The 57,671-nt window shown below is 48.7% G+C and carries 56 protein-coding genes and 4 pseudogenes (1 of these 60 running past the window's edge); 28 read left to right on the top strand and 32 right to left on the bottom strand.

The genetic code is table 11. The features are described 5' to 3' along the window. The 4 genes from OH663_RS22550 to pspE all read right to left on the bottom strand — a co-directional run. Positions 1-381, bottom strand: a 381-nt coding sequence (locus OH663_RS22550; protein ID WP_476579521.1) for a PAS domain-containing protein, incomplete at its 3' end; no start/stop codon positions are given. A gap of 146 nt (positions 382-527) precedes the next feature. Then, a complete protein-coding gene (locus OH663_RS22555) occupies positions 528-1,589 on the bottom strand; it encodes a YcjF family protein (protein ID WP_045442491.1) in 1,062 nt (353 codons plus the stop codon). Beyond that, positions 1,586-2,983, bottom strand: coding sequence for a YcjX family GTP-binding protein (locus OH663_RS22560; protein ID WP_200013047.1), 1,398 nt, complete (start codon positions 2,981-2,983; stop codon positions 1,586-1,588). Before OH663_RS22560 ends, OH663_RS22555 begins: the two co-directional genes overlap by 4 nt. 146 nt (positions 2,984-3,129) lie before the next feature. Continuing rightward, the gene (gene pspE / locus OH663_RS22565; protein ID WP_200013049.1) at positions 3,130-3,447 is read right to left on the bottom strand and encodes a thiosulfate sulfurtransferase PspE; all 318 of its coding nucleotides are present in this window, start codon (positions 3,445-3,447) and stop codon (positions 3,130-3,132) included. Positions 3,448-3,796: 349 nt separating this feature from the next. On the opposite strand from pspE, the gene uspE reads away from it, so the two are divergent. Beyond that, entirely contained in the window at positions 3,797-4,747 is a 951-nt protein-coding gene (uspE, locus tag OH663_RS22570) for a universal stress protein UspE (protein WP_005126626.1), read from the top strand. Positions 4,748-4,795: 48 nt separating this feature from the next. On the opposite strand, the gene OH663_RS22575 is transcribed toward uspE, so the two are convergent. Next, positions 4,796-5,056 carry a DUF2534 family protein gene (locus OH663_RS22575; RefSeq protein WP_045442483.1) on the bottom strand — a complete coding sequence of 87 codons (261 nt, stop codon included), beginning with the start codon at positions 5,054-5,056 and terminating at the stop codon, positions 4,796-4,798. Positions 5,057-5,305: 249 nt separating this feature from the next. Between OH663_RS22575 and OH663_RS22580 the strand changes: the two genes are divergently transcribed. Further along, a complete protein-coding gene (locus OH663_RS22580) occupies positions 5,306-6,337 on the top strand; it encodes a mechanosensitive ion channel family protein (RefSeq protein ID WP_200013051.1) in 1,032 nt (343 codons plus the stop codon). A 160-nt stretch (positions 6,338-6,497) separates the two neighbouring features. Here OH663_RS22580 and OH663_RS22585 read toward each other — a convergent pair whose 3' ends face one another. Beyond that, positions 6,498-6,881: a VOC family protein gene (locus OH663_RS22585; protein ID WP_200013053.1), complete on the bottom strand. Its 384-nt coding sequence runs from the start codon at positions 6,879-6,881 to the stop codon at positions 6,498-6,500. A gap of 122 nt (positions 6,882-7,003) precedes the next feature. On the opposite strand from OH663_RS22585, the gene OH663_RS22590 reads away from it, so the two are divergent. After that, on the top strand, positions 7,004-7,774 hold the full coding sequence (locus tag OH663_RS22590) for a DeoR/GlpR family DNA-binding transcription regulator (RefSeq protein WP_045442476.1): 771 nt from the start codon (positions 7,004-7,006) through the stop codon (positions 7,772-7,774). A gap of 121 nt (positions 7,775-7,895) precedes the next feature. Here the strand turns inward: OH663_RS22590 and OH663_RS22595 are convergent, their stop codons facing one another. Continuing rightward, the gene (locus OH663_RS22595) at positions 7,896-8,126 is read right to left on the bottom strand and encodes a glutaredoxin family protein (protein ID WP_200013055.1); all 231 of its coding nucleotides are present in this window, start codon (positions 8,124-8,126) and stop codon (positions 7,896-7,898) included. 116 nt (positions 8,127-8,242) lie between these two features. Between OH663_RS22595 and OH663_RS22600 the strand changes: the two genes are divergently transcribed. After that, entirely contained in the window at positions 8,243-8,806 is a 564-nt protein-coding gene (locus tag OH663_RS22600; protein ID WP_200013057.1) for a MarR family winged helix-turn-helix transcriptional regulator, read from the top strand. A gap of 45 nt (positions 8,807-8,851) precedes the next feature. Here OH663_RS22600 and OH663_RS22605 read toward each other — a convergent pair. From OH663_RS22605 to OH663_RS22625, 6 genes and pseudogenes are all read right to left on the bottom strand, one after another. Further along, positions 8,852-9,135 (bottom strand): annotated as a pseudogene (locus OH663_RS22605) (terminase small subunit); the annotation flags it as partial. A 75-nt stretch (positions 9,136-9,210) separates the two neighbouring features. Then, positions 9,211-9,459: an HP1 family phage holin gene (locus OH663_RS26140; protein ID WP_200013059.1), complete on the bottom strand. Its 249-nt coding sequence runs from the start codon at positions 9,457-9,459 to the stop codon at positions 9,211-9,213. Between the two features lie 676 nt (positions 9,460-10,135). Continuing rightward, a complete protein-coding gene (locus tag OH663_RS22615) occupies positions 10,136-10,669 on the bottom strand; it encodes a hypothetical protein (protein ID WP_200013061.1) in 534 nt (177 codons plus the stop codon). Positions 10,670-10,928: 259 nt separating this feature from the next. Continuing rightward, positions 10,929-11,164 (bottom strand): annotated as a pseudogene (locus OH663_RS22620) (bacteriophage antitermination protein Q); the annotation flags it as partial. Positions 11,165-11,166: 2 nt separating this feature from the next. Then, a pseudogene (locus OH663_RS26145) lies at positions 11,167-11,265 on the bottom strand (bacteriophage antitermination protein Q); the annotation flags it as partial. Positions 11,266-11,541: 276 nt separating this feature from the next. Then, positions 11,542-14,697, bottom strand: coding sequence for an autotransporter outer membrane beta-barrel domain-containing protein (locus OH663_RS22625; RefSeq protein WP_263525874.1), 3,156 nt, complete (start codon positions 14,695-14,697; stop codon positions 11,542-11,544). Between the two features lie 1,132 nt (positions 14,698-15,829). On the opposite strand from OH663_RS22625, the gene OH663_RS22630 reads away from it, so the two are divergent. Next, positions 15,830-16,363 (top strand): response regulator transcription factor, encoded by a 534-nt coding sequence (locus OH663_RS22630; RefSeq protein WP_045442694.1) that lies wholly within the window; start codon positions 15,830-15,832, stop codon positions 16,361-16,363. A 285-nt stretch (positions 16,364-16,648) separates the two neighbouring features. On the opposite strand, the gene dcp is transcribed toward OH663_RS22630, so the two are convergent. Beyond that, positions 16,649-18,691: a peptidyl-dipeptidase Dcp gene (gene dcp / locus OH663_RS22635; RefSeq protein WP_200013063.1), complete on the bottom strand. Its 2,043-nt coding sequence runs from the start codon at positions 18,689-18,691 to the stop codon at positions 16,649-16,651. 140 nt (positions 18,692-18,831) lie between these two features. On the opposite strand from dcp, the gene ydfG reads away from it, so the two are divergent. The 3 genes from ydfG to ydfZ all read left to right on the top strand — a co-directional run bounded on the left by ydfG (position 18,832) and on the right by ydfZ (position 20,745). Beyond that, positions 18,832-19,578 (top strand): bifunctional NADP-dependent 3-hydroxy acid dehydrogenase/3-hydroxypropionate dehydrogenase YdfG, encoded by a 747-nt coding sequence (gene ydfG / locus OH663_RS22640; RefSeq protein WP_200012997.1) that lies wholly within the window; start codon positions 18,832-18,834, stop codon positions 19,576-19,578. Between the two features lie 86 nt (positions 19,579-19,664). After that, the gene (gene rspR, locus OH663_RS22645) at positions 19,665-20,351 is read left to right on the top strand and encodes a DNA-binding transcriptional regulator rspR (protein ID WP_045442691.1); all 687 of its coding nucleotides are present in this window, start codon (positions 19,665-19,667) and stop codon (positions 20,349-20,351) included. A gap of 190 nt (positions 20,352-20,541) precedes the next feature. Continuing rightward, positions 20,542-20,745: a putative selenium delivery protein YdfZ gene (ydfZ, locus tag OH663_RS22650; protein ID WP_045442690.1), complete on the top strand. Its 204-nt coding sequence runs from the start codon at positions 20,542-20,544 to the stop codon at positions 20,743-20,745. 76 nt (positions 20,746-20,821) lie between these two features. Here ydfZ and OH663_RS22655 read toward each other — a convergent pair whose 3' ends face one another. From OH663_RS22655 to OH663_RS22675, 5 genes are all read right to left on the bottom strand, one after another. Beyond that, on the bottom strand, positions 20,822-22,288 hold the full coding sequence (locus tag OH663_RS22655) for a mannitol dehydrogenase family protein (RefSeq protein WP_200012999.1): 1,467 nt from the start codon (positions 22,286-22,288) through the stop codon (positions 20,822-20,824). A 102-nt stretch (positions 22,289-22,390) separates the two neighbouring features. Next, positions 22,391-23,758 carry an MHS family MFS transporter gene (locus OH663_RS22660; protein ID WP_071828925.1) on the bottom strand — a complete coding sequence of 456 codons (1,368 nt, stop codon included), beginning with the start codon at positions 23,756-23,758 and terminating at the stop codon, positions 22,391-22,393. A 57-nt stretch (positions 23,759-23,815) separates the two neighbouring features. Then, positions 23,816-24,835 carry a Zn-dependent oxidoreductase gene (locus tag OH663_RS22665; RefSeq protein ID WP_045442687.1) on the bottom strand — a complete coding sequence of 340 codons (1,020 nt, stop codon included), beginning with the start codon at positions 24,833-24,835 and terminating at the stop codon, positions 23,816-23,818. A gap of 14 nt (positions 24,836-24,849) precedes the next feature. Beyond that, positions 24,850-26,064, bottom strand: a complete 1,215-nt coding sequence (rspA, locus tag OH663_RS22670) for a starvation-sensing protein RspA (RefSeq protein WP_048221489.1) — start codon at positions 26,062-26,064, stop codon at positions 24,850-24,852. A gap of 107 nt (positions 26,065-26,171) precedes the next feature. Next, entirely contained in the window at positions 26,172-26,498 is a 327-nt protein-coding gene (locus tag OH663_RS22675) for a YnfA family protein (protein ID WP_200013001.1), read from the bottom strand. 141 nt (positions 26,499-26,639) lie between these two features. On the opposite strand from OH663_RS22675, the gene OH663_RS22680 reads away from it, so the two are divergent. After that, a complete protein-coding gene (locus OH663_RS22680) occupies positions 26,640-26,981 on the top strand; it encodes a DUF1283 family protein (RefSeq protein ID WP_045442681.1) in 342 nt (113 codons plus the stop codon). 36 nt (positions 26,982-27,017) lie between these two features. Then, positions 27,018-27,578, top strand: a complete 561-nt coding sequence (speG, locus tag OH663_RS22685) for a spermidine N1-acetyltransferase (protein ID WP_045442679.1) — start codon at positions 27,018-27,020, stop codon at positions 27,576-27,578. 6 nt (positions 27,579-27,584) lie between these two features. On the opposite strand, the gene OH663_RS22690 is transcribed toward speG, so the two are convergent. Further along, positions 27,585-28,295, bottom strand: coding sequence for a YnfC family lipoprotein (locus tag OH663_RS22690; RefSeq protein ID WP_263525876.1), 711 nt, complete (start codon positions 28,293-28,295; stop codon positions 27,585-27,587). A gap of 106 nt (positions 28,296-28,401) precedes the next feature. Between OH663_RS22690 and OH663_RS22695 the strand changes: the two genes are divergently transcribed. From OH663_RS22695 to clcB, 6 genes and pseudogenes are all read left to right on the top strand, one after another. Further along, the gene (locus OH663_RS22695; protein ID WP_045442674.1) at positions 28,402-28,707 is read left to right on the top strand and encodes a DUF1161 domain-containing protein; all 306 of its coding nucleotides are present in this window, start codon (positions 28,402-28,404) and stop codon (positions 28,705-28,707) included. Between the two features lie 149 nt (positions 28,708-28,856). After that, positions 28,857-31,281 (top strand): annotated as a pseudogene (ynfE, locus tag OH663_RS22700) (selenate/tellurate reductase subunit YnfE). A 10-nt stretch (positions 31,282-31,291) separates the two neighbouring features. Further along, positions 31,292-31,909 (top strand): DMSO/selenate family reductase complex B subunit, encoded by a 618-nt coding sequence (locus OH663_RS22705; protein WP_045442670.1) that lies wholly within the window; start codon positions 31,292-31,294, stop codon positions 31,907-31,909. A 1-nt stretch (position 31,910) separates the two neighbouring features. Continuing rightward, positions 31,911-32,765: a dimethyl sulfoxide reductase anchor subunit family protein gene (locus tag OH663_RS22710; RefSeq protein ID WP_200013005.1), complete on the top strand. Its 855-nt coding sequence runs from the start codon at positions 31,911-31,913 to the stop codon at positions 32,763-32,765. A gap of 42 nt (positions 32,766-32,807) precedes the next feature. Continuing rightward, entirely contained in the window at positions 32,808-33,422 is a 615-nt protein-coding gene (dmsD, locus tag OH663_RS22715; protein ID WP_200013006.1) for a Tat proofreading chaperone DmsD, read from the top strand. Between the two features lie 119 nt (positions 33,423-33,541). After that, positions 33,542-34,831, top strand: coding sequence for a voltage-gated ClC-type chloride channel ClcB (clcB, locus tag OH663_RS22720; protein ID WP_200013008.1), 1,290 nt, complete (start codon positions 33,542-33,544; stop codon positions 34,829-34,831). On the opposite strand, the gene bioD is transcribed toward clcB, so the two are convergent. From bioD to OH663_RS22735, 3 genes are all read right to left on the bottom strand, one after another. Continuing rightward, the gene (gene bioD, locus OH663_RS22725) at positions 34,787-35,482 is read right to left on the bottom strand and encodes a dethiobiotin synthase (protein WP_045442660.1); all 696 of its coding nucleotides are present in this window, start codon (positions 35,480-35,482) and stop codon (positions 34,787-34,789) included. The two genes, clcB and bioD, sit on opposite strands and share 45 nt — an antisense overlap. A 124-nt stretch (positions 35,483-35,606) precedes the next feature. Continuing rightward, on the bottom strand, positions 35,607-36,827 hold the full coding sequence (gene mlc / locus OH663_RS22730; protein ID WP_045442657.1) for a sugar metabolism global transcriptional regulator Mlc: 1,221 nt from the start codon (positions 36,825-36,827) through the stop codon (positions 35,607-35,609). Between the two features lie 128 nt (positions 36,828-36,955). Then, positions 36,956-37,855 (bottom strand): LysR family transcriptional regulator, encoded by a 900-nt coding sequence (locus OH663_RS22735; RefSeq protein WP_200013010.1) that lies wholly within the window; start codon positions 37,853-37,855, stop codon positions 36,956-36,958. 106 nt (positions 37,856-37,961) lie between these two features. Here OH663_RS22735 and OH663_RS22740 point away from each other — a divergent pair, with 106 nt between their 5' ends. Further along, complete coding sequence (locus tag OH663_RS22740) at positions 37,962-39,215, top strand: MFS transporter (RefSeq protein ID WP_045449601.1); 1,254 nt, start codon at positions 37,962-37,964, stop codon at positions 39,213-39,215. Positions 39,216-39,262: 47 nt separating this feature from the next. Here the strand turns inward: OH663_RS22740 and OH663_RS22745 are convergent, their stop codons facing one another. Continuing rightward, a complete protein-coding gene (locus OH663_RS22745; RefSeq protein ID WP_404842380.1) occupies positions 39,263-39,889 on the bottom strand; it encodes a CPBP family intramembrane glutamic endopeptidase in 627 nt (208 codons plus the stop codon). Between the two features lie 239 nt (positions 39,890-40,128). On the opposite strand from OH663_RS22745, the gene OH663_RS22750 reads away from it, so the two are divergent. From OH663_RS22750 to OH663_RS22760, 4 genes are all read left to right on the top strand, one after another. After that, the gene (locus OH663_RS22750; protein ID WP_045442650.1) at positions 40,129-41,616 is read left to right on the top strand and encodes a carboxypeptidase M32; all 1,488 of its coding nucleotides are present in this window, start codon (positions 40,129-40,131) and stop codon (positions 41,614-41,616) included. Positions 41,617-41,753: 137 nt separating this feature from the next. Beyond that, entirely contained in the window at positions 41,754-42,149 is a 396-nt protein-coding gene (asr, locus tag OH663_RS22755) for an acid resistance repetitive basic protein Asr (RefSeq protein WP_048221496.1), read from the top strand. An 86-nt stretch (positions 42,150-42,235) separates the two neighbouring features. Next, positions 42,236-42,319 carry a small membrane protein YdgU gene (ydgU, locus tag OH663_RS26150; RefSeq protein WP_476579522.1) on the top strand — a complete coding sequence of 28 codons (84 nt, stop codon included), beginning with the start codon at positions 42,236-42,238 and terminating at the stop codon, positions 42,317-42,319. A 100-nt stretch (positions 42,320-42,419) separates the two neighbouring features. Next, complete coding sequence (locus OH663_RS22760) at positions 42,420-43,241, top strand: trypsin-like serine peptidase (protein ID WP_200013012.1); 822 nt, start codon at positions 42,420-42,422, stop codon at positions 43,239-43,241. A 35-nt stretch (positions 43,242-43,276) separates the two neighbouring features. Here the strand turns inward: OH663_RS22760 and mdtI are convergent, their stop codons facing one another. From mdtI to OH663_RS26155, 3 genes are all read right to left on the bottom strand, one after another. Next, positions 43,277-43,606: a multidrug/spermidine efflux SMR transporter subunit MdtI gene (mdtI, locus tag OH663_RS22765; RefSeq protein WP_045442642.1), complete on the bottom strand. Its 330-nt coding sequence runs from the start codon at positions 43,604-43,606 to the stop codon at positions 43,277-43,279. Further along, complete coding sequence (gene mdtJ, locus OH663_RS22770; RefSeq protein WP_190284577.1) at positions 43,593-43,958, bottom strand: multidrug/spermidine efflux SMR transporter subunit MdtJ; 366 nt, start codon at positions 43,956-43,958, stop codon at positions 43,593-43,595. The genes mdtI and mdtJ overlap by 14 nt, the downstream gene beginning before the upstream one ends. 107 nt (positions 43,959-44,065) lie before the next feature. After that, positions 44,066-44,236 (bottom strand): protein YdgV, encoded by a 171-nt coding sequence (locus OH663_RS26155; RefSeq protein ID WP_136345589.1) that lies wholly within the window; start codon positions 44,234-44,236, stop codon positions 44,066-44,068. Between the two features lie 144 nt (positions 44,237-44,380). On the opposite strand from OH663_RS26155, the gene OH663_RS22775 reads away from it, so the two are divergent. Continuing rightward, on the top strand, positions 44,381-45,415 hold the full coding sequence (locus OH663_RS22775) for an AI-2E family transporter (RefSeq protein ID WP_045442636.1): 1,035 nt from the start codon (positions 44,381-44,383) through the stop codon (positions 45,413-45,415). A 181-nt stretch (positions 45,416-45,596) separates the two neighbouring features. Here the strand turns inward: OH663_RS22775 and pntB are convergent, their stop codons facing one another. Together pntB and pntA are read right to left on the bottom strand one after the other, a co-directional pair. Beyond that, positions 45,597-46,985, bottom strand: a complete 1,389-nt coding sequence (pntB, locus tag OH663_RS22780; RefSeq protein ID WP_048221498.1) for a Re/Si-specific NAD(P)(+) transhydrogenase subunit beta — start codon at positions 46,983-46,985, stop codon at positions 45,597-45,599. A gap of 10 nt (positions 46,986-46,995) precedes the next feature. Then, the gene (pntA, locus tag OH663_RS22785) at positions 46,996-48,525 is read right to left on the bottom strand and encodes a Re/Si-specific NAD(P)(+) transhydrogenase subunit alpha (protein ID WP_045449599.1); all 1,530 of its coding nucleotides are present in this window, start codon (positions 48,523-48,525) and stop codon (positions 46,996-46,998) included. Between the two features lie 525 nt (positions 48,526-49,050). On the opposite strand from pntA, the gene ydgH reads away from it, so the two are divergent. From ydgH to folM, 3 genes are all read left to right on the top strand, one after another. Next, complete coding sequence (ydgH, locus tag OH663_RS22790) at positions 49,051-49,995, top strand: DUF1471 family protein YdgH (RefSeq protein WP_045442630.1); 945 nt, start codon at positions 49,051-49,053, stop codon at positions 49,993-49,995. Between the two features lie 255 nt (positions 49,996-50,250). Further along, the gene (locus tag OH663_RS22795) at positions 50,251-51,633 is read left to right on the top strand and encodes an amino acid permease (protein WP_045442628.1); all 1,383 of its coding nucleotides are present in this window, start codon (positions 50,251-50,253) and stop codon (positions 51,631-51,633) included. A gap of 37 nt (positions 51,634-51,670) precedes the next feature. Next, positions 51,671-52,393 carry a dihydromonapterin reductase gene (folM, locus tag OH663_RS22800; protein ID WP_200013014.1) on the top strand — a complete coding sequence of 241 codons (723 nt, stop codon included), beginning with the start codon at positions 51,671-51,673 and terminating at the stop codon, positions 52,391-52,393. Here the strand turns inward: folM and OH663_RS22805 are convergent. Beyond that, a complete protein-coding gene (locus OH663_RS22805) occupies positions 52,390-52,725 on the bottom strand; it encodes a GlpM family protein (protein WP_045442622.1) in 336 nt (111 codons plus the stop codon). The genes folM and OH663_RS22805 overlap by 4 nt on opposite strands. A 126-nt stretch (positions 52,726-52,851) precedes the next feature. Between OH663_RS22805 and rstA the strand changes: the two genes are divergently transcribed. Next, on the top strand, positions 52,852-53,586 hold the full coding sequence (gene rstA / locus OH663_RS22810) for a two-component system response regulator RstA (RefSeq protein WP_167493968.1): 735 nt from the start codon (positions 52,852-52,854) through the stop codon (positions 53,584-53,586). A gap of 289 nt (positions 53,587-53,875) precedes the next feature. After that, positions 53,876-55,216: an L-cystine transporter gene (locus OH663_RS22815; RefSeq protein WP_045442618.1), complete on the top strand. Its 1,341-nt coding sequence runs from the start codon at positions 53,876-53,878 to the stop codon at positions 55,214-55,216. A gap of 70 nt (positions 55,217-55,286) precedes the next feature. Here OH663_RS22815 and OH663_RS22820 read toward each other — a convergent pair whose 3' ends face one another. Further along, positions 55,287-56,315, bottom strand: coding sequence for a HoxN/HupN/NixA family nickel/cobalt transporter (locus OH663_RS22820; protein ID WP_048221500.1), 1,029 nt, complete (start codon positions 56,313-56,315; stop codon positions 55,287-55,289). 132 nt (positions 56,316-56,447) lie between these two features. Continuing rightward, a complete protein-coding gene (locus OH663_RS22825; protein WP_200013016.1) occupies positions 56,448-57,266 on the bottom strand; it encodes an aminoglycoside phosphotransferase family protein in 819 nt (272 codons plus the stop codon). A gap of 181 nt (positions 57,267-57,447) precedes the next feature. Here OH663_RS22825 and rstB point away from each other — a divergent pair, with 181 nt between their 5' ends. Continuing rightward, positions 57,448-57,671, top strand: the beginning of a protein-coding gene (rstB, locus tag OH663_RS22830; protein ID WP_263525875.1) for a two-component system sensor histidine kinase RstB. 1,078 nt of this gene lie beyond the right edge of the window; 224 of the gene's 1,302 nt are visible here — the first part of the coding sequence; its start codon is at positions 57,448-57,450; the stop codon falls past the right edge of the window.

Consider the following 57,671-nt stretch of genomic DNA (forward strand, 5'->3'; position numbering starts at 1 on the left):
CTGTGCGGCCGTGTGGTTGCGCATACGATCCTGAGTGTGCGCAAAAAGCTGGCAGCTCGCGGGGTTCGCCATTTCAACTTTGCTTTTCATGTCCAGAGAAAGGACCGGTTCCGGAAGCGCTTCAAGCAGCGCGCTAAGCGCCAGATGTTCACGTTCGGAAGGCATCCAGGGTACGGTGCGAACGTCCGTTACCCCTGAAATACGGCGGATTTCAGCCATCAGGCTGCTGAAGTTTGTGAACTCCAGCTCCGCAAAATTAAGGTAAATTCGCCCGATGGGGTCAATCTCGATACCGCGTAAATCAATGCTTCGAAGCACCAGTAAATCGAGTAATTCGCGAGTCAGACCAAGTCGGTCTTCACAAAAGACTTCCAGACGCATGGGAACCTTCACCTAAACAATGGATCATATGTAAGATGATAAGCCAGTATTCCGTTAGCAGGAAGGACTCTGTCAACAAATATTGACAGCACGCTGGAAAATTGGGCACCGAGGCGTAAAGTTATACGATCGGAGCCCTTTTAGTCTTAGCTTTCGCGGGGGGATTTGTTCTTCTGTAAGGTCTCCTTGACCTGTCCAATCAACTGACGCCGAAAATCACCAAGCCGCGGTTTGTCATCGTCTATCCATGGGAGTGGGCGGCACAGTTCCATCGCTTTAATCCCCAGACGCGCCGTTAACAATCCGGCGCCAATCCCCTGTGCAGCGCGCGTGGATAATCTGGCTGCCAGATCTTGCGACATCCAGTCCATACCGACTTCCCGCACCAGTTCACTGGCCCCGGCAAACGCAATATTCAATAACACCAGCCGGAATAAACGTAAGCGACTGTAATAACCCAGTTCAATGCCATACAGGGTCGCGATGCGGTTAATTAAACGCAGATTTCGCCAGGCGATAAATGCCATGTCCACCAGCGCCAGAGGACTGACGGCAATCATCAGCGTCGATTCAGCCGCTGAGCGGCTGATTTCGCGCCTGGCCTGCGCATCCAGCACCGGTTGCACCAGGTGGGCATACAAACTCACCACTTCCCGATCATTTTGTGTTTCGTGAATTGAAGCATACCAACGCTGCAGCGCCGGATGAGACTGATCAATCCCCGCTTGCTGTGCCAGTTTTTCACAAAATGCCCGCCCTTTCCCTGTACCATGGCTATGCAGTAAATCCCGTGCCTCATCGCGCTCGTGGGCTCGCTGGCGCAGACGCCACAGGCGACGCCATTCGGTTGCGACAGAACCGATACCCGCACCGATAATCAGCGCCCCGGCGGCGCATCCGCCCATTGCGACCCAGTCCTGAGTCTGCCAGGCATTCATTGTCCACTGCACACCCTGAGCGACCACGCTGACACCAAACAATGCAAGCCCGCCCATAACCATTTTGCGCCACAGGCTACGTTTGGGACGTAAAGCTGCATCAATTACGGCTTCTGCCTGGCCTTCATCTTCCAACGGTACATCCAGCGTAGCCGGAGCAAACGTCTGCGCTTCCGTTTCGTTAAACATCTGCTGCGCTTTAAACGCCGGATTATTTTCCGTTTCCAGCGGACCTGAGAAATCGATACGCGGTTTTAACGGCTCGCTCATCGCAATTTATCTCCTATTAAAAACTCCAGCGCAGCATCAAGACGAATATGCGGTAAAGGCTTATCCACATCTAAAACCTGCGGGCGAAACGCTTCAAACTGAAAGCCCTGGCTATCCCAGAACGCCTGCCCTGGCAAACGCGCAGGCACTTCTCCCGGATAGACCGTCAGCGGCGCGCCATCGCTCAGGCGATTTCCACGCAGTGCCGGTATCTTCTCGCCCTTCACATCAATCAGCCCACTGGTGGTTGCCTGTACCGACGCCAGGCCCAGGCAATCCATGCTGATGCCTTCAAACGCCGCATTTTGCCACGCGTCCTGTATCAGTTGCTGAAGCAGTGACACCATATTGGCATGCTGATCGACCGTCACGTGATCTGCCTTAGTCGCGGCAAACAACAGCTTGTCGATAACCGGCGAGAACAACCGACGAAACAGCGTACGCTGACCATAATGAAAGCTTTGCATAAGCTGAGTTAATGCCAGGCGCATATCGTTGAACGCTTGTGGCCCGCTGTTGAGCGGTTGCAGGCAATCAACCAACACAATCTGGCGATCGAAACGCAGGAAGTGATTCTTATAAAACCCCTTCACCACCTTCTCGCAATAGTAATTAAACCTGTCGCGTAGCATACCTGCGTTGGTGTGTTTATCCGCTTGCGCCAGCCTGGACTCACCACAGGCATCCACATCCGGCCACGGGAAGAACTGCAGTGCCGGCGCGCCAGCCATATCACCCGGCAGGACAAAACGCCCAGGTTGAATGAAGTGCAGTCCCTGCTGCTTACATTGATGCAGATAATCCGTCCAGGCAGCCGCAATCTCCGCCAGACGATTCTCATCGGCGGGGGCTAATGGATCTAATCCCTGGCTTAACTGCCGCCACTTTGCCGACCATTCAGCCCGTTGCCCCTGTAGTAGCCCGGTCATTTGTCGTGACCAGCTCAGGTAGTCCTGGGCCAGCATCGGTAAATCAAGCAGCCACTCACCGGGGTAATCCACAATCTCCAGATACAACGTGGAGGTATCTTTAAAATGACGCAGTAAAGAGTCGTTGGACTTGTAGCGCAGAGCGAGGCGAATTTCGCTTACACCACGCGTCGGCGTAGGCCAGGTCGGCGGAGAACCATACAACTGGGCCAGCCCTTCATCATAGGTAAAGCGAGGAATGCCAAAATCGCGCTGTGGAACCCGTTTAACGCCGAGCAAGCGCTCTTCGCGCACTGCGCTGAGCAGCGGCAAACGCGCACCTGCGTGAATATTGAGTAGCTGGTTTACCATCGCGGTGATAAATGCTGTCTTACCGCTGCGGCTAAGCCCGGTGACAGCCAGACGCAGATGTCTGTCCACGCCGCGATTAACCAGCGAATTGAGTTCATTTTTAAGTCGCTTCATCGCCATCCCGTTATGCTGAAGGAGCCGTAGAAATTATAACAAACAGGAAGTAAAGATTGGGGGCAATTCTTATTTATCAACTACCTGAGAAATATCAGGCGACATCATTTATGTATGCCGCCTGTTACAGATGAAAACCGCGCGGATTATTTTTGCTCTACTTTTGGAAGGTCAATCTGCTTGATCCCCCCTTCGTTCGTCACCTGCGTATATCCCATATCAATCAGCATATCCTTCGCCTGCCCTGACTGCCGTCCTGAGTTGCAGTACAGTTTCACCGTGTCGGTCTTATCCGGAACAACGGAGGTGATTTGCGCTTTGAGATCTTTCAACGGAATGTTGACCGCTCCCTGAATATGCTCCTGCTGATATTGGTCAGGCACGCGAACATCGATCCAATGTTCTGCGGCAAAAACCGGCATACCGATGAACAACGCTAAAGCTAGTACCCCTTTTTTCAACATATTATCATCCTGAATGGTGGCTTAATTGGAAGAAAGACTATATGCCAGATCTTAAGAAAATATTGCGATCACCCTATCATCATATAAGACACCCGAACACTTTGCTTCTGGTTCTAATCAGGAGATGGCAGTATCCGTTGAATGTACAAACGCGCAATAGGCCGCCCCTTTGCGTAGTCCTCAGGGCGCATACCTCGACAAAAGTTGTTTAAATTTAGCCGGATGTGGGCAAATAGAATATATTTTCCCAATTTATTGATCTGGCAGGAGGTTATCCCCTGTTTCAATCCACATTATTGGGTTACTCTTTTAATGACAAACTGCGGTGACAGTTGTAAGGAGACCCTGTATGGCTATGTATCAAAACATGCTGGTAGTCATCGATCCTAACCAGGACGATCAACCAGCATTACGGCGCGCTGTTTATTTGCATCAACGGATTGGTGGCAAAATTAAAGCCTTTTTGCCGATCTATGACTTTTCCTATGAGATGACCACCCTGCTGTCACCAGATGAGCGTACAGCAATGCGTCAGGGTGTCATCAGCCAGCGAACAGCATGGATACGTGAACAAGCAAAATACTATATCGAGGCAGGTATTCCTCTTGATATAAAAGTGGTCTGGCACAACCGTCCGTTTGAAGCCATCATCCAGGAAGTTATCAGTGCTAAGCATGACCTGGTCCTGAAAATGGCGCACCAACACGACCGTCTGGAAGCCGTGATTTTCACACCAACTGACTGGCATTTACTGCGTAAATGCCCAAGCCCGGTATGGATGGTTAAAGACCAACCGTGGCCGGAAGGTGGTAAAGCGCTGGTTGCAGTTAACCTGGCAAGTGAAGAGGCATATCACAACGCCCTCAACGAAAAACTCGTTAAGGAGACACTGCAACTCGCAGAGCAAGTTAACCATACCGAAGTGCATCTGGTTGGAGCCTATCCGGTCACACCTATCAACATCGCCATTGAGCTGCCTGAATTTGACCCCAGCGTCTATAACGACGCCATCCGTGGGCAGCACTTGTTGGCAATGAAAGCATTGCGCCAAAAGTTCAGTATCGACGAGAAAGTCACCCACGTTGAAAAAGGATTACCTGAAGAGGTTATCCCTGATTTAGCTGAACATTTACAGGCAGGTATCGTGGTATTAGGAACGGTTGGGCGTACCGGTATTTCAGCTGCGTTTCTCGGAAATACAGCGGAACAAGTCATCGACCATCTACGCTGTGACCTGCTGGTTATCAAACCCGATCAATATCAGACCCCGGTTGAACTGGACGACGAAGAAGACGATTAACCGCACAGAAAAATGCCGGATGGCGACGTCATCCGGCATTAAAAACACTTAGCGCTTATCTTCCCCGCCAAGGAAATAGATCCCAAGCGGGATCGCCAGCAGAATAGTAAACACCATGCTGTAGACGCAAATCATTGCAGATTGAATGGCATACATTGAAGCGGTCCACTCTGAAAGCGGAATGTTGTACTGCTCAATTACCCCACCGATTGTGGCTCGCGTAACCACCGATGCTGCGATGATGAACACCCCAAGCAGACACAACAGAAATTTCCTTCCCTTCGCTGTTTTCAGCTTAGCCATGACCATAGTATCGTCCTTTTCATTTGCAGATGAATACCTTGTTACTTTGCAATAACAATACCATGACATCAGCTCATTGTCTGCTACATAAGACTCGCTAAAAGGTTGCCTTCAGCATTATTCGCCTGAAAACAGCGCTGATTATCTTATTTCTCTCTCTTTATGCTTAATGATCTGACACCCTGAACTGGATAAAATATCTGGACTGGATATGTCAGATGATATTTAGCTAACACGGAGTAGCCAGGGAGAATCATGATCGCTGAACTGTTTATGAACAATGCATTTAATCTGACGGTAATTCTCAGTTGCTGTGCGGCATTAGTCCTGATGAGCGTCTGGTTTCATCGCTGCGAGAAACGTAAAAAAGGATTCATATTCCACGCGGCGCAATTTTTCGTCTATGCCATTATCATTGGAGCATTCGGCAGCATCGCCAATAATGTGATTGAAAGCTACAGGCTGAAATTTATATCCCCGAGCGTTGTCGACTTCCTCTGTACCTCTTTGATTGCGCTCATTCTGACCATAAAACTCTTTCTGGTGATCAACCAGTTTGAAAAATCACAGATCAGCAAAGGCAGAGATATCACCAGTGCCCGGATCCTGTCGCGAATTATTAAGATAACTATCGTTGTCGTCATCATTCTGCTGTATGGCGAACATTTTGGAATGAGCTTATCCGGACTGCTAACCTTTGGTGGCATCGGCGGTATAGCTGTTGGTATGGCGGGGAAAGACATTCTGAGTAATTTCTTTTCCGGAATTATGCTCTATTTCGACAGACCGTTCAGTATCGGTGACTGGATCCGTTCTCCGGACAGAAATATCGAAGGTACAGTAACAGAAATTGGCTGGAGAATGACCAAAATAAACACCTTTGATCATCGTCCTCTGTATGTGCCGAACTCAATTTTCTCGTCAATTAGTGTAGAAAATCCAGGCAGAATGACTAACCGACGGATAAAAACGGTGATCGGGTTACGTTATGAAGATGCCGATAAAATAAGTACAATTGTCGAGTCAGTAAGACAGATGCTGCAAAACCATCCCGGTATAGACCAGAAGCAAACCTTGCTGGTTTATTTTAATGAGTTTGCGGATTCCTCTCTGAATATTATGGTCTATTGCTTTACAAAAACGACCGTATGGCAGGAGTGGCTCGCCGTTCAGCAGGATGTTTATTTAAAGATTATTACTATCGTCCAGGCAAACGGAGCCGATTTTGCCTTCCCAAGCCAGACGCTGTACATGGAAGATGCCACAGCACAAGCGTCTTCACACTAAAAGAATAAGACGCGAAATTTCGCGTCTTATTTACTCAGAGCAGCATGGTTCTGCCCCGAGAGCTAAAAACAGCCAAGTTATTGTGGCCTGACATGCCACAGATAGTAGGCAAACAGCACTTTTAACTTCCTGTCTTCGATTGTCTCGGGCAGACTAAAAATCAGGCAACAATCTCGATTAAATTACCATCAGGATCGCGTATCACGGCTTCATAATATCCGTCACCAGTAGTGCGTGGGGCTGATACTAAAATCCCCTGTTCCTGGGCACGCATCGCCATTGCGTCAACACTCTCGACACTGCCGACGGAGATGGCCAGATGAACCCATCCAACCGTGTTGTTGTCGGGCAAACAGGATGTAAGTCCAGTCTTGGTCATCAACTCAATCGCAATGCCATCACCAATATTGACGAAATAGGACTCAAACCCCGGATTCGTTTTACTGCAGTATTTTTCGTTAATCTCTCCACCAAAAAACGTGACCCAGAAATGAGCTTGTCGCTCGAGATCCTGTGTCCACAATGCCATATGGGCAACCTTCATCGCGAACCTCCACTGGTTTTATTCATAATTATACATTCCGTACTAACGGGACATTGACAACGCTAATCATAATGCACGATCATGCTTAGTATTGCTCGATTTTTATTTGTTCAGGAGTTTTTATGCTCGATTACGCTGCATTCCCACAACAGCGACAGGCACTAATTCATCAGATCCTTCAGGAAAACGGTAGAGTGGTCTGCTCCGAACTCGCCGGACGATTAGGCGTTTCAGAACACACAATTCGCCGTGATTTACATGAACTTAGTAAAGAAGGTGTATGCAAGAAGGTATATGGCGGAGCCGTTATTTCATTGCCGGAATCAGCGGAGATCGCCGTTCGTAAGAACATCAATGCGGAGAAAAAGAGCAACATCGCGCAAAGATGTGCCCGGCTGGTTAAATCCGGGAGCTGCATTTTCATCGATACGGGTAGCACTAACCTGGCGATGGCTGAAGCCCTGCCCGCCGAGCTTGCACTAACAGTAGTGACTAATTCGCCAGAAATTGCCGCCGTTCTGCTAAAGAAACCACTGTTTGAGGTCATTACTCTGGGTGGCCAGGTACAGAGATCGTCAGGTGGTTGTGTTGGAGCCACGGCGATATCTCAGTTGCAGGGCATTTTATTTGATCAGGGATTTATTGGCGGATGCGCAATGGCGCCCGAGTCAGGATTGACGGGGTTTGATTACGCAGATTGTGAGTTTAAAAAAGCGGTGATTAAACAGTGCAATGAAACTATCGTCGCACTGACGGCAGATAAAATCCCGGCAGTAGCCCGGTATGTTGTTACCGAAAGCAGCAACATTGATGTCATTGTTGTAGAGGAAAATATCAGCAAAGAGTACGCAACCGCCTTTCAGGCGCATGACATCCGGATTTATACGGTATAACGTCTGTACCTAAAAATTATCTCATATAATCAAATAAATATAACGATGCTAAACGTAGCCCCCTCCTCCGTTTGAACGCTTGTTCGGGAAATAGCCGGAGCGACCTCCCGAACGCCAGACGTTATTTCAGTGCTTCAATTGGCGCACCAAAGTTGATGTGTAGCACATTGCCGTCGATCACCAATGCCGGAACAGACTTCACACCAGCCCGTTCAGCCTCAGCGACTCGATCAGGTTGTTCACCCAGGTGAATAATATCGACTTTCACATTTGGGGACAGATGCTGAAGCAGCGCCTCTTCCGCGGAAACGCAAACCGGGCAACCGGCATGATAATAGGTAGCCTTTGTCATGATATATCTCCTTTTGAATTATAGTATCGATTCGATACTATAATTCATACTACGCTGCTTTAATGCTTTGTCAATTTAGTTTTTAATCGATACTATATGTCAAGGAGGATTTCGTTATGCACGACATGTCACTTTTCGACGTACTGGACAGGCTTTCCAGCCTGACGCGGATGTGGTTTCGCCAGCATCCTTTACTGGCGGATATTCAACCGGTACAGCTCAGCGCGTTGATGTATCTCGCTCGCTGTAACCGCTATTCCAATACGCCGCTAGGCGTGACGGACTATCTTGGACTCACCAAAGGAACCGTTTCACAATCGCTAAAGTTGTTGGAAACAAAAGGACTGATTGTGCGAACCCAGGACGTTCGGGATAAACGCAGCGTCCATTTACAGGTCTCTGAGTCAGCGAAAACCTTACTCGATGCCCTACTTCCCCCCTCATTTTTGGTGGCGGGAGAGTCTGCGATGGGGAAACGTTCTGACTTGTTAAAAGAGTTGTTGTTCGAACTTTTGCGTGAAATCCAGAGAACCAACAATGTTCCTGGCTTCGGTCTTTGCCACAGCTGTCAGTTCCATCTAAAAAGTAATGGCCAGAGATTTTGCAATCTCACGAAAGAACCGCTGAGTGAGGATGATTCAAAACTGATTTGTCGGGAACATCAGCCCCCGGAAGAGTAATAACAGCAGAGGCTGGCACGCGTTTACGCACCAGCCTTTATATCAGTTCTGGATAGTCGTGCTGATATCCAGTCCAGTGAGTGTCGTCCGCCACGACCTGGGCCAAAGGCTAATCGCCTTTAGGCTGCCATCGTCATTGAGGATGTCCAGCACGTCCATCTGGTCGATTTCAACCAAGCGCCGGAGCACATAATCGGCATCAATGCCCACATCTTCGTTGCGCCTGGCTTTAAGTTCGGCAATCCTGTTTTGAATGACAGCTTTTGACAGCAATTTTGTAGCAGTACCGTAGCAGTTTTAGCGCTGTACCCCACACGAATCGCTGCCTGACACGCGCTGCTTGAGCTTGAGCATCTTTAACAACCTCATCTCGGGAATTGTTCGCCCCTGTTCAATCATACGGGCTACGGTCTGTGCATTCGCTTCCTGTGAAAATACCAGTTCACTGAACAGGTAATAACGGTGCATGCGATAACGACAATAATTGCCCGGTCACTCAGGCTTAATCCTGCAATTCTGTCGGCCAACATCCTGGGCAACTCTTTTGCTGTTTTAGGTGTTTCGGCATATGCCTTCGCTGATACACCGCAGCCGGTCAGCGTGGTGCCTGTTCCATATGAGAATCTGCTGTAAATGGTGCTCATTCTGGTCATAGCCTCACCTCCGATTTTTCGGATGGCGCTGTGGGTGATTAAAGGGTCAGGCTTCACGGGATGGATTTATCAACAAAGCACGTAGCGGATGATTCCAATGAAACCTTAAATGAAAAAGGCCGCCAGATGGCAGCCTTAACTCGGTGAAAAGTGCTAATTAATATCGCTTAATTGTGTTAACCGGTGTTCTTTCTGACCAGTCAGGTCGTGCGCCAGTCATAATTGCCCTCTGCTGTGAAGGTGTAATTGACTGGGTAATTTCAGGCATCGACCTGTAGACAGGTTTAGCAGGTGATTTGATGACAACATCAGAACTACAGCCAAAGAGGAGAAAAACTGCAAACATACATAATTTAAAATCAATCACTTACAACCCTTCCGGTGGGATAAAAAAGTAGAAAATAGTACAACAGTGTAAACGTCACTGTGATTCTGCATTCGTCTTCAGAGTAACGGTCAAAAGATTTTATAAAAATATTTTACAAAATGATACCAACCATAATTTATTGGTTATAGCTGTAGAAATGATACTTTCTTAGACACATTTACGATGGGATAAAAGAGTTCTATCTTCACGGGCTGGATTTATCAACAAAGCACGTAGTGGTTGATTCCCGTGAGCCTGAAATGAAAAAGGCCGTCATATGGCGACCTCTAAACTTTGAATAGGATTTTCTCAATGAACGGCTTCGTGATAAATAATCTGCCCGCCCATATCTGAAATCAGCTTATCTACTCGAATATAATCCGTATAGAAAAAAGATGGAGCATCATCCCAGTGACAGAGTGCGATTTCACGCTTCAGATATGTGTCATAGTAGATAACACGAGCCTTACATGGCCTGGTTTTTCCACCAGATTGTGTGGGATATCTCATCTTGAATCGGTAATTGTCACTCACATGCTTATTAGCTGATGAGATCATTATTAACTCTGGAACATTCCAAAAAGTAAATGTCAGGCACATCATAACAGTAAGGCAAACGCCGAAAAGCCTCTTAACCATACCTGCTGCGACCTTATTACTTAGGTACACACGCCAAGCAATGAACATTCCTATCAGGAAGGAAGTCCCAACAATAACTGACTTATAAAGCACCCCATCAAAAAGGTATGTGTCGTGAGTTGTTTTGTCTGCCCATGCACACCAAATAACCCAAATGACTGCGAAGCAGAATGAAATCAACTCTACCTTTGTTGGCAACCTCATTATCATTAATCCATTTCTCATCTTCCTTGAAGTGAAATATATCAAATTGATAACTACCTTTGATACCTCGAAGTGGGCTTAGACTTGGCGCGCCTGACAGGGATCTAACCAGCGAGCATTCAATTATGACTTGAGTGCTTTACAGCTTACCTACAGGCAAATAAAAAGCCCAAGGCGTTAACCTCGGGCTCGAAAACTAATTTACTGCCAGTACATACAACAATGGCACAATATCATATTCACACGAAATGCATGCTATTTAATTGACTTTTGCAATACCCTGCTGCGAAAAAGACGTCTTTTGTTGTGATCGCGTTCTCACCGTACAAAGCAGGGATTCGCTATCGAGCCCCTTGAAGATGCTGCACAAAACTCGCCAGTAGTCCGCATAGTAGTGGCTCCAGTTGTCCGGTTTGACACCACGCATAGCGGCTAAGTCCTTTGCTGAAAAACATCACGACCAGCCAGTTCCGCTTTCACATCCTGCGCCGCCAACCCTCAAGCCAGGTCATCAACTGACCTTTCGTCGCACCTCTTAAATCGGCGGTGGCAACCAGCAGTTGCAGACGCACGTATTCGAGAAATTGAGTGTTCATACAGCACAACTGTGCTCAGAGATGATCAATGTCTTAAGAGCACAAATTGTTAATTTCCTGTCAGGCGTAAAAAAGAAAAACCCGCCATAGCAGGTTCTCAGGTTTTAAGATTTTTATTGCTCAAGCTATGGGCAGTTAATCAACTTAGGCGCGGTAAATTACATTTATCCTCAACACCAGTGCTTCGGAAATAACCTCGTCCACAACATACTGGACAAGGTCCGTAGGAGATTTCTTCAGATAAAAACCGGGGATAATCCCCCGGTTAGCGCGGCATTAAAAGTTATACTTAATACCCACCATGGCATTGGTGTCACTGTATCCTTTATCCCCCATCTGGGCGCCGACATTGCCCCACAGATTGACCCGAGGGTTAATCTGTCCTTCAACACCCACTTTGACTTCGCCAATGTTGCGGGCGCCAGCCTGGCTGATGTGGATATTATCCATGTTCACGTTATAACTGCGCGTATTATGCAACCAGTTGGCTTCAATGAACGGCTCGAAAGTACGGTCTTTGTTGTCATCCATCGCATGATGGCTCTTCAGGTACGTACGAAGGCCCAGGCGGGTTTGTACGTTACCGTCGCCACCGCTGCTAACGCGGGTTCCATTGGCTTCACGATGGTTGTCTGCTTTCACGCCCATCCAGGTGGCCTGGGCTTGTGGCTGGATAAACCATTCATTAAGCGTCCCTTTGCTGCCAGCAAACTCGCCCAGTTTCTGGGTGTAACCCGTCTCCAGCGAAGCCGTAAAGCCTTTAGACTTGTAGGATTCGCTGGCCAGTTGCTGCCCGTTAACCTGGTTGTTGAACCAGCTGTACTGGAGCCAGCTGTCCACATACAACCCTGCTTTATCCGCATCGCTGGCAAACCAGGTGCCGTAAGCGCCAACGCTGTAACCGTTTATGGAGCCTTTTGAATCATAACCCGTGACGGAAGAGCGGGTAGAACTGTGGTTATTACCGTAACCCGCCATCAGACCCAGGTGGCCTCTGTTCAGACCATCGGTTGACCACTGCGCAACATCGCCACCCAACTGTGCGACATAACTGTTGCTCTGTGTTTTCAACTGACCACTGCCATCACGCCAGTTATTATGACTACCGACCTGGCGTAGCCACAGACTGGTAACTTTCTTCTCACCGGTCAGAGCATCAACGTACTGCGTTTCCCCCAGACGGTCGTGCAGACGGGTGTTAAATAACGTGTTCGCAGCCGCAATGTTTGCAAGATAGCTACCTGCTTCAGGGCGGTTAACATGTGTTTCATCAGAGGGGTCAACCGGCGGTGTTACAGGATCAACGGGAGGGTCGACAGGGTCCACTGGCGGCTCTACGGGATCGACCGGTGGATCCACGGGGTCAACGGGAGGATCAACAGGGTCAACCGGTGGCATTGTGTTGGTTAAATACCAGTTGCTGCTATTGTCGCCGGTACCGCGGACCAGTGAATAGTCATAAGCCCCGGCCACAATACGGCCCTTCTGAGTAAAGATACCGTCAGATTTACCGCCTACGCTGATAATCTCGATGCCATTTAGCGTGTAGTCACCATTACCCCCGGCATTGGTGACGCTAACATCGGTATTACCCGAGGTATTGCCAGTAACCACTAACTTATCAGTTATTGAACTGTCATTGCCCAGCACGGTATTAAGCAGCAGGTGCCCGCCATTTCCCGTGTAGTTGCCATTCACAGTCAGCGTGGTGCCTGCCACCGGTTTATATGCGGCGTCACGGTAACCTATCGTCACCGTGCCACTGTTGTTCATGGAGCCGGTATGATAGTCGGTGACAGCTGCATTAACGCCATCCTGGCCGAGTGTGATCCAACCACGGTTATCAACGTCGCCGCTGCCCAGGCCATCAGCAGATAACAACGTAATATTCCCGGAGTCATTGGTGGTGTTGGCGGTCATTCCCGCGCCACTACCGCTAATAATCACGCGGGCACCTTTAGTCAGTATCAGTTGCCCATCACCCGTCAAATCACCAGCAATGGTTCTGCCCCCCCAACCGTCTGTCATGGTCAGGGTGCCCTGGTTAAAGTCCAGTACACTGCCAGCTTCTGTCACTATATTTCGCAAGGACTGAGCATGGCCGTTCATGTCGAACTTGCTGCCGCTGTGTACGGTCAGCAAGTGAGTATCCCCCAGTACATTATCGTTGCCCATTTTCAGGGTACCGGCGACCACATCAGTATTACCTGTGTAGCTGTTAGCATTGTTAGATAAGCTCACGTCGGTGTCGGTGTCGATACGCAAATCCCCGGTACCGGTGATTTTAGCACTGAGATCGGCGGCGTTGCCGGTGTTGCCTTCCGCATTCAGCGTCAGCGAATTGTCGCCCCTATTCACCAGTTCAAGCTCAACTAAGCCATAGTTAACATACAAGCCATCGCTATTATCGCCACTGGTCAGACGGTAATCGTAGGTAGCTTCAGCCGCGATATATCCGTTTCTTACAACAGCTGTGGTCACCTTATTTGAGATGACTTTACCGTCCTGGTCGATAAGGGTGAGATTGCCGCCATTCCCGGTGACCTTCCCGTTAGCGCCGATCAGCTCAACCATTGTCCCTGTATTATCCTGCTGAAGCAGCGGTGCAACGGAGTTTGGCGTTTGCGGCTGGTTATCAAAGAATCCATCGTTGGTGATTTTGACCGTCCCACTACCGGTCAAATCGAGTTCATTATTGGTCTCAATAACACGATCGCTGGTGGTAGTACCCGGCGAAACATCGCCAAATACCAGAGTACCGCCTTCAAAAACTAGCCCGCCAATATTTTGTGTTCCGGTACCAACGGTGGTGATATTCCCACTTCCGATATGCAGCGTCGCATTGGTGAGCGCGGTGGTATTGGTACTTTCCAGGGCGAAGTGGTCGTTTTTGAGAGTCACATCCCCGGCAAATTGATCGCCCGCCGCTGCGGTCAAGTTGAAATTTCCATTGTTGTTGTCGGCGATAAGAGCACCATCACCAACCAGTTTGTTATCAAAATCAAATTTGCCTGTGGTTTGCGCGATCAGGGTGGCGCCGTTCGTAATATTGATTTCATCCGTACCGAAATCGTCGTGAGTTGACGATGCGTTTTTATCCGTCGTCACCGTACCGGTGATATTCCCGTTACTCCCCGCGTAGGGCTGGTTCGCACCCAGGATACGCGCTTTACCGGAAACGATAGCGTGCTCATCGCCTGAAAGTGAATTTGAGAAAGACGAACCGTCGGTATAGACAATACCACTTACGTCATGGGCGCTTACCCCGCCAGCAATAATCAGTAACGCCGGGGCAATAATTAATGTACTTTTAATTCCGTTATAACTGGTTCCTTTAGAGGAAGAGCTTTTTACCTTCCCTTTTCCTAATTCTGAAACAACAGTCCACGCCATAAGTGAATGGTTCCAGACAATATTATAAATAGTATTCATAAATTTCAGCCATACCCTTCAGGTAGTTAAGATTTTGGTATGAGATTTTTCCCAAACCTATATAAGGTCAAGCTCCGTAGATGATATCGCCTGCATATGTGCTTAGTTACATAATGAAAAAGGTAGCGCAGCCACCTTATAGGTAATACTTTCATTTTTTACATTTACAGGAAGGGATACCTTCATAGGTCAGAATTAGAAGTGAATCAGTTAAGCATGCTCATTCCTGCATAGACAGCGGCACATGTTCAGAATGAATAGATTTTTAATCTCCCCCCGCAATAATAACCAAGGGGTAGTAACTCAGGACTCTGATATATTTCACACAGAACATTCTTAAATGAAAGTCATTAAACTACAGATAACACTTTCACAACATACAAATGGATATCCTTACATTCTAATTCACGAAAAGTTAGCTAAACACAGGCACAAGTGCAGATTATGGCAAGCCATTTCTTGATTTATCGAATAATAACGCCGCTCCATAATTATTCAAAGTTTAATCGGGATGATAATGACAATTTAGGATCTTTCCATGCAAATGAAGCTTGACTCCTAAAATCACCATTAGCGCGTGGCGTTTTACAAATTAATAATATCCTACCTCTTGCACGCCAATTCAGACAGCGTTTTAACGGGCTATCAGTAATCAATACTTTTGAATCAATAGAATCAAACTATTAATAACTTTCGGATATTCAGCACAGCCAACCTTCAAATGAAACATTTAGTATTACTTTAGTTTTGATATTTGTTTTTTACATTAAAATCAAATAGATATCACAGTATGATTTGTGACACATTAATTTGTTCAAATTGCAATCAACACAATATAACCAATTAAAAATCATAAGGTTATGCAACACTGCTTTTGAAATTAAAACTATTCAATCGTTGTTTTTATGATATTAATTTGCATTATGTGTTTTTTTTGTTTTTTATATGCAGCGAAATTAACGAGAAGCGTGTCATTGTTACGCCCTGCTCAACACTTATTGTTTCATTAGTTATTGTTTGGTAGCAAACCATTTGCAAGAGATATGTGGTGAACTACTTAGCTCTTAAGGAACTCACAAAGTGATACTGTAATTTGGGGGGACTTAGGTAATTTACGACTGTGAGTGCTGTTATGCGCATCATTACTGAAAATTTATATCTTCATATAGGACTATCTTCGTTAGTTAAGAATGCATTCGATGAGAGCAAAACCAAGAGGCTTGTCTTTATAGATATCACATATCTGTCAGAGCTATCGGCTGCTGATTTTGACGGGTTTATTGTTTATATTACACCCAAAAAATATAACATTGGATGGAAGGAGTTGTTTTCAACTGAGGTTAAACAGGGAGAAACCATAGATATGACAATGTCAGTGAAAGACATCAGGAAAAAGATTAATGCCTTAACTTGTGGCAGTAATGATGTTATTAACAGCGTTCAACATCGATATAGGTTATCAGAAAAGGAAGTCGCCACCATTCATGCTCTTGCCTGCGGCATCACTCCCGACACCTGCAGTCTACTTACTGGCAATAGCATTAAAACCATTAGCTCCCATAAAAGGAGTGCAATGACAAAGCTTGGGCTAAAAACCCAACAGGATCTTATTAACACCTTAAATTTATTAATCAAATATATGAAAATCATCCATACGATTGAATAACCAGGCTTATCAGCACCAGGCAACGAACCTCAAATCCGCCCTGTTTATGCCTTCCCGTTCCTTTATCGCCTGATTTGTGCGGCAAACTCTGATGGCCATGTTTTCCTGATGGTCGATTTTGGCTGTTTTATATTCAGTCCCTGCCAGGGACTGAGTAATAAACTGGATGATGCGGCTCGCTAGTACGAATAACGACCGCTCTGTGAATCAGGTGAAGCTTTTGGGAACGAAATCCAGGACAAAACCGGGTTTTACACCCGGTTCTTCACTCTATTTGAACAAGCCTTACGCGCTTAACCCACGATGGGCCAGCATAGGCTCCATACGCGGATCACGACCACACCACTGACGATAAAGTTCAGCGAGATCAGAACTGTTACCACGCGATAAAATCGCCTCACGGAATTTTTGCCCATTCTCGCGGTTTAATCCCCCTTGCTCCACAAACCACTGATAACCATCGTCAGCCAGCATTTGCGTCCACAGATAGGCGTAATAGCCTGCGGCATAACCACCGCCGAAGATATGGGCAAAATAACTGCTGCGATAGCGTGGCGGAACAGCCTCGAGGTTTAACGCCTCCTCTTCCAGCGCCTGTTGCTCAAACTCGTCTACTGATGAAAATGATACGTTCCCGTCCAGACTGTGCCAGTGCATATCCAACAACGCTGCACTCAGCAGCTCAGTCATATCGTAACCCTTGTTAAACAGGCTGGCTCGTCGCATCTTGTCCTGCAACGTCTGGGGCATAGTTTCCCCCGTTTCAACATGGCGAGCAAAACGGGCAAAAACCTGTGGATGACTCGCCCAATGCTCATTAATCTGCGATGGAAACTCAACGAAATCGCGTGGAGTGTTGGTTCCTGACAGCGTTGCATATCGTTGTGTAGCGAACAATCCATGCAGGGTATGCCCAAACTCATGAAACAATGTGATGACATCATCCCACAACAGCAACGCAGGCTGACCGTTCGCGGGTTTCTGATAGTTACACACGTTGTAAATCACGGGTCTGGTTTCGTTAAGCACCGATTGCTCAACAAAATTCCCCATCCAGGCACCACCGCTTTTCGTTTCCCGTGCAAAGAAATCACCATAGAACAGTGCCAACCCCACACCGTCGTGATCGAAAATTTCCCACACTCGCACATCAGGGTGATAAACAGGAATGTCAAAACGCTCAATAAATTTAATGCCAAAGAGCTGATTTGCCGTCCAGAACACACCGTCACTGAGCACTGTCTCTAAAGCAAAATAGGGCTTGAGTTGAGCCTCATCAAGCGCATATTTTTCACGGCGTACCTGTTCGGCATAAAAGGCCCAGTCCCAGGCCTGGGCACTAAATCCAGCCTGTTCTTGATTAATCGCTTTCTGAATTTCGTTTTGTTCAGCTAACGCTCTCTGACGCGCTGCCGGAACGATAGCCCGCATAAAAGAAAGCGCCGCCTCCGGAGTTTTTGCCATCTGATCCGCAATTTTCCACGCAGCATAATTCGCGAAGCCAAGTAATTTGGCTTGCTGGGCGCGGATTTCCACAAGCCGACGAATAATTGCGCGGGTATCATTTGCATCGTTTTTTTCAGCTCGAGTCCTGCCGTTGGTAAACAGATTTTCGCGAGTCTGACGATCGCGTAACACAGCAAGCGCAGGTTGTTGGGTGGTATTCAGTAATGGAATAACCCAGTGGGCAGTTAGCCCTCTCTCTTTTGCTGCCTGAGCGGCAATATCCAGCTCATCCGCGCTTAAGCCATCCAGCAGTCGGACATCATCTACCACCAGACCGCCTGATTTATTCGCCGCGAGCAATCGCTGATTAAACTGGCTGGTTAAGGTGGCCGATTCTGTATTGAGTGCTTTCAGGCGAGTTTTATCGGCCTCATTAAGCTGCGCGCCTGCCAGAACAAAACGCTGGTGAACCACTTCCAACAAACGTAATGATTCGCTGTCCAGCTTCAGTGATCCACGTTGTTGCCAGACGGCATCTACACGCGCAAAAAGTGCGCTATCGAGATAAATATCATTCGCCAGCGCTGCAAGCTCGGCGGAAAATTCCTCATCAAGCCGCTGTAGTTCATCGTTCGTGTGCGCCGCGGTCATCGCAAATAAAACACTGGTAACACGCGTTAACAATGCCCCGCTTTGTTCAAGCGCCAGCAGCGTATTCGCAAAATCAGGAACCTGTGGGTTTTGCGCAATTGCAGCGATTTCAGCTCGTTTTTGCCGCACACCTTCATCAAAAGCGGGACGATAATGACACTCTTTAATTTGATCAAATTGTGGGGCCTGATAAGGCAAGGTGCTGCATTGCAAAAAAGGGTTCGTTAACAACATCTTTCACTCCTGAAAACGATTTGTTTATTAGAGTATGCCTCGCGGGAATCGACCGCAATCTCGTTAAGCAGCAATAGCCCTGAACAGAAATGACGTGCTATGGTAATAGCACATAAAAAGCGTTGAGGAACAGTGAGATGATCGTTTTAGTAACCGGAGCAACCGCAGGTTTTGGTGGGTGCATTACGCGTCGTTTTATTGAGAATGGGCATAAAGTTATTGCCACCGGACGCCGTCAGGAGCGCCTGCAGGAGCTGAAAGATGAGTTGGGCGACAACATCTATACCGCACAACTTGATGTCCGTAATCGCGCGGCTATTGAAGAGATGCTGGCGTCCCTCCCTGCACAATGGCGCAACATTGACATTCTGGTCAACAATGCGGGCCTGGCGTTGGGTCTCGAACCTGCCCATAAGGCCAACGTCGATGACTGGGAAACGATGATAGATACCAACAACAAAGGTCTGATTTATATGACCCGTGCCGTCCTGCCCGGCATGGTCGAACGCAATCGCGGTCATATTATCAATATCGGCTCTACCGCCGGTAGCTGGCCGTATGCTGGTGGTAACGTTTATGGCGCGACAAAGGCATTTGTTCGCCAGTTCAGTCTGAATTTACGTACGGACTTACATGGAACAGCGGTGCGCGTTACCGATATTGAGCCGGGCCTGGTTGGAGGGACGGAGTTCTCTAATGTGCGTTTCAAAGGTGATGATGATAAAGCCGGAAAAACCTACGAAAACACCACAGCACTGACACCGGAAGATGTTACCGAGGCAGTTTGGTGGGTTGCTTCGTTACCTGCCCATGTCAACATTAACACCCTTGAAATGATGCCAGTCACACAGTCTTTTGCAGGTCTTAGCGTCCATCGGCGTTAATTTTTATACCCGGCCTCGTGCCGGGTATAGATAGCATCAAATAAGTGATAAAGTAGACAGGTTAACTCTCTAAAAAGTAAGAATGAATGACCGTAGAAACGCAGCTCAACCCTACACAGCCAGTAAATCAGCAGATTTACCGTATTCTTCGTCGCGACATCGTGCATTGCCTGATTGCACCTGGCACACCGCTTTCAGAGAAAGAGGTTTCCGTACGCTTTAATGTGTCACGCCAACCCGTTCGCGAAGCATTCATTAAACTGGCGGAGAACGGTCTGATTCAGATCCGTCCGCAGCGCGGCAGTTACGTTAATAAAATCTCAATGACCCAAGTACGCAACGGCAGTTTTATCCGCCAGGCCATTGAGTGTGCTGTGGCGCGTCGGGCTGCATCGATGATCACTGAAAGCCAGTGCTACCAACTGGAGCAAAATCTTCATCAGCAACGCATTGCCATTGAGCGCAAGCAACTTGATGACTTTTTTGAGCTTGATGATAACTTCCATCAACTTCTTACCGAGATTGCCGACTGTCAGTTAGCGTGGGACACCATTGAAAACCTGAAAGCAACCGTTGACCGGGTGCGCTATATGAGTTTTGACCATGTTTCACCACCGGAAATGTTGTTGCGCCAGCATATGAATATTTTTTCTGCGCTACAAAAACACGATGGCGATGCAGTAGAACGCGCCATGACGTTGCATTTGCAAGAGATCAGCGAATCCGTGCAACAAATCCGCCAGGAAAATAGCGACTGGTTCAGCGAAGAATAACCCTTGTCTCACCTCGTACAGAGGTGAGCTTCCCCGTACTTTATCCCTGTCTGCATATCCACATAAAAAAAGCTGTGATTTTGATCGAAAACAAAAAAAATCCTTAACGATAAGCGTATTTATATTGCGCCCGTTACGTGGGAGTAAAAGCCCACGGGCTTTAACGGTAAGTTGGAAAGGAGAAAACACCATGAAAACATACGATCGTAACCGTAACGCAATTACTACTGGCAGCCGTGTCATGATTAGCGACACCGGAATCACTGGTCGAATCAAAACAATTGACACCGATGGTCTGACCGCTGAACAAATTCGTCGCGGTAAAACAGTGGAAATTGAAGGTTGTGAAGGCAAATATGCCCCCCTCGAACTGATTCGTCTGGGAATGAACTAATTGGTGTGAATGCCAGAAAATAACGCGCCATCTGGCTGTAGTAAAAGCCGGATGGCGACATATAAGTTTTACTGTGTTACTTCAATTTCGCGGCATACTTCGCAACCGTTGCCTTCGCTCCATCAGCCAGCAAAGCAAGATACGCTTCTGTGACTTTGGTTTTGAACCGTTCAACCTGAGGCAGTTCGCGGCCAAAAATCGCATCGATAGCCAGTAAAGCCTGCACACGATCTTCACCTTCATTACTGTTCTGCACCACATTCTGGATAATCGGTAATAGCGGATCGTTAACGTCAATCGCTTGTCCCTGTTCATCAACACCGCCGACATAGCGCATCCAGCCCGCTACGCCCAGTGCCAGCAGATCGAAACGACTGTCGTGCACAAGATGCCAACGCACGGAATCGAGCATACGCTGAGGCAGTTTTTGGCTACCGTCCATCGCAATTTGCCAGGTGCGGTGACGCAATGCCGGGTTACTGTAACGGGCGATCAGGCGATCGGCATATCCTTGTAAATCCACGCCCTGCACTTTCAGAGTCGGTGCCTGTTCCTGCAACATTAGCTCACGCGCTGCCCGGAGGTAATTTTCATCTTCCATACAGTCATTGATATGCTGATAACCAGCCAGATACCCCAGATATGCGAGGAATGAATGGCTGCCGTTCAACATACGCAGTTTCATCTCTTCATAAGGAAGCACATTGCTGACCAGTTCAGCACCCGCTTTTTCCCATTCCGGGCGTCCGGCGACAAAGCTATCTTCTATGACCCATTGACGGAACGGCTCACAGGCTACGCCAGCCGGATCGCGCACACCAGTAAGTTGTTCAATTTTATCAAGCGTGTCGGCCGTCACCGCCGGTACAATACGGTCAACCATGGTCGAAGGGAAAGTGACGTTTTCAACAATCCATTTCTCCAGCTCGACATCAATTGCATGAGCATAACAAGTGACAACGTCACGAATAACTTGACCGTTTTCGGGCATGTTATCGCAAGACATCACAGTAAACGCTGGTAAGCCTGCGGCTTTACGGCGTGCCAGTGCCTCAATGATAACCCCCACTGCTGTTTTGGGCTGATGAGGATTGTTCAGATCGGCGACAATCATTGGGTGATCCAGCATTAACTGTCCGGTCGCTGGAGCGTGGAAATAGCCTTTTTCGGTGATGGTCAGGGAGACGATAGCGATTTGCGGTTCACACATGGCTGCCAGTACTGTTTCTAAACCATCCAATTCCACATGAAGTGCTTTTTTCACAATGCCAACTACACGAGCAGTCCATGCATTGGCAGACATTTCCGCGACGGTATAGAGATTATCTTGTTGCTTAAGATCGGCGATTTGCTGTTCGCCACCAATCAGGTTCACCTCATAATAACCCCAGTCGCTGTGGTGTTCGGCGGCAAGAATATCGGCATAGACCCCCTGATGCGCGCGATGAAATGCGCCAAAGCCTAAATGCACTATCCGAGGTACCAACTTATTACGATCATAGACAGGGAGCGTGGCCTTTGCTGATAACAAATTATTTCCCATGACAATTCCTTTAATTTAAATATGGCAAGCTGACTGTTTTGTTTTATGAAAGATTATTTAACAGTAAAAAACCCTTCTCCAGTTAGAGAAGGGTTTCAGAATTTACACGCTTCTTGAAGGTTGTACTGCACTTACAGTGCGCGGTTGCTCTTCCGCAGCATCTTCCAGCGCACTTAAATCTCGGTCTTTCACTTCTGGCATTTTAAGCGCAGAGATTAAACCGATAACAGAGTAAGACATAATCATCACCGCAATCGGATACCAGGATTGAGTCATGGTACAGAAAATACCGGCCAGGATAGGACCAAAACCAGAAGCGATAAGACCGCCAATTTCTTTGGAAATTGCCATCCTGGTAAAACGATCTTTGCAACCGAACATCTCTGCCATGGTAATGTTTTCCAGAGCAAATAATCCCAGTACCGCACAGTTATGAATTACAATCAGGGCAATCATAATAGTGCTCGGGGCATAGGTTTTATCCACGATGATAGACAACATTGGCCATGCCAGCACAATGGCTGAAGTATTCATAATGATATAGGGAACACGACGACCAATTTTATCGGATAACCAACCGAGGAAAGGAATCGTCATAAAACCGATAATGGAACTGATCATCAATGCATCGGTTGGAATTGCTTTATTGAACAGCAGAGTTTGGACTAAATAACCGGCAAGGAAGGTTTGAATCAGACCTGAGTTTCCTGCCTGTCCAAAACGCAGACCCGTTGCCAGCCAGAAAGATTTACTCTGGAACATGCTGCCGGAAGAAACCGCTACTGGTGCGGATTGCTTGCTGTCATTCACCTTCTCAAAGACCGGGCTTTCTTTCAGGTTCAGACGCAACCAGATAGCGAAGACCATTACCACCACACTCGCCAGGAACGGAATACGCCATCCCCACGCCAGCAGTTGTTCTTTGTCGAGAATAAAGAACATAAAGGCCCAGATTGCTGTTGCACTTAAGGTCCCACAGTTCGTTCCCATCGCCACGAACGAGGAGATAATGCCGCGTTTACCTTTCGGCGCATATTCCGCCAGCATCGTACCCGCACCAGAAATTTCCGCGCCAGCACCCAGCCCCTGAATAATACGCAGAGTGACCAGTAAGATTGGAGCAAAAACACCAATCTGTGCATAGGTTGGCAACACACCAATTAAGGTGGTACAGATCCCCATCATGGTGATTGTAATAAAGAGTACTTTTTTACGCCCTATTCTGTCACCCATTTTCCCGAAGAAAAATGCGCCGACAATACGTGCGACATAGCCAGCACCGTAGGTTCCCATTGCCAGAATCAATGCCATCGCAGTTGATGATTCAGGAAAAAATATTTCATGAAACACCAATGCTGCACCAAGCGAATACAACTGAAAATCCATAAACTCAAGAGCAGTCCCTAGCCAGCCGGATATCGCGGCTTTCACTAAATCCTTTGTGCTTCTTTCATGTTTTTCTATTGTCATAATTGTTATCTCTGAAAAAGAGGTAAGATGCGTACTACTTACTCGCCGTTATTTATATTATTCAGAAAAAGTGAGTAAAACTTTGCAGCAGTGTTTCTGATCCTGTTCAAATAAACTAATAGCATCAGCAACATGCTGGTAATCAAACGTATGGGTAATTAATTTATCAGGATTAATTAACCCTGTACTTAACCAGTCAATAACCACTGGGAATTTATTCGCATTTAACCGGGAAGAGAATATAGAGAGCTCCTTACCGGTGATTCCTTGCTGAATGACTTCAGACGGCTCGCTGGAAAAGCCCATTAACACAATCCGTGCCGCCGGAGAAGCCAGCGTAACCGCTTCTTTCAAAATTGAAGGATGACAAGCCGCATCGATAATTAATGTAGGTTTGATGCCTTTTTCGGCAAAAATCTCGCCAAGTGGTGTTTGACTGTTATTAATCGCCCAGTTCGCTCCGCTCTCTTTAGCTTTTTCCAGTCGTTCATCAATGCGATCAGCAACAATCACGTTTTTGACGTTATAGACCCCTTTTAATACCTGAACGATGGTCAGGCCAATCGGGCCTGCGCCATACACCAGTACGATGTCGTCTTCGGTTGGTTTACCATGTCCGGTGACGTTCGCAGCAATAGTAAAAGGTTCGATCATTACTGCAAATTTATCTGCAACTCCATCGGGGATCTTCCAGGCATTTTTCGCCGGAACAACGGCATATTCACTGAAACCGCCATCAGCATGGACGCCGAGTACTGCTAACGTTGTGCAAACATTCGGCTTACCAATAGAGCACGGATAGCAATGTCCACAGCTCACTACCGGGTCTACCGCAACACGCTCACCGACCCTGGCGCTGTCCACTCCTTCTCCAACTGCATCAATCACGCCAAAAAACTCGTGACCAATAACACGCGGATATTTCGCAAAAGGATTATGTCCACGATATATATGGCTATCCGATCCACAAATCCCGGCAAGTTTTACTTTTACCCGCACTTCACCCGCAGCCGGGTTAGGAATTTCACGTTCGATAATTGCCAGTTGATTCGGTTTTTCAATTAAAATGCTTTTCATTATTGTATGACTCCTTACCAGTTCCACAATGTGCCATCTTCCAGGCGTGCGACGGGCAGATAAGCCGGATCGTACGGATATTTCGCCGCGAGTTTTTCGTCGAACTCGATACCCAGACCCGGCTTGTCGCCTGGGTGCATGTAGCCGTTATCGAATGTCCAGTTATGCGGGAAGACTTCCAGCATCTGCTCGGAGTACCCCATATATTCCTGAACACCGAAGTTCGGAACCCACAAATCAAAATGCAGTGCGGCGGCCATACATACCGGAGACAAATCTGAAGGACCGTGAGAGCCGGTACGGACCTGGTATAAAGAGGCAAAATCAGCGATGCGACGCATACCAGTGATGCCACCGGCATGGGTAATGGTGGTACGAATGTAGTCGATCAGCTGTTCTTCAATCAGCTGTTTGCAATCCCAGATGCTGTTAAAGACTTCCCCTACCGCAATGGGTGTGACCGTATGCTGGCGTATCAGACGGAAGCACTCCTGGTTTTCAGCAGGTGTCGGATCTTCCATCCAGAACAGGCGGTATTGTTCAATGCTTTTGCCAAAACGAGCGGCCTCAATCGGCGTCAGACGATGGTGCATGTCGTGCAGAAGATGTTCGTTAAAACCAAATTTGTTGCGTACGGCTTCAAACAGCTTAGGCGTGAAATCGAGGTATTTTTCCGTCGACCACAGTTGCTCTTCCGGCCACTGGCCTTTGGTAGCAGGTTCGTAGGCCAGACCTTTACCTTTAGACATCCCGTAGGTCGTTTTCATACCCGGTACGCCACACTGCACGCGAATCGCTTTGAAGCCCATCTCTTTATGACGGGCGTAATCTTCCAGCACGTCATCAACGGTATGGCCTGTAGTGTGGCAGTAAACCATCACGCCTTCACGGGATGCGCCCCCGAGCAACTGATACAGCGGCATGTTCGCAGCCTTCGCTTTGATGTCCCACAGCGCCATATCGACAGCAGAAATTGCTGACATGGTTACCGGACCACGACGCCAGTAAGCGCCTTTGTAAAAGAATTGCCAGATGTCTTCAATGCGGTGCGCGTCACGCCCAATGAGCTGCGGACACACGTGATCTTTAAGGTAGGATGCAACGGATAACTCTCGTCCGTTCAGCGTGGCATCCCCCAGCCCGGTGATCCCGTCCTCCGTCGTGATTTTCAGTGTGACAAAATTACGTCCCGGACAGGTGACAAAAACTTCAGCCCCTACAATCTTCATTCTTTATTCCTTACATCTCTTCTTGTGATGTAGGAAATTTACTCAACTGAACTACTACCATACAAGTATAATGATCAAAAAAACGCTAACCGGTCACAAAAAAGGCGCTATGCGCGCCCCCATCCCGCTACGATGATCAACATTCCGCATAGTGCGATCAGCGCACCAGACCAGTCATACAAACTGAGTTTTACACCATCAACAATGCGTAGCCACAGAAGCGCAGTAACGACATAAACGCCACCATAAGCGGCATATACCCGCCCGCTCGCGGCCGGATGCAACGTCAGCAGCCAGACAAATGCGGCCAACGACACGCCAGCCGGGATCAGCAACCATGCTGTCGCACCGCGCTTTAGCCATAGCCAGGGCAAAAAACAGCCCATTATTTCGCACAACGCTGTTATGAAAAAAAGTAGTGTGGTCTTAAGCATTGAAGTTATTCAGTTACATTAGGTTTAAGCATGATACGACAGAATACTGATATCCGCCGACCGGGTATGCCCTACAGCCGGAATAGTGTAGAATTTAGCCCTGTTTTACCGTTTTTCTCGTTCTCATAAAAGGAATTCGCCATGAATAATACACTGAGCAAACGCCTGTGTCTGACGGCAATGCTGACGCTGGCGGCAGTTGTCTACACCTCTTCCTCATTTGCTGAAACCAGCAAACTGATCATTGAGTCCGGAGACAGTGCACAAAGCCGTCAACAAGCTGCAATGGAAAAGGAGCAATGGAACGATACGCGCAATTTGCGTCATAAGGTCAACACGCGTGTAGAGAAAGAGTGGGACAAAGCCGACGCGGCATTTGACAGCCGTGATAAGTGCGAACAGAGCGCTAATATCAATGCGTACTGGGAACCTAATACTCTGCGCTGCTTAGACCGCCGCACTGGCCGTACCGTTGCACCATAATAGTTGTACTCACCAAAGGAATTGTAAGGATACGATATGACAAGCGCCCTCAGTGTTAAGCTGCGCCCGCTGGAGCGTGAAGATTTGCGATTTGTTCATCAGCTTGATAATAACGCCAGCGTCATGCGTTACTGGTTCGAAGAACCATACGAAGCGTTCGTTGAGCTGTCAGATCTCTATGATAAGCACATCCACGACCAAAGCGAACGACGCTTTGTCGTCGAGTGTGACGGTGAAAAAGCAGGACTGGTGGAGCTGGTTGAAATAAACCATGTACACCGTCGGGCTGAATTTCAGATCATTATTTCCCCGGATTTCCAGGGCAAAGGCCTGGCCACGCGAGCAGCAAAACTGGCGATGGATTATGGCTTCACCGTACTTAATTTATACAAGCTGTATCTGATCGTTGATAAGGAAAACGAAAAGGCCATTCATATCTACCGCAAACTTGGATTTATGGTAGAAGGTGAATTGATCCATGAATTCTTTATCAATGGCCAATACCGTAACACCATCCGTATGTGTATCTTCCAGCATCAGTATCTGGCGGAACACAAAGCACCAGGCTCCAACCTGTTACAACCTACTGCGCAGTAATAGCGGTTAGTAGTAGTCAATGGTGTTTTTAATTGAGTAACGATGTTCAACTGCCGGCTTCACGCTCTCGTCTACAATCACAAGCTGGCAGTTGATCGGATTCGCATAATCATCATATTCACACGTCTGTTTGACGTTACCTACAGGGTGATCGTTCAGCAAACTCACAGCGGTATAATCCAGTTTTTTCAACGGATCGGCTGATGGACTGGCCTTCACCTGCAACGTGTTATCCTTGCTGATAGTTGTTTTTCCCAGCGGATACCCTTCAGCATCATACCGGTACTGTACCTTCATTTCTTTCCCGGTTGCGGAGACAACAAAGCCATTATCGTCTGTATCCCACACCACTCCCGCAGACGGCAATTCCGCCAACTGACATTTACCCTGTAGCCGGATCCTTTTTTCCATCGTTTCAGCATCACGGTAGTAGTTGGCGTCCAGCACTAACGCCATTCCGGTATTGTTTTCCACATCGTGCAGTTCCAGCGTGTCAAAACACCCTTCCTGTGAGAGCGCACCGTTAACACGTTTCGTAACTTCACCTTTATCATTAAGCAGCGTCTGACTGAAATCCTTCACCGGACCACGCAGCGGATCGAAATCGAATTCATTGGAGAAACTGGCCATCTCCGGCGTAAAGGAAACCAGTCCTTTGGCGTTGTCACAGCCTACCAGCACCACACACAGGAAACCTAACAGCGTCTGTTTCTTCACATTTTTCACCGGGATAAAGAGATAATTCTCAATCATATTAGCAAATACAGTTATTTACACCAGAAATGCTAATCTTAGTTAATGTCTGTCATGAAAGGAGTTGATGATGAAATTCACCACAGGAATTGCCGCGAGCTTGCTGATAATCGCTTCTCCGCAGGTTCTGGCTGCGCCAGCCTCATGCGAGAGAGTTAAAAGTGATATCGAGCAACGCATCATTAATAATGGTGTTGCGGAATCGAGCTTTACGCTGAATATCGTGCCTAACGACCAGGCCGATCAACCGGATTCCCAGGTTGTCGGGCACTGTGCGAACGATACACATAAGATCCTCTATATCCGTACCAACAGCGGAAATACCTCCACTAATAATAGCGCTGCCCAGGATGGGCACGCAGCCGAACCGCAATAAATCCCCCCCTCCGTTCGCGGAGGGTTACCCCTGGTTTGATATGCATTAATACGGCGTACCCATAAGTAGGTAAAATAACCCTATCATTAGCATGCTATTTATTTCGTTGTAAAATCAAATATATAGCGATAACTAAAATGGGGTGAATGATGTCTGAAGTAAAGCAATATGGAGGTATTAGTCGTAGAGAGTTAGTTAAATCCTCAGCGATAGGATCGCTAGCGCTTGCAGCTGGGGGTATCTCGCTCCCCTTTGGAATGCGTACCGCAGCCGCTGCGGTGCAACAGGCGATACAACCAGCTAAAGAAAAAGTGGTTTGGGGGGCTTGTTCCGTCAACTGCGGCAGCCGGTGTGCTCTGCAACTCCACGTTAAAGATGACGAGGTGGTGTGGGTTGAATCTGATAACACAGGGGATGATATCTATGGTCATCACCAGGTTCGAGCCTGCCTGAGAGGCCGTTCGATTCGTCGGAGAATTAACCATCCGGACCGGCTTAATTACCCCATGAAACGCGTTGGCAAACGTGGCGAGGGTAAATTTGAGCGCATTAGCTGGCAGGAAGCACTAGATACCATCAGCGCCAGCTTGAAAAATACAGTGCAGAAGTACGGTAACGAGGCGGTGTATATCAACTACACCTCAGGCATTGTGGGCGGCAATATTACACGCTCCTCCCCTTACGCCTCGCTGGTTGCTCGTATGATGAACTGCTATGGCGGTTTCCTTAGTCATTATGGTACTTACAGTACCGCGCAAATCGCTGCCGCAATGCCCTACACCTACGGCTCAAACTTAGGTAACAGCACCTCTGATATCGAAAACACAAAACTGGTGGTGATGTTCGGCAATAACCCCGCTGAAACGCGCATGAGCGGAGGCGGTATCACGTACTTCCTGGAACAAGCCCGGGAACGTTCAAATGCCCGAATGATTGTCATCGATCCGCGTTATACCGACACCGCAGCCGGTCGTGAAGACGAGTGGATCCCTATCCGCCCAGGCACAGACGCTGCACTGGTAGCGGGGATCGCATGGGTGCTCATTAATGAGGCGCTTGTCGATCAGGAATTTCTCGACAAATACTGCGTCGGTTATGACGAGAAAACGCTTCCGGCAGACGCGCCAGCCAACGGACACTACAAGGCCTATATCCTGGGCGACGGCCATGACGGTATCGCTAAAACACCACAGTGGGCATCTCATATCACCGGGATCCCAGCCGACCGTATTATTAAACTGGCGAGAGAAACCGGCTTACATTTGTCAGGGCTGGGGGCCACAGCGCCAGGCTAACGGGGAACTTGCCTCACGCGCTATTGCGATGCTGCCTATTCTTACCGGCAATGTCGGCATTAACGGCGGCAACAGTGGTGCACGTGAGTCAACCTACACCATTACGATTGAACGCATGCCGATACCGGAAAACCCGGTCAAAACGCAGATTTCCGTCTTTACCTGGACAGACGCTATCACCCGTGGCCCGGAAATGACCGCCCTCCGGGATGGTGTGCGTGGTAAAGATAAACTCGACGTACCGATTAAATTTATCTGGAACTACGCAGGTAACACCATCACTAACCAGCATTCAGATATCAATAAAACGCACGAGATCCTCCAGGATGACACGAAATGCGAAATGATCGTGGTCATTGAGAATTTTATGACGTCCTCGGCCAAATATGCCGATATCCTGCTACCTGATTTGATGACCGTCGAACAGGAAGACATCATTCCTAACGATTACGCTGGCAACATGGGATATCTCATTTTCATTCAACCAGCAACATCTCCAAAGTTTGAACGTAAGCCGATCTACTGGATTATGAGCGAAGTCGCGAAACGTCTTGGCGACGACGTATATCAAAAGTTTACTGAAGGACGCACTCAGGAGCAGTGGTTACAGTATTTGTACGCAAAAATGCTGGCAAAAGACCCTGCACTCCCTTCGTATGATGAACTGAAGAAAATGGGGATCTATAAACGAAAAGATCCTAACGGACACTTTGTCGCCTACAAAAAATTCCGTGAAGATCCTGAGGGAAATCCGCTTAAAACACCTTCAGGCAAGATTGAAATCTATTCCAGCCGGCTGGCAAAAATTGCCAGTACCTGGGAACTGCAAAAAGATGAAGTCATTAGCCCACTTCCTGTCTATGCGTCAACATTTGAAGGCTGGGACGATCCCAAACGCAACACATTCCCGCTCCAACTGTTTGGTTTTCATTACAAATCTCGTACGCACTCAAGCTACGGCAATATTGACGTCCTGCAGGCATCATGTCGCCAGGAAGTCTGGATAAATCCTGTGGATGCGCAGAAACGTGGGATTGCCAATGGCGATATAGTGCGGGTATTTAACGACCGTGGTGAGGTACGAATTCCCGCAAAAGTGACGCCACGCATTCTCCCAGGAGTCAGCGCAATGGGCCAGGGTGCCTGGCACGACGCCGATATGTCTGGCGACAAAATTGACCATGGCGCATGTGTGAACACGCTAACGACCCAACGTCCGTCACCGTTAGCCAAAGGCAACCCACAGCATACAAACCTGGTCGAGATTGAGAAGGTTTAAGGATTAGCTTATGAATGCGCAATACGGATTTTTTATTGATTCCGCCCGTTGCACGGGTTGTAAGACCTGCGAACTGGCCTGTAAAGACTATAAAGATTTAACTCCGGATGTTAGCTTCCGCCGTATTTACGAATACGCAGGTGGCGACTGGCAGGAAGATAACGGTGTCTGGCATCAGAATGTCTTTGCTTATTACCTCTCCATCGCGTGTAACCATTGTGAAGATCCGGCCTGTACAAAGGTCTGCCCGAGCGGCGCAATGCACAAGCGCGAAGATGGCTTTGTTGTCGTGGATGAGGACGTGTGTATTGGCTGTCGCTATTGTCATATGGCCTGCCCTTACGGCGCGCCGCAGTACAATGCCGCCAAAGGGCATATGACCAAATGCGACGGCTGCCACGATCGTGTTGCCGAAGGGAAAAAACCAATCTGCGTTGAATCCTGCCCGCTACGTGCGCTGGATTTCGGCCCGATTGATGAACTGCGTAAAAAGCACGGAGAGCTGGCTGCCGTTGCGCCACTTCCCGGTGCACACTTCACTAAACCGAATATCGTGATCAAACCTAACACCAATAGCCGTCCAACCGGGGATACCTCCGGTTATCTGGCAAACCCGAGGGAGGTGTAAAATGGGAAATGGATGGCATGAATGGCCGCTGGTACTGTTTACAGTTCTCGGTCAATGCGTGGCTGGCGCGCTTATTGTTAGCGGACTGTGTTGGTTTACTGCCAAAGACGATGACGCAAGAAAACATATCGTTCGCAGAATGTTCTTTCTGTGGGTAGTAATGGGAGTCGGGTTTCTTGCCTCGGTAATGCACCTGGGTTCACCACTTCGTGCGCTTAACTCACTAAACAGAGTTGGCGCATCAGCGCTGAGTAATGAAATCGCCAGTGGATCGCTTTTTTTTGCGGTTGGTGGAATCTGGTGGCTGGTGGCTTTTCTCGATAAAATGCCGGCCACATTAGGTAAAATCTGGCTACTGGTGAGCATGATCCTCGGCGTAGTGTTTGTCTGGGCAATGACGAACGTTTATCAGATAGATACGGTGCCAACCTGGTATAATGGATATACCACCACGGCATTTTTCATGACCGTGCTGCTGACTGGCCCACTATTCGCCGCGCTCCTGTTGCGTGTCGTTGGCGTCTCATTTAACGCCGCCACATTCGCTACTATTAGTGTGCTGGGTTTGCTAATTTGCGTGGCCGTCATTGTTCTACAGGGCATGTCACTTGGCGCTATCCACAGTTCAGTACAACAGGCAAATGCACTGGTTCCTGACTATGGAATTCTGCAGGTTTGGCGCATCATGCTGCTGACCGCGGGTCTGGGTTGCTGGATTTGCCCTCTGATCCGTCGCAAAGACCCGCACATTGCAGGGCTGGCGTTGGGTTTAATTTTAGTGCTTGCCGGTGAACTCATCGGACGTGGCTTGTTTTATGGTTTGCATATGACAGTCGGTATGGCTGTTGCAGGTTAACTTTCGAGTGCGGGGAGACCCGCACTTTTCAGGATTGTTTGCATGACCCATTTTTCACAACGTGACAACTTTTCTACCGCGGCGCGCGTGCTGGGAGCGCTGTTTTACTTTGCGCCAGACAGCGATGAAGCGGCTCCGTTAGTCTCATCATTAACCGCCGATGGCTGGCAGGCCCAGTGGCCGCTGTCAGAGAATATCCTCTCCCCGCTGGTTGTACAGTTTCAGACCGAAGTCGATGAAACGCTCCCAGAGGCCTGGCAGCGTTTGTTTATCGGTCCTTATACGCTTCCCTCTCCGCCCTGGGGCTCATTCTGGCTGGATCGTGAGAACGTTCTATTTGGCGACTCAACGCTGGCATTACGTCAGTGGATGCGTGACAACGGCATCCAGTTTGAAATGCAGCAGAATGAACCGGAAGATCACTTTGGCTCCCTGTTGTTACTGACTGCCTGGCTTGCCGAAAACGAACGTCACACCGAGTGCGAACAATTGCTGGCCTGGCATCTGTTACCGTGGTCCGCACGTTTCCTTGAGGTCTTTACCGAAAAAGCGGATCATCCGTTTTATCAGGCTCTGGGAGAACTGGCTCGCCTGACGCTGGCAGAATGGCAGTCGCAGTTATTGATCCCCGTAGCCATTAAGCCACTATTTCGTTAATTTCTTCCGTGGCAGGGTTTTGCCCTGCCGTTTTGTCCGGCGTTTCGCACGCGGTGCTTTTGCTTCCGGCAACAATTCCCCGCAAAATAGATCGTCTGAATTTTCCTGTCTGGCAAACCATGCATCATTTACATGCTTATCCTGACCTGCGCACCATGTTTCGCCGCCTGCTGTTTGCCGCACTGACTGGCATTCTGGCCGCGTTAGCCGTCGCAGGGTTTCGCCACGCCATGCTACTCCTTGAATGGCTTTTCCTGAGCAACGATACGGGCAGTTTAGTTAATGCGGCCACGAACCTGTCACCACTGCGTCGGATGCTCACACCTGCGTTAGGTGGACTTGCTGCAGGGTTACTGCTCTGGGGCTGGCAAAAATTCAACCAGTTGCGTCCGCAAGCGCCCACAGATTATATGGAAGCTTTGCAAACTGACGGGCAGCTCGACGTTGGCGCAAGCCTGGTGAAATCGCTGGCGTCATTACTGGTTGTCGCCAGCGGGAGTGCCATTGGTCGGGAAGGTGCAATGATCTTGCTGGCAGCGTTGGCAGCCTCATATTTTGCCCAACGCTTTACACCGCGTACAGAATGGAAACTGTGGATTGCCTGCGGTGCTGCCGCTGGTATGGCCGCAGCCTATCATGCGCCACTGGCGGGCAGTTTGTTTATTGCCGAAGTTCTGTTTGGCACATTGATTCTGGCATCGTTGGGACCGGTGGTCGTATCTGCCGTCGTTGCACTGTTGACCACGGATGTGCTCAGCGACAGCAACGCCCTGCTATATACCGTGCACTTATCGCGGGAGCTGCATGCGCTTGAGTATGTGATGATTGTCTGCACCGGTCTGGTTGCTGGGGTTTGCGGGCCACTCTTCATATGGCTTATGACCATCAGCCACAACGTATTTTTACGTCTGAAGCTTTCACCTCCGTGGCAACTGGCATTGGGAGGACTTATTGTTGGCCTGCTCTCGTTACTGACACCGACTGTCTGGGGAAATGGTTACAGCGTAGTGCAGTCGTTTTTACTCTCCCCACCGCTGTTGTCGATTGTCAGTGGGATTTTTATCTGCAAATTACTCGCTGTGCTCGCCAGCAGTGGGTCAGGCGCGCCTGGGGGCGTGTTTACGCCAACTCTGTTTGTCGGACTGTCAATTGGTATGCTGTTTGGTCGCGTGTGGGGACTCTGGCTTCCCGGTACGGATGAGATTGCAGTTTTGCTTGGATTAGCGGGGATGGCCACACTGTTGGCGGCAACAACACATGCGCCAATCATGTCGACATTGATGGTTTGCGAGATGATCGGGGAGTATCGTCTGCTCCCCGGCTTGTTGATTGCTTGTGTCGTTGCTTCAGTGCTGTCCCGAACGTTACACCAGGACTCTGTCTACCGACAACACATTACCCAGCATTGACAGGCGGATGTACTGAGCCAACTCGCGCTGCTCAGCGCGAGGCAGGTAAGGCAATTCGCCAATCAGCGGTGCCGGTAACTTTTTGCTGAGCACATCAATGATTTCCGCATAATGCGCCAGTCCCGGATTGATTCGGTTCGCTACCCAGCCAATTAGCGGCAGTCCATCGCTGGCGATAGCCTGCGCCGTCAGAATGGCATGATTAATACAGCCTTCCTGAATACCCACCACCATCAACACGGGCAGTTGTTCCTGCACCACCCACTCCGATAAAGGACGCAGATCGTTCATCAGACTGCGCCAGCCACCGGTACCTTCGACGACAACGTGATCAACCTTCTCGCTCAGACTCGCAAGCCCGTTTGACAACAAGGTGTAATTGACAGGCCCGCTATGTGCCACGCTACTTTCGTCTTCGCTCAGAGCAATAGGGTTGATTGCCTCGTAAGGCAATTCAATTGAAGAAACACTTTGCAGCACCAGCGCATCTTTATTGCGCATACCTTCAGGTGTTTCTTTGCTTCCTTTGGCCACGGGTTTATAACCCGCAACACTTTTACCACCTGACGCTAACGCTTGTAGTAATGCGCGGGAAACCACTGTCTTCCCAACAGAAGTGTCTGTACCTGTAATAAAGAAACGCTTCAGCATCACTAACTCCACCGTTATGCTTCGAAATATAAGCCAGGAAAATAAAACAGTGGAGAAAGTCTAAGGTATGAGAGCCAGGACCAGCTTGAGATAGCGCAATTTTTCGTACGACAGTTAAAAAATGTTAACCCTGTAATAGACGAATCAACAAAGAACCGTTATACATCGCGTCCTTCACGAGCGCGGCCCCCGCCATTGTCCCTTGATTAGTAAATTGCGTACTCTCTACCACAATGTGTCGACTGTATGCCGGAAGCGCCTGTTGACGAATGCAGTCAGCAATAGTCGGGAACAATATATCTGCTGCTTTACTGAGCGGAGATCCAATAAGAATCTTTTGCGGATTGAACAAGTTCACCATAATGGCCAGAATTCGACCAACATGGGTGCCGACGCCGCTAATGATATCTTTCGCTAATAAATCGCCCTGCATGGCCGCCAGACACAGTGAGTCCACCGTCAGCGGTTGTCCGTGCAGTGAGGAACTCATCGACTGCTTAAGTCGTACCTGCGCCAGCTCAAGAACACTGTCAACACTGGCAATCGTTTCCAGACAACCATGGTTTCCGCAATAACACCGTTTCCCGTAAGGGTCGACCTGCGTATGGCCAATTTCGACCAGACTGCTACTCCCGGCATGCAGCAAATGACCGTCGGTGATCACCCCTGCACCCACATTGTGGTCAATCACCACCTGAATAACATCGCGGGCACCGCGCGAAGCGCCAAAAAGTGCCTCAGCCATGGTCCAGGCGCTGATATCGTGCTGAATGTACACGGGCACACCGGTGTGCTGCTCGAGGGCTTCGCCCAGCGGCATCTCTTTAACATCTTCGTAAAACGGCATGCGATGAACGATGCCATTTTCTGTATCGATGATACCTGGTAAGGTGATAGCGATAGAGGTTAATCGCTCAAGCTTTTGCTGATGGCGGATAAAAAACTGATCGACCTGTGTAATAACACGAGTCAGCAGAGGAATCTCGGAGACAAGCGGCATTTCAAGGCAATCTTCAACCACCAGCTTGCTGCTGAGGTCGCGTAACGCAAGAAAAATCTCGCCACGACTGATACGAATCGATAAGTAGTGCCACGCTTCCGTTTCGACCACCAGACCAACGGCCGGACGCCCGCGACTCCCTGCTTCTTTTATTTCCAGTTCTTGCACCAGATGTGCTTCAAGCATTTCCCGAACAATTTTTGTAATACTGGCAGGCGCCAATTGTGCCAGGCGAGAGAGATCAATACGCGACACCGGTCCTAACTGATCAATCAGGCGATAAACTGCGCCCGCATTGGTCTGTTTAATTTGATCGATATGCCCAGGCTGACTATCAGCAACCACCACTTACTCCCTTTATTTTCGCGCTCCGAAATAATCTGTAGGCTATGGTGAAGCACTTCAATGGCTTCCGTCAACTTTTTACTTAGCCGTGTGATTTACTGCACATTTTCAACCATTTTTAAACTAAATTAACCGCACTGAACGGCCGCTAAAAGCTGCTGGCGAAAGCGTTGCGCAGCGTAACTCTGCTCACGGTGTTTGGGCCACACCAGCCACATTTCAGACACGGCATCTTCTTCCGCAATGGGGATCCAACACATTTCATACAACTGCACGCGTTTAAATGAGGCTGGCAGAATGGAAACCCCTAATCCTGCGGCCACCAGTCCGATAATGGTCATGGCTTCCCCAACCTCCTGAGCGATGGTCGGCGTGAGGCCATAGCGACGCATCAGGCCAAGAATATCATCATACAGGCCGGTCCCCACATGCGGGTCAAAAAAGACAAACGGTTCATTCGCCAGTTCAGCCAGTGTGACAACCGGCTTTTGCGCCAAAGGATGTACACGAGGGATCATTGCCATCAGTGGTTCATGCAGGATGACCTCCCAGCTTAGCGTGTCAGGGAGTTGCGTATTACGCAGGAGTCCCAGATCCAGCGTCCCCTCATTGAGCGGGGCAATTTGCTCACGCGTATTCATTTCACGGGTTTGCATATGCACCGCGGGGTAGCACTGGCGAAAGAGAGACAGCGTATCTGAAACTGCTTTAATAAATGGTGCTGACGAGGTAAAGCCAATTCGCAGTTCCCCTGCTTCTCCCAGATGCAAACGCTCTGCTCTTGCCGACGCCTCATTCACTAACCCCAGGATCTGTCGGCTGTCTGCCAGAAACTGCTTGCCTGCGGCTGTCAGGGCCACGCTACGATTTGTACGCGCCAGAAGACGTGCCCCAACTTGCTGTTCGAGGATTTGGATCTGTTGACTCAACGGAGGTTGTGAAATATTCAGCCTTGCCGCCGCACGGCCAAAATGAAGTTCTTCTGCAACCGCCACAAAGTAGCGCAGGTGACGCAGTTCAATATTCATATTTTTAAAATATTATTTGAGATTATTAATATATTAGACAGAATATTGGGATTTTCATACCCTTAAGGCTGGTACTGTAGACGTAATGATTGAGCAAGGATTTCAAGTGAGTCGTACAACTATTGTCGATACCGCACCGGCAAGCGATATTGATAAACAAATTATCACCCCGCCGGATGGTTATATAAAACGCGGTACCTCCTCTTTTATGCGCGTCACACTGGCGCTCTTTTCTGCCGGACTGGCGACATTTGCTCTCCTCTATTGCGTGCAGCCCATACTGCCAGTGCTGTCGCATGAATTTGGGGTATCTCCAGCCAGTAGTAGTATTTCACTTTCTATCTCAACCGCGATGCTCGCTATTGGTTTACTGTTTACCGGTCCTCTTTCCGATGCAATTGGCCGCAAGCCGGTGATGGTGACCGCGCTGCTGTTAGCATCCTGCTGTACCCTGCTTTCGACAATGATGACCAGTTGGCACGGAATTTTAATCATGCGCGCGCTGATTGGTCTGTCACTAAGTGGCGTCGCAGCAGTAGGAATGACGTATCTCAGTGAGGAGATTCATCCCAGCTTTGTGGCCTTCTCGATGGGCTTATATATCAGTGGTAACTCGATTGGTGGCATGAGCGGTCGTTTGATCAGTGGCGTATTTACCGACTTTTTTAACTGGCGAATCGCGCTGGCAGCTATCGGTTGTTTTGCCCTGGCTTCCGCGCTGATGTTCTGGAAAATATTACCGGAATCCCGTCACTTCAGGCCCACATCGTTGCGACCTAAGACGCTGTTTATCAACTTCCGTTTGCACTGGCGTGACAGAGGTTTACCGCTGCTTTTCGCGGAAGGTTTCTTGTTGATGGGCTCATTCGTCACGCTGTTTAACTACATCGGCTATCGCCTGATGCTGTCTCCCTGGGAACTCAGCCAGGCGATTGTTGGGTTGCTGTCCGTCGCTTACCTGACCGGAACCTGGAGTTCGCCAAAAGCGGGTTCAATGACCACGCGTTATGGTCGTGGTCCGGTGATGTTGTTCTCAACAGGGGTGATGCTGTTTGGTCTGCTGATGACGTTATTCACGTCGCTATGGTTAATATTTGCCGGAATGTTGCTCTTTTCTGCGGGTTTCTTTGCGGCACATTCCGTGGCCAGCAGTTGGATCGGCCCACGGGCTAAACGTGCTAAAGGCCAGGCCTCTTCACTGTATCTGTTCTCTTATTACCTGGGGTCGAGCATTGCAGGTACGCTGGGGGGTGTGTTCTGGCATAACTACGGCTGGAACGGCGTGGGCGGATTTATTGCGCTGATGCTGATCCTCGCCCTGCTCGTTGGCTCCTGCTTGCACCACCGATTACATGCATAAAATATGTTGCCCTGGGATGCAAAACATTACCAGGGCAGCAATATGGACTACGATGATGCCAGCATCGCCTGGGCTCCAATTTGCAGGCCAATAACCGTTCCATTCATCAGAATATGCAGCACTATCGGCATCAGAATTCCGTTGCTTTTTATTCTGGCAATGATCAACACCAGCGAAACAATAAACAGCAGCAGTAGCGTTCTCATGTCCATATACTGCGTATGCATCAGCGCAAATATCGCCGAAACCACTAGCGACGTCAGCCATGTTTTATCATTGAACCAGTACTGAAAGGCGTTGAACAGGCAACCTCTGAACACCATTTCTTCATAAATCGGCGCAACAAATATCAGGGTCAGACTCGATAACCAGAGCGCGTAACTGCTCAGTGACACCTGAGTTGTAACCCATTCTTCATTCTGTCTGATACCCAGCACCCATGGCATGACGAACTGCACCACCAAAAGCGCCGTGAACAAAATAGCAAACCATCTTATGTTGAAGCTCCCTTTCCCTAAGCCTTTTCTTTGACGAAAGAAGAAATAATACAGTGGTACCAGCACGACGAACTCCGCGATAAACAGCAGCGGAAAAAGTAAACCCTTCGCCTGTAATGTCTGGCTTTCAGAAAAGAATAGCGGGATGAACGTGATGCCAAACATCAACAAAAACATCGAAAAGCAGCCAGATACCGCCTTTGTCCTGGCAATATAATCGTTACTTACTTCCTGTCGCACACCCTCTCCTTGACAAAATGTTATGTCAGTCGTTCTAAAGATAATTTTTGTTTATGATAAAAAGTATCATTATCATTTACAACCTACCAAAATTACATCGCATCCGTGATGAATGGGTAAATGCCTAAAATCACGTTAGACTCTCAAGTCTGGTCCATCAGAACGAGAACTAAAAAATGAGTAACACTGCTAATTATCAACAGCTCACCCGCACCTTCCAGCGGCTCTCTCGCTTCTCCCATCTCTCGGCTATCGCCAGTTGGGATATGTTTACCATGATGCCTTCCGGCGGCAGCAAAGCCCGGGGCGAAGCTCTGGCAGAACTGAGCGTACTTGAGCATCAACTTTTAACCGATCCTAATGTGGCAAAATGGATTGCCGCCGCCGAGCAGGAGGATCTTAGCGATATAGAGCAGGCGAATCTGCGCGAGATGTCGCGGTTGCATCATCAGGCTGCGCTGCTGCCGGAATCGCTGGTAGAAGCAAAATCGCTGGCGGGTAGCCGCTGTGAACATGCCTGGCGCAGTCAACGTCCGGCAAATGACTGGGAAGGTTTTGCTGAGAATCTGAAAGACGTTGTTAAATATAGCCGTGAAGAAGCCAAACTGCGGGCCGAGGCCAAAGGATGTACGCCTTACGATGCGTTGCTGGATGTATTTGAACCAGAAATGACCAGCGCGCGGCTGGACGGACTTTTCACAGACCTAAAAAGCTGGCTTCCGGATCTGTTAAATAAGGTAGTGGCGAAACAGTCTCAACAGTCACTCATCGCGCCGGTTGGCCCCTTCCCAACAGCAATCCAGCGCGAGTTAGGCCTTGAAACGATGACTCGGCTGGGATTCGACTTTACGGCCGGTCGACTGGACATTAGTGCGCATCCATTCTGCGGCGGCGTACCGGAAGATGTTCGTATTACCACGCGTTATGATGAAAACGAATTGCTCAGCGCACTTTTTGGCGTCATCCATGAAACCGGTCACGCCCGATATGAACAAAATCTGCCGCGCAACTGGGCCGGACAACCTATCGCACTGGCTCGTTCAACCGCAATTCATGAATCCCAAAGTCTGTTCTTTGAAATGCAACTTGGCCGCAGTCAGGCATTTCTGAAGGGACTAATTCCAGCGGTTAAAAAGCATTTTGGCGATCAGCCTGCGTTTGAACAACAAAACTTCATCGCCTGGAACCAACAAGTGAAGCCTGGCTTTATCCGCGTGGATGCTGATGAGGTCAGCTATCCCGCTCATGTTATTCTGCGCTATGAAATTGAGCGTGCGTTGATTAACGGCGACATTGAAGTTGATGATATCCCGGCGTTGTGGAATGAGAAAATGCAGGCATGGCTCGGACTTTCAACAATCGGCAATTATCGCAATGGTTGTATGCAGGATATCCACTGGACCGACGGTGGGTTTGGCTATTTCCCTTCTTATACGCTGGGCGCCATGTATGCAGCACAGTTGTTTAGTGCGGCAAACCGCGCATTGCCTGATTTAGAAAGTGCCATTGCGCAAGGTGAATTTGGCACCCTGTTTGACTGGCTGCATCAGAATGTCTGGCAACATGGCAGCCGTTATACCACCGAACAGCTTATTATCCAGGCCACCGGCGAACCTCTCAGCAGTCGCTATTTCCGCGCCCATCTGGAAGCCCGTTATCTGTAATCGCTTACCGTGAGTCATTGTACATATCGTTACATGCCGATACCAATGACTCACGGAAGCCTCGAGATTACAGCGATATAGTTATTTCAACGGCCCCGCAGTGGGGTTGAATGAAAAACCAAATCGAGGGTATGAGAATGAAAAAAGTATTAGCTCTGGTTGTTGCCGCTGCTATGGGTCTGTCTTCTGCTGCTTTTGCTGCTGAAACAACTGCTACCACCGCTCCGGCGGCTGCTGCGACCACAAAAGCAGCCCCGGCAAAAACAACGCATCATAAAAAACAGCATAAAGCCGCTGAGCAGAAAGCTCAGGCCGCTAAAAAACACACTAAAAAATCTGCAACCAAACCTGCTGTAGAACAAAAAGCACCAGAGCAGAAAGCTCAGGCTGCGAAAAAACATACCAAAAAAGCGGCAACTAAACCTGCTGCAGAACAAAAAGCACCAGAGCAGAAAGCTCAGGCTGCGAAAAAACACAGCAAAAAAGCAGTAAAACACGAAGCCGCTAAACCTGCTGCTCAACCGGCCGCATAAGACATCAGTAATAACAATGGCGTCCCCCACGCCATCGCATACGGCGCTAAGTCTTCCTGATTTAGCGCCGCCTTTCGGAGGGTAAAATGGTGTCACATTACCGCTTTGAGTTCATTCTTATTACACTGATAATTTGCGCCCTAATTGCTACGCACTTTTATCTTTCCTGAGTGTAGTTATCTGATTTTACTCCCACTTTCCCACCGTCCCGTCTATAGTATTAACTGAGGGTTTGCTGTTAATAATCATAATTCCCCACCAGAGTGTGATATGCATAAAACCATTGCGGTATTACTGGGTTCAATTTGTTTTTTTCCTGTCGTTGCGCATGCGGATCAGCCCACAACGACCAGCAAAGATGCTGACGATATAAAAACGCTATTTTTTGGGCATGACGATCGCGTACAGATTACTGATCCGACACAGTCCCCCTGGGACGCTATAGGACAACTGGAAACCGCCAGCGGTAACCTGTGTACAGCAACGCTCATCTCACCTCATCTGGCCCTGACTGCCGGACATTGTTTATTGACCCCACCCAAAGGCAGACCAGATAAAGCTGTCGCGCTGCGCTTCGTATCGAAAAAAGGCGTCTGGCGCTATGAAATCCACGGTATTGAGGGTCGGGTTGATGCTTCACTTGGCAAGCGTTTAAAAGCGGATGGCGACGGCTGGATAGTGCCACCTTCCGCGGCTCCCTGGGATTTTGGTCTGGTGGTGTTGCGTTATCCTCCCAGCGGAATCACACCACTTCCCTTATTTGAAGGCGATAAAACTGAGTTAACTGCGGCGTTGAAAACCGCCGATCGCAAAGTGACTCAGTCAGGCTACCCCGAAGATCACCTGGATGACCTGTATGCGCATCAGGACTGCGTTGTTACCGGCTGGGCGCAAAATACCGTGTTGTCACATCAATGCGATACGCTCCCGGGAGACAGCGGTTCTCCACTGATGTTGAAAACCGATTCCGGTTGGCAATTGATTGGCGTGCAAAGCTCTGCTCCGGCGGCAAAAGATCGCTGGCGGGCCGATAATCGTGCCATTTCCGTTACCGGATTTCGCGATAAGCTGAACGCTTTGATAAAGGATTAACATTGTGCTGCCCGCGTTTGCAGGCAGCACTAACATCAGGCAAGTTTTATCATAATCATTCCGGCCAGGAGTAATGCCAGGCCAATCCAGCCTTTATTATTCAGGCGCTGCCCAAAAAGCACCCATCCTGCAGCCAGCGTTGCGGCAATCCCAAATCCGCCCCACAAAGCGTAGGCAACTGAAAGATCGATGCCCTTTACCGCCTGAGAGAGTGCACTAAAGGCAGCCAATACGGCAACCAATGACAGTACGCCATACGCCTTGCGACGAAAACCATCAGAAAATTTCAAAAATACGTTAGCGACGATTTCCAGAACAATGGCCATACCCAACCATGCACCGTGAACCCACTCAAACTGCTGCATGGGTCACCTCCCTCCTCGCTTTAGACGGCTTACGCGTACCCGACTTGATCAGGACAATGCCTAACACCAGCGAGACCAGACCGGCAACCTTCATCGTGGATAAGGTTTCATCAAATAACAGCACGCTAAACAACGTAATAAATAAAATACCAATGCCTTCCCACAAAGCATAGGCCACGCCGAGTGCTATTTTTTTAACGGCAAAACTGAGAAAAATATACGATAAGGCGATCATTACCAGCATTAAAATAAAGCCTGTATTGCCATGGCCTACGCTTGCCCATTTCATCGAAAGCGTTCCGGTAATTTCAGCCGCAATGGCCAGACCTAATAAAATCCAGTAAAACATGATGCTTCTCCTGCTTGAGAATATAGTCCTTTGGGCCTACTGCATGCAGCAAACCAAAAAATAGAATCAGATAGCTCAGCGCATAACGCCAGCTCAGGCAGAAGAAGGGACTAAAGCGCGTTGCGCCAGTGTTGCTCACCCGCAAGCAGGAAAGTAGAGGAGGTACGAAGAAGTGTAGGTAAACGCAAAAAAAGCCTGAACATATTGTCCATAATATTACAATTATCCGCAGTGTTGCTTCTCGTCATCGCGGATGATAATTGTCCTCGGTAGTTAAACACAGATGATTTGTATCATAGGTTCATTACGAACTCAAAACCTTTTCACTTCTTTACCCGGTTCGTTTGCTTTTTGTTAGGACGGCTCGACACAAGTCACATTATTATTTCAGGTACAGTTTCAAAAATAAAAATTCAGGAATAAACATGGCGAAACCGATCATCACCCTTAACGGTCTAAAATTAGTCATCATGCTGGGCATGTTGGTTATCATTCTTACCGGCATTCGCTTCGCCGCCGATATCATCGTGCCATTTATCCTGGCGTTATTTATCGCGGTGGTACTTAATCCGATGGTTCGGCGCATGGTAAAACTTCGCATACCTCGAGTAGTAGCAGTGTCATTGCTGATTGTTATTATTGTCATGCTAATGGTGCTGCTTTTGGCTTATTTAGGTACATCCTTAAATGAACTGGCGCGCACGCTTCCACAATACCGTTCATCGTTGGTTATCCCGCTGAAAAATATCGAGCCGTGGCTACAGCGCGCTGGGATCGGCGTCTCCGTGGACGAGCTTGTCAAATATATCGATCCCAACGCTGCAATGACGCTGGTCACCAATTTACTGACACAACTTTCCAATGCTATGTCATCGATTTTTTTGCTGCTGTTGACGGTTGTTTTTATGCTGCTGGAAGTACCGCAACTGCCCTGTAAACTGCAACAGATGATGAGCCGACCACTTGAAGGAATGGCGGCAATTCAACGAGCGATCGACAGCGTCTCGCACTACCTGGTACTAAAAACGGCTATCAGTATCGTCACCGGACTGGTTGCCTGGGGCATGCTTGCAGCGCTGGATGTACGCTTCGCCTTTGTCTGGGGCTTACTGGCCTTCGCGCTCAACTATATTCCTAATATCGGTTCAGTACTGGCGGCCATTCCACCTATTGCTCAGGTGCTGGTATTTAGTGGTTTTTATGATGCGCTGGTGGTACTGGCGGGTTATCTGGTGATTAATCTGGTATTCGGCAATATCCTCGAACCCCGCATTATGGGACGCGGGCTGGGACTCTCCACACTGGTAGTGTTTCTGTCGTTAATCTTTTGGGGTTGGTTGCTCGGACCGGTGGGTATGCTACTTTCCGTGCCGCTGACCATCATCGTTAAAATTGCGCTTGAGCAAACTGAAGGCGGTCAAAGCATTGCCGTCCTGCTTAGCGACCTCAACAAAACGTAAATCGCAGTTGTGTTAAAGAGCGCTATAGAGATGCTCTGCACGGTTTTGACGTATACAAGATGGCCGGTACCAGAGTGTTTTTTCGCATCGGGTCAGGCATCGGAAGAATGGCATACCCAATGCACGGGATCTTTATACAAAAACGGCCTCCGAAGAGGCCGTCGTATTTTTTGCTAATGTATTACAGCGCTTTCAGAATAGCGTCCACGCTGGCTTTGGCATCACCAAACAGCATATGGGTGTTATCTTTAAAGAACAGCGGGTTCTGCACACCAGCATAACCGGTATTCATTGAACGTTTGAACACGATAACGTTTTGCGCTTTCCACACTTCCAGCACCGGCATACCGGCAATTGGACTGCGCGGATCGTCCTGCGCCGCCGGGTTCACCGTGTCGTTCGCACCGATAACCAGCACGGTATCGGTATCGGCGAAATCATCATTGATCTCATCCATTTCCAGCACGATGTCATATGGCACTTTGGCTTCCGCCAACAGAACGTTCATATGACCAGGCAGGCGCCCCGCTACCGGGTGAATACCAAAACGCACCTTAATGCCGCGCGCACGCAGTTTCTCAGTGATTTCAGCGACCGGATATTGAGCCTGAGCCACTGCCATACCGTAGCCTGGGGTAATGATCACCGAATGCGAGTTTTTCAGCATTTCCGCCGTATCTTCCGCATTAATTTCACGATGTTCACCTGCTTCCTCGGCATCACCAGCGGAAGAGCCATCGGTACCAAAACCACCGGCAATAACGCTGATGAACGAGCGGTTCATCGCCTTACACATAATGTAAGACAGGATCGCACCCGAAGAACCAACCAGCGCGCCGGTTACAATCAACAGGTCGTTGCTTAACATAAAGCCTGCTGCCGCTGCCGCCCATCCTGAATAGGAGTTCAGCATTGAAACCACAACCGGCATATCTGCCCCACCGATAGACGCCACCAGATGCCAGCCGAAAGCCAGCGCAATAATGGTCATCACCAGCAGAGCCAGAACCTGCAGCCCTACGCTTTCGGTACGAACAAATACCACCAACAGCAGGAACGAAACAACCAGCGCTGCAAGGTTCAGTTTATGACGGTTCGGCAGCATCAGCGGCTTAGAAGAGATCTTGCCGCGCAGTTTGCCAAATGCCACGATGGAACCTGTGAAGGTCACCGCACCGATGAAGATGCCAAGGAACACTTCGGTCAGGTGAATATTCACCAGAATCGGTTCCAGACCGGTATCGTGATACAGGTAGCTGTTAAAGCCTACCAGCACCGCTGCCAGGCCTACGAAGCTGTGCAGAATCGCAACCAGCTCCGGCATCTCGGTCATCTCAACTTTCTTCGCCAGACGAATACCAATCGCGCCGCCGATGATCATCGCCACCAGGATCCATGCAACGTTGCCGGTATCCGGGCCAAAAATCGTCGCAATCAACGCAATCGCCATCCCGGCGATACCAAAGTTATTCCCCTGTTGGGATGTTTCGTGTTTTGAAAGTCCCGCCAGGCTGAAAATAAACAGGATCGCGGCAACAATGTATGCAGCTGTAACTAATCCTCCAGACATGTGTTACCCCTTAGTTTTTCCGGAACATTTTCAGCATGCGCTGAGTCACGGTGAAGCCACCGAAAATATTAATGCTGGCAATAAGCACCGCGATAAAGCTCAGGAAACTCACCCAGCCACCCTGGCCAATTTGCAATAATGCGCCCACAACGATGATCCCTGAAATGGCGTTAGTCACAGACATCAGCGGTGTATGCAGCGCATGCGACACATTCCACACCACGTAGTAACCAACCACGCAGGAAAGCGCAAACACCGTAAAGTGCCCCAGGAACTCTTTTGGCGCCACATCGGCAAGCCAGCCAAACAGAATAACTACCAGTGCCATCAATGCATACTTACGCCACGGCGATACCGGTTTCTTCTCTTCTACTGGTGCAGGCGCTGCTTTTGGCGCAGCCTGCGGCTGAGCGGAAACCTGGATTGGCGGTGCAGGCCACGTTATTTCACCCTCGCGAACTACCGTCACACCACGCACGACCACGTCATCGAAATCAACGGTGATATTGCCGTCTTTCTCTTTGCATAGCAGTTTAAGCAGGTTAACGAGGTTAGTACCGTACAACTGGGAGGACTGGGTTGGTAAACGGCCCGGAAGATCGGTATAACCAATGACCTTCACTCCGTTCTCGGTAGTGGTCACCTGATTGGCAACGGTGTACTCACAGTTACCGCCGTTTTGCGCGGCCAGATCGACAATAACGCTGCCCGCTTTCATGGAGTCAACCATTTCACGGGTGATCAGTTTCGGTGCCGGTTTGCCCGGGATCAGCGCGGTTGTTACGATAATGTCAACGTCTTTCGCCTGAGCGGCAAACAGCTCCATCTCGGCTTTAATAAACGCTTCGGACATTACTTTGGCATAACCATCGCCGCTGCCTGCTTCCTCTTTGAAATCCAGTTCGAGGAACTCAGCGCCCATACTCTGAACTTGTTCTTTAACTTCCGGACGTGTATCAAAAGCGCGAACAATCGCCCCCAGGCTATTTGCCGCACCAATGGCTGCAAGACCTGCAACACCGGCACCGATAACCATCACCTTCGCAGGAGGAACCTTACCTGCAGCGGTGATTTGCCCGGTAAAGAACCGACCGAATTCATGCGCAGCTTCAACAATGGCGCGATATCCGGCGATATTAGCCATTGAACTTAGGGCATCAAGCGACTGCGCGCGCGAAATTCGCGGCACGGAGTCCATTGCCATTACCGTTACATTCCGCTCAGCGAGCTTTTGCAATAACTCAGGATTTTGTGCAGGCCACAGAAAGCTGACCAGCGTAGTTCCCGGATTCAGCAACGGAATTTCGAATTCTTCCGGTGCATTGACCTTCAGGATAATCTCTGACTGCCAGACAGCATCCCCGTCAACAATTTCTGCGCCCGCTTGCACAAACGCCTTGTCGTCAAAACTAGCCAGTTGACCCGCGCCGCTTTCAACCGCGACGCTAAAACCCAGCTTCAGTAACTGCTCAACCGTCTTCGGCGTTGCTGCAACACGGGTTTCATTGGTTAACCGTTCTCTTGGTATGCCAATTCGCATAATGTTCCCTTCCATCTGTATTTTTGATGATGGTTTATCAATGTTCGCAAGAGGCATCTGCGCACTCACGTAAGAGGTAAGCGTTACCTCAACAAAATAAAACAGTAACAAACTCTGTATAACCTACTGAAATTAGCGCTTGTGATCTAGCGCCAAAAAACAGTATTTATTATGAAATTCGCAAAACAGGGATGAATTTCCCCTCAGACAGGGATAATGCCCTTGAAATAGCCCACAAAGGCCGATAATTCGCTCAAGCGAAGCGGCAAAACATGATTAAGCGCCACCATAAAACAATTGCTTAACATTAAATTAACTTATGAAATTCAACTGCTTCATTAGTTTTAGCGCTCAAACGTCGAATTTTTGGACATATCACAAAATGTTATCGCCGTTGTTACTTTGCGTGGCACGATGAGTGAAAAATGACGCAGACACTGACACAATTTAAATGCAATAATCAGCCACGTTTCTAGTCAATAACAATACCAGTACCTGGTTTGCGCAAGGCGAAGGATTATTTTTATGAAGCTTAAGAACACTCTCCTGGCGTCCGCACTCCTTTCTGCGACTGCTTTTTCTGTAAATGCAGCGACAGAATTGACGCCGGAGCAAGCGGCTGCCCTGAAACCCTATGACCGCATTGTGGTTACCGGCCGTTTTAATGCTATTGGCGATGCGGTTACCGCCGTGTCCCGCCGTGCAGATAAAGACGGTGCAGCCTCCTTTTATGTTGTTGATACCTCAGATTTTGGCAGTGGTGGTAACTGGCGCGTTGTAGCCGACGTCTATAAAGCTGACGCGGAAAAAGCGGAAGTCTCCAAAAATCGCGTGATCAATGGCGTTATAGAATTACCGAAAGATCAGGCCGTTCTGCTGGAACCTTTTGATACCGTTACGGTACAGGGTTTCTACCGCAGCCAACCTGAAGTAAACGACGCCATCACCAAAGCGGCGAAAGAAAAAGGGGCTTACTCTTTCTATATCGTTCGTCAGGTCGATGCCAACCAGGGCGGCAACCAGCGTATTACTGCGTTTATCTATAAAGCCGATGCTAAAAAACGTATTGTCCAAAGCCCTGATGCAATCCCTGCGGATTCTGATGCTGGTCGTGCAGCGTTAGCTGCAGGTGGCGAGGCAGCGAAGAAAGTTGAGATCCCAGGCGTAGCAACAACCGCTTCTCCGAGTGCTGAAGTGGGCCGCTTCTTCGAAACCCAGTCAACCAAAGGCGGACGTTACACTGTCACTCTGCCGGATGGAACCAAAGTCGAAGAATTGAACAAAGCAACCGCCGCAATGATGGTGCCATTCGACAGCATCAAGTTCACCGGTAACTACGGCAATATGACTGAAGTGTCGTATCAGGTCGCTAAACGTGCCGCGAAGAAAGGTGCTAAGTACTACCACATTACCCGCCAGTGGCAGGAACGTGGTAACAACATGACCATCAGCGCCGATCTGTATAAATAATGTCGATGACGTTATAAATGTCTTATCTGGCCTACAGCTCTGTAGGCCAGATTATTCACAGCCAGAATGCCATCAGGCCAGACTCAAACATCACGATTAAGCCGACTTTTCACACTATCAGTCACAAATCTCTCTAACCCCATTGCATGCGCTCTCTTCTCTCCGTAAAATCCCGCGCCTTAGTGGCTTTCACCATTTTTATGCGGTTTGCCAAAATAATTATTCTCTCACTCTCGTTTTTGTAACTGGATACAAATGGAAAAGAAATTGGGTCTGAGCGCACTAACAGCGCTGGTTTTAAGCTCAATGCTTGGCGCTGGTGTTTTCAGTCTGCCACAAAACATGGCGGCAGTAGCCAGCCCGGCGGCATTACTGATTGGTTGGGCGATCACCGGCGCGGGGATCCTCCTGCTCGCTTTCGCTATGCTAATTCTGACGCGTATTCGCCCGGACCTGGATGGCGGTATTTTTACCTATGCGCGTGAAGGCTTCGGTGAGCTGATTGGCTTCTGCTCTGCGTGGGGATACTGGCTGTGCGCCGTTATCGCTAACGTTTCCTATCTGGTTATCGTTTTTTCTGCGCTCAGCTTCTTCACTGATACTCCTGAATGGCGTCTGTTCGGCGACGGCAATACCTGGCAATCTATCGTTGGGGCATCGGTGCTGCTGTGGGTAGTCCATTTTCTGGTTCTGCGTGGAGTACAAACGGCAGCCAGCATCAATCTGGTTGCTACGCTGGCGAAATTACTGCCGCTGGGATTGTTTATCGTATTGGCATTTATGCTGTTTAAGCTCGATACCTTTACTCTTGATTTTACCGGCGTGAAGCTTGGTGTCCCCGTTTGGGAGCAGGTCAAAAATACCATGCTCATCACGCTATGGGTGTTCATTGGCGTGGAAGGTGCAGTGGTGGTTTCTGCGCGTGCGCGCAATAAACGCGATGTTGGTCGCGCTACGCTGCTGGCGGTCCTCGCCGCATTGGGTGTTTACCTGTTAGTTACCCTGCTATCTCTTGGCGTTGTTGCCCGTCCTGAACTGGCCGAGATCCGCAACCCGTCGATGGCCGGTTTGATGGTCAAAATGATGGGACCGTGGGGCGAAATTATCATTGCCGCCGGTCTGATTGTCTCCGTCTGCGGTGCTTATTTAAGCTGGACGATTATGGCTGCAGAAGTGCCTTTCCTGGCATCCACGCACAAAGCCTTCCCGCGTATATTTGCCCGACAAAATGCGCAGGGAGCACCATCAGCATCCCTGTGGCTGACCAACATCTGCGTACAGGTTTGTCTGGTTCTGATCTGGCTCACAGGTTCTGACTACAATACGCTGTTGACTATTGCCTCAGAGATGATTCTGGTGCCCTATTTCCTGGTCGGCGCATTCCTGCTGAAAATCGCCACCCGTCCGATTCATCAGGCTGTCGGTATCGGTGCATGTATTTATGGCTTATGGTTATTGTATGCGTCAGGCCCAATGCACCTGTTGCTGTCTGTTGTGCTGTATGCGCCAGGGTTACTTGTTTTTCTTTACGCCCGCAAAACGCTCACGCACGATAACGTATTAAAACGCCAGGAAATAGCATTGATCGGTCTGCTACTCGTAGCCGCCGTTCCGGCAACCTGGATGTTGATGGGGTAAGCGTCAGTCCCATCGTTTGATGCAAATGGAGATTACGATGGGTAATAAGCCCCCTTTACCAATTCTTATCACCGGCGGAGGTCGTCGCATCGGCCTCGCTATCGCATGGCATTTTCTGAATCAAAAACAGCCAGTAATCGTCAGTTATCGAACGCATTATCCGGCCATTGATGGCCTACGTGACGCTGGCGCATTGTGTATCCAGGCTGATTTCTCAACCGATGCAGGTGTACTGACTTTCGCAGACGAGGTCAAAACACGCACAAATGGGTTACGCGCTATCGTGCATAACGCCAGCGCCTGGATAGCAGAAAAACCAGGCACCCCGCTGTCTGAAGTGTTGTCCAGCATGATGCAGATCCACGTCAATACCCCCTACCTGCTTAACCACGCGCTTGAAGGTTGCCTTCGCGGTCATGGACACGCAGCCAGCGACATTATCCACTTTACGGATTACGTCGTGGAGCGTGGCAGCGACAAGCATATTGCCTATGCAGCCAGTAAGGCTGCACTGGACAATATGACCCGTTCATTCGCCCGAAAACTGGCACCAGAGGTAAAAGTTAACGCTATCGCCCCCTCACTGATCCTGTTTAACGAGGGTGATGATGCCGAGTATCGCCAACAGGCGCTGAACAAATCGTTGATGAAAACAGCTCCAGGTGAAAAAGAGGTCATTGATTTAATAGACTATCTGTTGACCCGCTGTTTTGTCACGGGCCGTAGCTTCGCCGTTGATGGCGGTCGTCATCTGCGTTAGTGCAGTTTTATCCAACAGAAAATCAGTAACCACGCGCTCAGGCTCCAGCATACAACTGCCCCGCCGAGCGCAACGGGTAAGCGCATAAAACCGGTGAAGTACCAAAGCGAAATGAGATAGACAAAATAGGGAATAATCGACCACATGCTGAACACAATGGTGGTACGTAACGCTTCAATTCCACGCTCACTGGCCACAATATAATGAGCGATCAGCGCAAATGTCGGGAACAAAGGAATTAATCCCGCGATATAGTAATTCTTTGTTTTAGCCAGCAAACCAATCAACACCACGACCAGCGCACCCAGCGCCGCTTTTATAACGAGCCCCATCACTTAGCCTTAACACATTGACAACATCAGCCTCTAGCATAACGGAAGCGTTCTCGTTTAGAAAAGATTAATGGAAGGAAAAACGGGGGCGGTGTATGTTGGCGTTTTATATTCAAAATGAATGATATGAACACCATCGTATTTGTTGAAGATGATCCCGAGGTAGGCTCGCTGATTGCCGCCTATCTGGCCCGGCATGACATTGAGGTTATTGTTGAGCCTCGTGGTGATCTGGCCGAAGAGAAGATCCTGCACGTTCAACCCGATTTGGTGTTGTTAGATATTATGCTTCCGGGTAAAGACGGAATGACTATCTGCCGCGATTTACGCAGCCGTTGGCAAGGTCCAATAGTCCTTCTGACATCGCTGGACAGCGACATGAACCATATTCTGGCGCTTGAAATGGGCGCCTGCGACTACATACTGAAAACGACGCCTCCGGCAGTGCTACTGGCTCGCCTGCGTCTGCATTTACGTCAGAATGAACATTCAGCACAATCAAAAGGAATTCAGGCAGCCACGATTACGCCGCATACCACACTGCGCTTTGGCACACTAACTATCGACCCTACCAACCGTTCCGTACTGCTCGCCGGAGAACAAGTCGCCCTCTCGACCGCTGATTTCGAGTTACTCTGGGAACTGGCTACACACGCGGGACAAATTATGGATCGCGATGCGTTATTGAAGAATCTGCGCGGCGTGAGTTATGACGGACTTGACCGTAGTGTGGATGTGGCGATTTCCCGGCTGCGTAAAAAGCTGCTCGATAACGCCACGGAACCGTACCGTATCAAAACCATCCGCAATAAAGGTTACCTGTTCGCCCCGCATGCCTGGGATGACGAACAGCGCAAATAAACTGTTCTCGCCAGGCTGGTTGATTCAACCGGTCTGGTGGATTCCCCCCTGCTTTCAGACATATTATTGTCTTTAATACAGCCCCTCAAAGTGACACTGTCACACAAATTGTATGCTGGATAAGCATAAGAACCACACCTGAGTCAGAACCACACTTTTTGTGTGGCCCCAGGCATTCTCTCTCCCTATAATCCGTCCCGGTCCTGAACCCTTAGGGTTCGTAGGTTTATTTCAGAAATCAAAACTCTTTCCGGCATTTCAGGTGCTGAATGAGGCAAGAGGCTACAATATGTTCGTTACACTCGCGTATATCGCGTTTTTTTTGGTTTGTTCATGGGCAATATTCAGAATCAATCAAAAAAGTAATTCCCTGTCAAAAAGTGTTTTCATTGCCATTTTTTTGGGTGCCATTATCGGCTTGTCCCTTCATCTTATAACTCCTGACCGCAGTAAAACGGTTATCGACTGGTATAATATCATCGGCAACGGTTACGTAAATTTACTGAAACTGGTTGCGGTCCCTCTGATATTTATCTCTATTCTCTCTGCTATTAACAAGCTCGAAAACAGTGCTGGCATTGGCAAAATGTCGCTAACTATCGTCGGATGCATGTTATGTCTGGTGATGATTGCCGGGTTTATTGGGCTACTGACGGCGCATGTTTTAGGTCTGGATGCCAGTGCTTTCGGTCATATGCAGTCTACGCTGACGGATGCCGATGTGAGTAAAACAGCGGCCATTTCGCTGCCTAAACTGGTCACTTCTTTAATTCCCACCAATATTTTCCTCGACCTTACGGGGGCCAGAAGTGTTTCAGTTATTGGTATTGTTATCTTCACTCTCCTCGCCGGCGTGGCATTATTAAAAGTCAAACAGGACGCGCCAGAGGAAGGTGAAAAATTAAGCGCAGGGATCAATGCCATCCAGATTTGGGTCATGAAAATGGTGCGGATAGTTATTGCGCTGACCCCATATGGCGTGATGGCATTAATGGCAGGAGTCTTCTCCGCTTATCGCTTAGAGCAATTTGCCAGTCTGCTGGGATTTATTGGTGCCTGTTACATCGCGATACTGATGATGTTTATCGTTCACGCACTGATACTGGTACTGAGTGGTAACAATCCCATTCGCTATTTTAAAACTGTCTGGCCGGTATTAACCTTTGCGTTTGTTTCGCGCAGCAGCGCGGCATCGATTCCGCTGGCTATTACAGCGCAGGAAAAGTTTGGCGTTCAAAATACCATTGCCAATATCGCTGCTTCATTTGGCTCCAGTATGGGGCAAAATGGCTGCGCCGGGATCTACCCCGCGATTATGGTAGCAATGATTGCCCCGACGATGGGCATCGATCCGCTTTCAATTCACTTTCTCCTTGCCATGCTACCGGCGATTGCGCTGGGATCGATTGGGGTTGCTGGTGTCGGTGGCGGTGGCACATTTGCCGCACTGATCGTCCTTTCAACACTCAATTTTCCGGTCGCACTGGTGGGTATTTTCATTGCCATTGAACCCATTGTCGATATGGCAAGGACGGCATTAAACGTTAATGGCTCGATGATGTCTGGGGTACTGGCAAACCGTATTTTGAATAAGGAGTCGCCTGCACAGCAACGGGTCAATGCGAATTAATCGTCCTCAATAAACCCGTTGATTGCTCTGCAGACAAAAGCCTTTCTGTCCACAGAAAGGCTTTAATATTTCAACTGAACGTCAACCCATCGTATTTTTTCCAGCGATAATTCAATGCAGAGATAATCCAACAGGTAATAAATACGCCGATAATAACGAACCCAACATTCCCCATATGTTCACTCAGGCGGCCTACTGTGTCCCATAAACCGCCCTGCAGTGAAAATACCTCTGACAACAGACCCAGAGCTTCCAGTCCACCGATAAATACAGCAACAATTACTGATGTCCCGGTGATGGTCATATTGTAATAGAGTTTTCGTTGCGGCTTATTAAACGCCCAGCCATAGGCTTCGACCATCAACATACTGTCAAGGCAATCAATCAACGCCATTCCGCAGGTAAAGAGCGCAGGAAATATCAGGATTGACCAGATGGACATACCACTCGAAGCGCTTGAAGCAGAAATACCTAACAGCGAAATTTCCGTAGCAGTATCAAAACCCAGACCAAATAAAAAACCGACAAAGTACATATGCCAGTCTTTGCCCACCAGTCTGAATGCCGGGCGGAAGATCCAGCTCAGCGGACCAGCAACGGTGACATCTTCAGTGGAACCAGCATAGATACCCGTCTTTTTCAGGTGACGAAATGCCTTCCATACCTGACAAAAAATGATGAGATTGATGGTAGCCAGAATAAGCAAAAATGCAGCAGAAACTGCGGTCCCTATAACTCCCCCGACATTTTGCAACCATAGCATATGCTGTTTAAAGGCACTGGTAGTCAGGGCGATACCAATGCTGGCCAGCACCACAATGGTGGAATGCCCTAATGAAAACCAAGCCCCGGTGGTCAGCGCGCGTTTTTTCTGCTGAATAAGTTTTCGTGTCGCACTGTCGATGGCGGCAATGTGATCGGCGTCAACAGCGTGGCGCAGCCCATAACACCATGCGATAAGACATAGCGCCAGTAGTGAAGTGTTATTGCTAAACGCAGTGAACGCCCAGAGCCAGGCCACAACATTTGCACCGACCAGAAGAGTCACCAGCAGAATAATGTGTGGGCGTTTTTTAAGTAAGGAAAACAACAAATTCACTATTTCCGCCAAATTAATTTTGTAGTCAAAGACACAACTGAACCGCTGTTCTCTGGTTGATTAATAAAACATTTACCAGCCTAATGATAACGTTTAAAAATTACCAACCAGTGCTGTAGATCAAAGTTGATGCTAGCTATGCTCAAGTTCAGCTATGGCTAACTCAGCCACCCGCAGGGTTATAGCCGCATTATCACCCTCTTCCAGAAACCATGCGGAAGACAGCCCGCACCATGCCGCTATCCACATCAGGAGTCGTTCACGTTCAAGTTCGGCAACCTCAGAGACAACGTCTACGCGTTGTACGAATGTTTCAGGTTCAATAGCAACTGACATTGTGGTATCCGCAAGATCGGGATTAGTGAAAATATTGGCATAATCAAACCCACGCTCACCGATTAATCCTTTGGGATCAATTGCCAGCCATCCTGAAACACCAAAATCAAGAACATTGTTGTGGTGCAAATCACCGTGAAGAACTACAACCTCGCGAGGACTGGAGAACAATGATTTTGCCAACTCTGCGCAACGCATCATGATACCGCCATGAATTTGTGCAGCAGGCGCAAGATCATGAAACCAGTGATGCAGTGGAATTAGCGTTGGCAAAGATGCATTTGGCGGTACATGGAGCTGCCTTGCCGTGTGGCAGATTATGCGACATGCTTGCTCATCCTGTCCTGTGATCGACAGGGTAGATAAAGAGCCAACCCCTGTCGCCCGCTCTAAGAGTATTGCCCCATCCTCATGAGCCAGCACGTTCGCTGCTCCCCGCCCGTTCCACCAGGCCATTAGCTCGCAACCTCGACGCTCACTATCATCATTCGTGATTTTTAGGATCGCTTTCTGGTGATCTTTACGCATCATTACCGGTAAAAGCTGCGACGTATGAGTTATGACAGGAACGCCATCAGGAATAAGTCCCCAGCGACTGAGATAGTTACTGAACATGTGTTATTTCCAACATTTTTGGTTGCCGGGTAAGAACGTTTAGCGAGTTTCTTTTGCAGCAGTATAACTGTACTCTGCCAGGATAAGTGCGCGTGATGGTAAACGGAGAGCAGTTCTGAACCGAAAAACGCCTCCATAGCTAAAACGCATCGCTACCATGTTAAGTATCCGGTGAATTTTTATGAAGAAGCTGTTTGTGCAGTTTTACCTCTTGCTGTTCGTCTGCTTTCTGGTCATGACCTTATTGGTCGGGCTGGTGTACAAATTTACCGCAGAGCGCGCTGGCAGACAGTCACTTGATGATTTGATGAAAAGCTCGTTGTATCTGATGCGCAGCGAATTACGTGAAATTCCCCCACGCGACTGGGGGAAAACGCTGAAGGAGATGGATTTGAACCTCTCGTT

The sequence above is a fragment of the Citrobacter sp. Marseille-Q5395 genome (genome assembly GCF_947057495.1).
GTDB lineage: Bacteria > Pseudomonadota > Gammaproteobacteria > Enterobacterales > Enterobacteriaceae > Citrobacter > Citrobacter murliniae.

Bases quoted from the DNA above. Each gene is read 5' to 3' on its own strand.
- rspA (WP_048221489.1), bottom strand. From the start codon at position 26,064: ATGAAGATTGTAGGGGCTGAAGTTTTTGTCACCTGTCCGGGACGTAAT.
- OH663_RS22795 (WP_045442628.1), top strand. From the start codon at position 50,251: ATGGAAAAGAAATTGGGTCTGAGCGCACTAACAGCGCTGGTTTTAAGC.
- OH663_RS22760 (WP_200013012.1), top strand. From the start codon at position 42,420: ATGCATAAAACCATTGCGGTATTACTGGGTTCAATTTGTTTTTTTCCT.
- OH663_RS22630 (WP_045442694.1), top strand. From the start codon at position 15,830: ATGCGCATCATTACTGAAAATTTATATCTTCATATAGGACTATCTTCG.
- OH663_RS22585 (WP_200013053.1), bottom strand. From the start codon at position 6,881: ATGAAGGTTGCCCATATGGCATTGTGGACACAGGATCTCGAGCGACAA.
- OH663_RS22750 (WP_045442650.1), top strand. From the start codon at position 40,129: ATGAGTAACACTGCTAATTATCAACAGCTCACCCGCACCTTCCAGCGG.
- ydgU (WP_476579522.1), top strand. From the start codon at position 42,236: ATGGTGTCACATTACCGCTTTGAGTTCATTCTTATTACACTGATAATT.
- dmsD (WP_200013006.1), top strand. From the start codon at position 32,808: ATGACCCATTTTTCACAACGTGACAACTTTTCTACCGCGGCGCGCGTG.
- OH663_RS22560 (WP_200013047.1), bottom strand. From the start codon at position 2,983: ATGAAGCGACTTAAAAATGAACTCAATTCGCTGGTTAATCGCGGCGTG.
- OH663_RS22665 (WP_045442687.1), bottom strand. From the start codon at position 24,835: ATGAAAAGCATTTTAATTGAAAAACCGAATCAACTGGCAATTATCGAA.
- asr (WP_048221496.1), top strand. From the start codon at position 41,754: ATGAAAAAAGTATTAGCTCTGGTTGTTGCCGCTGCTATGGGTCTGTCT.
- uspE (WP_005126626.1), top strand. From the start codon at position 3,797: ATGGCTATGTATCAAAACATGCTGGTAGTCATCGATCCTAACCAGGAC.
- OH663_RS22680 (WP_045442681.1), top strand. From the start codon at position 26,640: ATGAATAATACACTGAGCAAACGCCTGTGTCTGACGGCAATGCTGACG.
- pspE (WP_200013049.1), bottom strand. From the start codon at position 3,447: ATGTTGAAAAAAGGGGTACTAGCTTTAGCGTTGTTCATCGGTATGCCG.
- OH663_RS22695 (WP_045442674.1), top strand. From the start codon at position 28,402: ATGAAATTCACCACAGGAATTGCCGCGAGCTTGCTGATAATCGCTTCT.
- OH663_RS22825 (WP_200013016.1), bottom strand. From the start codon at position 57,266: ATGTTCAGTAACTATCTCAGTCGCTGGGGACTTATTCCTGATGGCGTT.
- rspR (WP_045442691.1), top strand. From the start codon at position 19,665: ATGACCGTAGAAACGCAGCTCAACCCTACACAGCCAGTAAATCAGCAG.
- speG (WP_045442679.1), top strand. From the start codon at position 27,018: ATGACAAGCGCCCTCAGTGTTAAGCTGCGCCCGCTGGAGCGTGAAGAT.
- OH663_RS22595 (WP_200013055.1), bottom strand. From the start codon at position 8,126: ATGACAAAGGCTACCTATTATCATGCCGGTTGCCCGGTTTGCGTTTCC.
- ydfG (WP_200012997.1), top strand. From the start codon at position 18,832: ATGATCGTTTTAGTAACCGGAGCAACCGCAGGTTTTGGTGGGTGCATT.
- OH663_RS22555 (WP_045442491.1), bottom strand. From the start codon at position 1,589: ATGAGCGAGCCGTTAAAACCGCGTATCGATTTCTCAGGTCCGCTGGAA.
- OH663_RS22655 (WP_200012999.1), bottom strand. From the start codon at position 22,288: ATGGGAAATAATTTGTTATCAGCAAAGGCCACGCTCCCTGTCTATGAT.
- OH663_RS22675 (WP_200013001.1), bottom strand. From the start codon at position 26,498: ATGCTTAAGACCACACTACTTTTTTTCATAACAGCGTTGTGCGAAATA.
- OH663_RS22735 (WP_200013010.1), bottom strand. From the start codon at position 37,855: ATGAATATTGAACTGCGTCACCTGCGCTACTTTGTGGCGGTTGCAGAA.
- ydfZ (WP_045442690.1), top strand. From the start codon at position 20,542: ATGAAAACATACGATCGTAACCGTAACGCAATTACTACTGGCAGCCGT.
- OH663_RS22705 (WP_045442670.1), top strand. From the start codon at position 31,292: ATGAATGCGCAATACGGATTTTTTATTGATTCCGCCCGTTGCACGGGT.
- bioD (WP_045442660.1), bottom strand. From the start codon at position 35,482: ATGCTGAAGCGTTTCTTTATTACAGGTACAGACACTTCTGTTGGGAAG.
- OH663_RS22625 (WP_263525874.1), bottom strand. From the start codon at position 14,697: ATGAATACTATTTATAATATTGTCTGGAACCATTCACTTATGGCGTGG.
- ydgH (WP_045442630.1), top strand. From the start codon at position 49,051: ATGAAGCTTAAGAACACTCTCCTGGCGTCCGCACTCCTTTCTGCGACT.
- OH663_RS22815 (WP_045442618.1), top strand. From the start codon at position 53,876: ATGTTCGTTACACTCGCGTATATCGCGTTTTTTTTGGTTTGTTCATGG.
- pntB (WP_048221498.1), bottom strand. From the start codon at position 46,985: ATGTCTGGAGGATTAGTTACAGCTGCATACATTGTTGCCGCGATCCTG.
- folM (WP_200013014.1), top strand. From the start codon at position 51,671: ATGGGTAATAAGCCCCCTTTACCAATTCTTATCACCGGCGGAGGTCGT.
- OH663_RS22805 (WP_045442622.1), bottom strand. From the start codon at position 52,725: ATGGGGCTCGTTATAAAAGCGGCGCTGGGTGCGCTGGTCGTGGTGTTG.
- OH663_RS26140 (WP_200013059.1), bottom strand. From the start codon at position 9,459: ATGACCAGAATGAGCACCATTTACAGCAGATTCTCATATGGAACAGGC.
- OH663_RS22775 (WP_045442636.1), top strand. From the start codon at position 44,381: ATGGCGAAACCGATCATCACCCTTAACGGTCTAAAATTAGTCATCATG.
- OH663_RS22615 (WP_200013061.1), bottom strand. From the start codon at position 10,669: ATGAGGTTGCCAACAAAGGTAGAGTTGATTTCATTCTGCTTCGCAGTC.
- OH663_RS22660 (WP_071828925.1), bottom strand. From the start codon at position 23,758: ATGACAATAGAAAAACATGAAAGAAGCACAAAGGATTTAGTGAAAGCC.
- OH663_RS22590 (WP_045442476.1), top strand. From the start codon at position 7,004: ATGCTCGATTACGCTGCATTCCCACAACAGCGACAGGCACTAATTCAT.
- pntA (WP_045449599.1), bottom strand. From the start codon at position 48,525: ATGCGAATTGGCATACCAAGAGAACGGTTAACCAATGAAACCCGTGTT.
- OH663_RS22600 (WP_200013057.1), top strand. From the start codon at position 8,243: ATGCACGACATGTCACTTTTCGACGTACTGGACAGGCTTTCCAGCCTG.
- OH663_RS22580 (WP_200013051.1), top strand. From the start codon at position 5,306: ATGATCGCTGAACTGTTTATGAACAATGCATTTAATCTGACGGTAATT.
- clcB (WP_200013008.1), top strand. From the start codon at position 33,542: ATGCATCATTTACATGCTTATCCTGACCTGCGCACCATGTTTCGCCGC.
- OH663_RS22745 (WP_404842380.1), bottom strand. From the start codon at position 39,889: ATGTTTTTGTTGATGTTTGGCATCACGTTCATCCCGCTATTCTTTTCT.
- rstA (WP_167493968.1), top strand. From the start codon at position 52,852: ATGAACACCATCGTATTTGTTGAAGATGATCCCGAGGTAGGCTCGCTG.
- OH663_RS22710 (WP_200013005.1), top strand. From the start codon at position 31,911: ATGGGAAATGGATGGCATGAATGGCCGCTGGTACTGTTTACAGTTCTC.
- mdtI (WP_045442642.1), bottom strand. From the start codon at position 43,606: ATGCAGCAGTTTGAGTGGGTTCACGGTGCATGGTTGGGTATGGCCATT.
- OH663_RS22575 (WP_045442483.1), bottom strand. From the start codon at position 5,056: ATGGTCATGGCTAAGCTGAAAACAGCGAAGGGAAGGAAATTTCTGTTG.